This is a genomic window from Aeromicrobium sp. Root344 (assembly GCF_001425755.1).
GTDB lineage: Bacteria > Actinomycetota > Actinomycetes > Propionibacteriales > Nocardioidaceae > Aeromicrobium.
Genome location: NZ_LMDH01000001.1, coordinates 2,336,259 through 2,390,605 on the forward strand (window position 1 = coordinate 2,336,259; position 54,347 = coordinate 2,390,605).

A 54,347-nucleotide genomic window follows, 5' to 3' on the forward strand; every position below is an offset into this window, starting at 1 on the left:
CGCGGTGTCGGCCAGGAACTTGCGCCCCTCCTGGGACTCGAGGTGGCCGACCGCGAGGCACGGCTCGCCAGCGCGGGGCCGGCGCTCGACCTGCGCCGTCATCCGGCCGAGCACCATGGTGTTGCGGCTGAAGTCGGCCGCCCAGCCGCCGGGGCAGTCCAGCGCGGCCCAGGTGACCGGCAGGTCGAGGCCGTCCTCGCCGTCGAACGCCTCGTGCGGCGTCCAGGGCGCGGCGGTCAGGCCGGGCTCGGCGGGGTCGACCGGGCCCGCGAACAGGCGCAGGCCGTCGCCCTCGTCGCGCGCCGTGCCGCACGTGAAGCAGTGGTCGAACGGGTGGTGGGTGAAGCCCGGGTAGTGCGCCACGCCGGCGGCGGCCTCCTCGGGCGTCGGGCAGGCCGCCACATCACGCGAGAACGCCCCGGGTGCCGCATCGCCGATCACGGCGCCGCCCGCGGTCAGCAGCCGGACCTGGTCGCCGTCGCGCTCCCAGCTGAGCGGTACGTCCAGCGGCGGCGGGATGCGCAGGGTCGAGGTGACCGGTCCGTCGCTGTCGACCTCCTGGCCCAGCAGGCCGGCGACATAGCCGCCGTTGCCGGAGTGGAGGGGACCGTTGAACTGCCCGGGAATCGTGACCACCCGACCACCCTAGGTCGTGATCGCCGCGTAGCGACGCAGTGACTCCCGGCGCTCCGCCGCGTGGTCGACCATCGGGGGCGGGTAGTCCGCCGGCGGCTCGTCCAGCTCCCACGGCGTGTGCACGTGGCGGGCGTCGACGTCGGCGAGCTCGGGCACCCAGCGGCGTACGTAGGCGCCGTCGGGGTCGAACTTCTTGCCTTGAGTCATCGGGTTGAACACCCGGAAGTACGGCGCCGCGTCCGTGCCGCAGCCGGCGACCCACTGCCAGCCGTGCTGGTTGGAGGCGAGGTCGGCGTCGACCAGCAGCTCGAGGAAGTGCCGGGCGCCGTGCTGCCACTCGATGTGGAGGTCCTTGACGAGGAAGCTCGCGACGATCATGCGTACGCGGTTGTGCATCCAGCCCTCGCCCTTGAGCTGCCGCATGCCGGCGTCGACGATCGGGATGCCGGTGAGGCCGGCCTTCCACACCTCCAGGGCCTCACCCGGCTCGTCGTGATCCATCGCGGCGAACGCGGGGTTGTAGTAGCCGAACGCCGAGTCGGGGCGTTGGTGCAGCACATCGGCGTAGAACTCGCGGAACGCGAGCTCCCGGACGTACGCCGCGGCGCCCTGCGAGCGAAGCGGCGCGAGGTCGGCCAGCATCGTGCGCGGGTGGATCGTGCCCCACTTGAGGTGCACCGACATGCGGGACGTCCGGTCGTCACCGGGCAGGTCGCGGGCCCCGGCGTAGTCGGCGACGTCGTCGGCGAGGAACGCCTGCCAGCGGTCCGCGGCGGCCTGCTCGCCGAGGGGCGGCAGCGTCATCCCGGCCGGCACAGCGACGGCGGGGACCTGGTGCGTACGCCCGTCGGGCCGGATCCACGGCACGTCGGTCACCTCCGGCGCGGGCCCGCGCCAGCCGTGCTCGCGCCACGCCCGCGCGTACGGCGTGAAGACCCGGTAGCCCGAGCCATCGGCCTTCGTGACGCGCCCCGGTGCCACGGCGTACGGCGAACCGGTCCTGACGAGAAGGATGTCGTGCCGGGCGAGCGCCTCCTCGACGCGGCGATCGCGACGGGCGCCGTACGGGGCGAAGTCGCCCGCGACGTGCACGCTCGTGGCGCCAGCGGCACGAGCGACGCGGACGACCTCGTCGACCGGATCGCCGTGCACGACGTGCAGGCCGCCGAGGCGTTCGGAGAGGCCGGCCAGGAGCCGCGACAGCGCGGCCGTGCGGGCCCGGGCCGCGGTCGTCCACAGCTGGTCGTCGAGCACGAACAGCGGCACCACGCCATCCGCCCCGCAGGCGAGCGCTTCGTGGATCGCCGGATTGTCACGCAGCCGCAGGTCCCGTCTGAACCACATCACCGAGGTCGTCACGTGTCCCATTGTCCGGTGGGGACGGCGAGGCCGCAGGACGTGGAACAATGGCCTGGTGAGCGAGCTGATCGACACCACCGAGATGTACCTCCGCACGGTCTACGAGCTGGAAGAGGAGGGCATCACGCCGTTGCGCGCGCGCATCGCCGAGCGCCTCCACCAGAGCGGCCCGACCGTCAGCCAGACCGTGGCCCGCATGGAACGCGACGGGCTGCTCACGGTCGAGGGTGACCGGCACCTCGAGCTGTCGCCCAAGGGCCGCCAGCTCGCGACCCGCGTGATGCGCAAGCACCGGCTCGCGGAGCGGCTGCTGACCGACATCATCGGCCTCGAGATCGAGTACGTCCACGAAGAGGCCTGCCGCTGGGAGCACGTGATGTCCGAGCAGGTCGAGCGCCGGCTCGTCGAACTGCTCGAGCACCCGACGGAGTCGCCCTACGGCAACCCGATCCCCGGGCTGGCCGAGCTGGGCGAGCTGGGCGAGGACGCCGACTTCCTCGAAGGCGTCCAGCCGATGACCAAGGCGGTCAGCGGAGCCGTCGAGCCGATCCGTCTCGTGGTGCGCCGCATCGCCGAGGAGCTGCAGAAGGACACCGAGGTCATGTCGGTGCTCCGCAGGGTCGGGGCGCTGCCCGGCAACGACATCTTGGTGTCGCAAGGGCACGACGGCCTGGTCGTCGCACGGCAGGGCGAGACCGCCGAGATCGACGCCGAGGCAGCCGTCCACGTCTTCGTGTCGCTCTGATCGTCGGGGTCGCCCCGTAGGCCCTCCCGGTTCTTCGTGGGGGATGCCCCTGGTTCTCGCCCTTCTCGCCGGGTTGTGGCCCTTCTGTGGTGGACCGGCTGGCAGAATTGACCCATGACCGTCGGGACCGCCTTCAAGAGCTGGTTCCGACGCACGGGCAGCGAGATCCTCGGCTGGATCCTGACGGTCGCCGGCATCATCCTCATCCCGGCACCGGGCCCCGGCACCTTGGTTCTCGTCGCCGGCATCTCGTTGCTGTCGCGCAACTACGTCTGGGCGCAGAAGCTGCTCGGCCCGCTCGAGCGCAGGGCGATCGAGGCCGCCAAGTTCGGCGTCGCGACGTGGCCGCGGATCTTCCTCAGCTTCCTGGGCGGGGTGTGGCTCGTGGCGCTGGGCGTCGTGTGGTTCATCAGCCCGGAGATCCCCGAGTTCTCGATCCTCAGCGTGGGCTTCGGGCCGCAGCTCCCGGCTCATGGCTGGGGCACGGCGATCGGGCTGTGGACGTCGGCGATCGCCGCCTGGGGCCTGCTGGCCTACAGCGTCGTGCGCTGGCACGAGCCCCGCAGGCCCAAGGCCGAGACTCACTCGAACGCGTAGCGGGCCAGCTCCTTGCCGTCCAGGCTGAACGTCCAGTAACCGTTCTCGCTGTACTCGTTCGACACGTAGACCGAGAACGTCGGCTCCGCACCGGAGCTGCGGATCACGACGTACGTCGACGAGACGTCCTCGACCCCCAGCACCGAGGGCGAGCGCTTGACCGCCCGCGCGTACGCCGCAGGGTCGACCGCTGCCAGGTCGATCGAGACGGCGCCGGCCGGCCGGCTGCCCTTGCTCGGCTCACCCTCGAAGCCCTTGGCGAAGTACCAGTTCTCCACGCGGCGCTCGTCGTCCTTCATGACGACCTCGATGCTGGCGTAGTCCGGATAGATCGCGGCCGAGTCCACGATCGTCGTGCCGAACTTCGCCTTGGTCAGCGCCACGAGCTGCTCGAACCCCTCCGCCGTGTGGAGCTCGAGCTTCTCCTTGGGGTTCGGCGCCTGGGCGGTCGAACCCGGGGTCGTCGGCTCGTCGCTGTCGCCACCGGCGCTGGAGACCCACACCACGACCGCGATCGCGGCGGGAACCAGCAGCGCGAGGAGCAGGCGAAGCAGGAAGCGACGCGACAGCCGTGTCGTGGAGGCGTCGCTGGAGGACGTCGTGAAGGCGGCGGCGACCTTCGACGGGAGCTTGGCGGCAGGTCCGAGGTCCGCGACGAGGTCGGCGAGCTCCTGCAGCGTCGTGGCCTGCAGCGCTGCCTGCGTACGCGCTTCGCGCTCCGCGTCGTTGATGCGGCCGTCCGCGTAGGCGGCTTCGATGTCCTCCAGGCAGCTGTCGCGGTCAGCATCGCTCGCTCGGGTGGACACCATGCCGAGCACGATATCGGGACTCGCGCATCCGGCGGGTCGTAACCGCTGACCTCGGCGGGCGTTGTTCACCAGGGGACGAAAGGTGACCGAAGTGCGCATGCGGATCGGACGAACGGCCGGAGCCATCGGGCTCGTCGCGACCATGATCGCCGCGGGCTCGTCCGGAGCCACTGCTGCCGATGACGGCGGACTGCGGCGCACGGCCACGGAGATCCTCGCGACCGCCACGCCGGGCGACCCGCTCAAGGTCGTGACCACGACCCGCACCTCGGGTGCGCCCAGGATCACCACGACCGTCGCGTCCAGCCGCGCCAACGCTCTCGACCTCATCCTCGCCGGGCTCAAGAAGCGGACCACCGTGGGCGTCGACATCGCGCACGAGGTGCACATCGACCTCTCCGACGACCCGCTGCGGGCCAAGCAGTGGGCGCTCACCAGGCTCGGCGCCGAGACGGCCTGGAAGACCTCGACGGGCCGCGGCGTCGTCGTCGCGGTCATCGACACCGGGGTGCGGGCCGGCCACGTCGACCTCCGGGGCCACATCCTCACGGGCTACGACTTCATCGCGCCGGGCACCCCGCCGACCGACGAGAACGGCCACGGCACGCACGTTGCCGGCATCATCACGGCGATCGCCAACAACGGGCGCGGCATCGCGGGCCTCGCGCCCAACACGCGGGTGCTGCCCGTACGCGTCCTGGACCACGCCGGGGTGGGCGACTCCGCCACGGTGGCCAAGGGGATCGTGTGGGCGGTCGACCACGGTGCCAAGGTCATCAACCTGTCCCTGTCGTCGACCCGCAGCGACACCGCCGGCCGTGCCGCCGTCGCGTACGCGCTCTCCCGGAACGTCGTGGTGGTGGCCGCGGCAGGCAACAACGGATGCGGCCTGTTCGGGTCGCCGCGCACCTATCCGGCCAGCTATGACGGCGTGTTGGGGGTCGGCGCCATCCAGTCCAACGGGGCGGTCGCGTCCTTCTCGAGCTGTGGCAGCTGGGTCGACGTCGCCGCACCCGGCAGCGGCATCCTGTCGACCACGTCCGCCACCCCGGATCCCTCGCTCGGCTGCCCCCCGCACTACTGCACGCTGTCGGGGACGTCGATGGCCTCGCCCTACGCGGCGGCCGCAGCGGCGCTCGAGATCGCCAAGGTCGGCTCCGGGGTGAGCCAGGCGACGATCCGCTCGCTCATCCAGTCGACCGCCGACGATGCGGGATCCCGGGGCTACGACACGCGAACGGGCTACGGCGTCATCAACCCGCTCCGGATGCTCAGCCGTTGAGCCTGCTCAGGGCGCCCTGTACTCCGTGACCGTCGCGCCGGTGAGGCGCATCGTCCAGTAGCCGGTGTCGTTCGAGGCATTGGTGACGTAGACCGACATGACCGCGCGCCCCGAGCGGCTGTCGAAGATGAGATAGGTCCGGTCGGCGTCGCGGACGTTGAGCTGGGCGGGTGCGCGCCGGATCGCGCTGGTCAACGCCGTGACGCGTACGTCGCGCAGGTCCGACGACTTCGAGCCGGGCCGACGCGGGCTCGCGGTCGGGTTGTAGGGGAAGCTGCCGTTGTAGTACCAGCGCTGCGAGTGGTCGGGGTCGCCGGAGATCGGCACCTCGATCGTCGCGTAGTCGGGATAGATCACGGCGCTGAGGTAGCGCGTGCTGCCGAGCTTGGCGCGCATGTCGTCACGGAGCTTGACGAAGCCGTTGCGGGTCAGCAGATCGGGGTGAGGCGCCGCCGTCGCGGTCGGCCGGGTGATGCCCGGGATGGCCGGGCCCGTCGGGGAGCTGTCGGTCGTGCTGTCGAACAGCGAGGTGGCGAACGCTGCGCCAAGGGCGAGGCCCCCGATGACCAGGGCCCAGAGCAGCACGCGGCGCAATTCGCTGCCTGCCGCGAACCGTCCCACCGTACGTCCGAGCCGCGGGCTCGTGAGGGCGTCGCCGACGACGGTGCCGAACGACTCCTTCGACGCGGGTGCAGCCGCCGGCGCCCGGCCGTGGTCGGTCACCAGTGCGGCGAGCTCCGACAGGGTCGTCGCACCGGCGACCTTGGATGACCGGGTCGCGAACTCGGCGGCGTCGATCCGGCCGCTGGACAACAGCCCCTTGAGCTCGTCGAACGCCCCGCGTCGATCCTCGTCAGTCGCCGGCACGCCCTCCATGCAGCGCAGCGTAGCCACGCAGCGGCCCTCCCGGAGGTGAAATCACCTCACGGGTCCTCTGGCTCCCGACCGTGCGCATGGCAGAGGATGGGTGCATGAGTGCTCACGAGTGTGATGTCGTCGTTGTCGGTCTCGGGCCGGGAGGTGAAGCGCTCGTCGCGCGACTGGCCAAGGCCGGGCTCGCCGTGGTGGCGGTCGAGGCCGAGCTCGTGGGCGGTGAGTGTCCCTACTGGGGCTGCATCCCGTCCAAGATGTTCATCCGTGCCGGCAACCTCCTCGCCGAGGCCCGCCGGATCGCGCGGCTGTCGGGCGCCGCGACGGTGACCCCTGACTTCTCCCTCGTCGCCAAGCGGATCCGCGACGAGGCCACCGACAACTGGGACGACACCGTCGCGGCCGACCGGATCACCGCAGCCGGGGCGACGCTCGTACGCGGGCACGGCCGGCTGGCCGGCGATCGTACGGTCGAGGTCAACCCGTCGACAGGCTCAGGACAAGCCGAGACGTACGTGGCGGCCAAGGGCGTCGTGCTCAACACCGGCACGACCGCAGCGGTGCCGCCGATCCCGGGGCTCGCCGAGACGCCGTTCTGGACCAACCGCGAGGCGCTCAAGGCCGAGCAGGCTCCCGCCTCGCTGATCGTGATCGGCGGCGGAGCGATCGGCCTCGAGCTCGCCCAGGCCTACTCACGCTTCGACACCGAGGTCACGGTGCTCGAGGTCGCGCCGCGCATCCTCGCCCCCGAGGAGCCCGAGTCGTCCGAGCTGCTGGCCACGGTGTTCGAGTCCGAGGGCATCGGCGTCCATGCCGGCATCACGATCGACCGGGTCGACCACGACGGCAGCCGGTTCACGGTGACGTGCGGCGGCACGACGTACGAGGCCGAGCAGCTGCTCGTGGCAGCCGGCCGCAGGTCGCGGGTCGACGACATCGGGCTCGAGACGGTCGGCGTCGAGGCCGGCAAGTTCCTCACGGTGGGCGACGACATGCAGGTGACGGATGGCCTCTGGGCGATCGGTGACATCGTCGGCCGCGGCGCGTTCACGCACCTGTCGATGTATCACGCGGAGCGCGCCGCCAAGGCGATCCTCGACGAGCCCTTGGGGGCGTACGACGACAGCTTCCCGCGCGTCACGTTCACGGACCCGGAGGTCGGCGGCGTCGGCCTCACCGAGGCGCAGGCCCGCGACAAGGGCATCGACGTACGCGTCGGGCTGACCGACGTCGCGGCGAGCAGCCGGGGCTTCGTCCACGGCGTCGGCAACGCAGGGTTGATCAAGGTCATCATCGACACCGATCGCGACATCATCGTCGGCGCGACCAGCGCCGGGCCGACGGGCGGCGAGACGCTCTCGGCGCTGGCGTTCGCCGTACGCGCGGAGATCCCGCTCGAGACGCTGCGCAACACGGTCTACGCCTACCCGACGTTCTGGCGGGCGATCGAGTCGGCGCTCTGACCCTGCGGGCGCTCGGGCAGACTGGGCCCATGCGGATCACGGTGCTGTCGGGTGGGGTCGGTGGGGCCAACTTCCTCAAGGGGCTGCTGGCCGCGGTGGGACCCGACGACGAGGTCACGGTCATCGGCAACACCGCCGACGACATCTGGTTGTTCGGCCTGCGGGTGTGCCCCGACCTCGACACGGTGATGTACACCCTCGGCGGCGGCATCGACCCCGAGCGCAAGTGGGGCCGCACCGACGAGACGTGGAACGCCAAGGAGGAGCTGACGGCCTACGGCGTCGACAAGACCTGGTTCGGGCTCGGCGACCGCGATCTCGCGACGCACCTCATCCGCACGCAGATGTGGCACGAGGGCGTCGGCCTCGCCGCGATCACCGAGCGGCTCTGCGAGCGCTGGCAGCCCGGCGTGCGCCTGCTCCCGATGACCGAGGACCAGGTCGAGACCCACATCGGGATCGACGGCGCCGACGGGATCGACACGATCCACTTCCAGGAGTACTGGATCCGGCTCGGCGCTCGCGTCCCGGTGCGTGAGGTCACCTTCAAGGGCGCCGACGAGGCCACGGCAGGTCCGGGTGTCGTCGAGGCGATCCTCAGCGCCGACCGGGTGATCCTCCCGCCGTCCAACCCGATCGTGTCGATCGGTGCGATCCTGTCGGTCGCCCAGGTCGCCACCGCACTGCGTACGACCTCGGCTCCGGTCGTCGGCGTCTCGCCGATCATCGGTGGCGCCGCGGTGCGGGGCATGGCCGATCAGCTGCTGACCGGCCTCGGCATCCAGATCAGCGCCGCCGGGGTGGCTCGCCATCACGGTGCGCGCCCCTCCGGTGGGGTGCTCGACGGCTGGCTCGTCGACAGCGCCGACGCAGAAGAGCTGGGCTCGATCGAGGCTGCGGGCATCACCGCCAGGGCAGTGCCGCTCTACATGACGGACACGGCGGCCACGGCCCAGCTGGCCCGTGACACGCTCGCCCTCGCCGACTCGTTGGCCGACGGGCGCTGACATGGTGCTGCGCGCGTGGCCGCTGGAGGGCATCGGCGAGATCCGGCCCGGCGACGACCTCGCCGCGATCATCGTGGATCACCTGACCGAGCCCCTCGAGGCCGGCGACGTGGTCGTCGTGACCAGCAAGGTCGTCAGCAAGGCGGCTGGGCTGGCGACGGCCGGTGACCGGGACTCGCTGATCGACGCCGAGACCGACCGGGTCGTCGCTCGCCGCGGCCAGACGCGCATCGTCCGTACGCACTCCGGGCTGACCCTCGCGGCGGCCGGGATCGACGCGTCCAACCTCGAAGCCGGCTCCGTCATCCCGCTGCCCCGAGACCCGGACGGCGCGGCTCGCGACCTGCGGGGCCGCCTCGAGGACCTGGCGGGCGTACGCCTCGGGGTCATCGTGAGCGACACCGCCGGACGCGCGTGGCGCATCGGACAGACCGACATCGCGATCGGCGCGTCTGGCGTGGCGCCCTACCTGTCATTCGCCGGGGTCGAGGACGCGTACGGCAACCTCCTCGCGGTCACCTCGCCCGCGATCGCCGACGAGATCGCCGGCACGGCCGAGCTGGTGGCGGGCAAGCTCGACGGACAGCCCGTCGTCGTGGTGCGCGGACTGCCGGCGGCGTGGCTCGACTCCGACGAAGGCGCCGCGGCGCTCATCCGCGACGACGACGGCGACCTGTTCGGTCTCGGCGCCCGCGACGCCGTGCTGGCAGCGGTGTCGCGGGGTGAGCTGCCGCGGGGCTTCCCGGTCGCCGACGAGGGCGACGACCTGCTGGCTCTCGCGCGGGCCGGCACGGACCTCTCGCTGGCTGACGTGACCGTCGCGGCCGACGGTTCGCTGGAGGTGCGTGCCCTGAGCGAGGACGGTGCGCCCGAGGCGCACGTCGAGGCCGGTGCGCTGGCCGAGCGGCTGCGGATCCTCGCCCGCGCCCTGCGCCGCGAGATCGTGATCGCCGTCGTCAGCGACTGAGTGCTGAGGCCTCGTCGGCCGTGAGGTCGGCGTACGCCTGGCGGGTGTGCGGGCCGAGCCCGAGGCGTTCGGCCGCGGCGAGATCGGCCAGCACGTCGACGTCCTGACGCAGTGCGCTCGGTGCCGGCAGCTCGTAGGCGCCGAAGCCGCGATGGCGCTCCGCCGAGCCCGGACCGTAGCCGGGGCGCATCATCCCGGCCGAGAGACTCGTCAGGATCGTGGTGCCGTCACCGTTGGCGTCCGCGACGAACGCGAACGGGTGAGCCGTCGCCTGACCCAGCAGCTCGCCGAGGCCGACGGGTGTCAGGGCCGGCAGGTCCGACGGGACGACGGCGACCGGGCCGTCCGGCCGGTGCTTGCCGGCCCACGCGATGCCGTGCCGGATCGCCGAGCCCAGGGTGTCGAGCGACCGGTCAGCGGGCTCCTGGATGACGTGGGCACCGGCGGCGCGGACGTGGTCGACGACCAGGTCGCCCTGCGTCACGACCACGACGTCACGGACCTCCGGGCAGGCGAGCACGGCGGTGAGCGTGTCGCGGGCGAACGCCTCGGCCAGTGCGCGGCGTACGTCCGGATCGGCGTGCAGGCGCGACTTGGCCCGGTCCCAGGCCTTCATCGGCACGATGGCGGTGTACGTCATCCGGCCGCCTTGACGGGGGACAGCCGGCCGTACGTCGTGGTGCGCTGGACGGCGGGTCGCCCGGCCAGGGCCGCCATCGTCTCGAGCTCCTCGATCGACTTGCGGGAGCCGTTCGTCGAGCCGGCCATGCGGCTGATGGTCTCCTCCATGAGGGTGCCGCCGAGGTCGTTGACGCCACCCTGCAGGATCTGCGTGCAGGTGTCGGGGCCGAGCTTGACCCACGAGCACTGGATGTTGTCGATCAGGCCGTGCAGCATGATCCGCGCCAGGGCGTGCACGGCGCGGTTGTCCCGCACCGACGGCCCGGGCCGGGCGACGCCGGCGAGGTAGATCGGCGACGACTGGTGCACGAACGGCAGCGGCACGAACTCGGTGAAGCCGCCGGTCTCGCGCTGCAGGTCGCCGATCGTGCGCAGGTGACCGACCCAGTGACCGGGGTGGTCGACGTGGCCGTACATCATCGTCGAGGTCGTGGGCAGGCCGACGTCGTGGGCCGTGCGAATGACGTCGAGCCACTCCGACGTCGGCAGCTTGCCCTTGGTCAGCACCCACCGCACGTCGTCGTCGAGGATCTCCGCGGCCGTGCCGGGCAGCGAGTCGACGCCGGACTCCTTGGCCTGCACGAGGAAGTCGCGCACCGACATGCCGGTGCGCGTCACGCCGTTCATGACCTCCATGGGGCTGAACGCGTGGACGTGCAGGCCGGGCTCGCGCTGCTTGACCGCGGCGGCGATGTCGAAGTAGGCGGTGCCGGGCAGCTCGGGATCGATCCCGCCCTGCATGCAGACCTCGGTGGCGCCGAACGCCACGGCCTCGGTGGCCCGGTCGCCGATCTCGTCGAGCGACAGCGTGTAGGCGTCGGCGTCCGTGCGCCGTTGGGCGAACGCGCAGAAGCGGCAGCCCGTGTAGCAGACGTTGGTGAAGTTGATGTTGCGGTTGACGATGTAGGTCACCTCGTCGCCGACCGCCTGCCGGCGCAGGTCGTCCGCCAGTGCCGTGACCGCGTCGAGCTGGGCGCCCTCCGCGGTCATCAGGGTCAGCGCGTCCGCGTCCGACAGCCCCGAGGGGTCGCGCTCGGCCGCCCGCATCGCCGCGGCGAACCCGCCGTCGCCGACACCGACGAGCGCTGCGTCGCGCCCGGGCTGGCTGTCGCGCAGCACCGACCAGTCGCCGTAGACGTCCTCGAAGTCGCTGCGCCGGTCGGTCGTACGCCCGACCGTGTCGATCTCGGTGTGCAGGTCGGTGCGGCCCTTCGAGAGCCAGCCGGTGGTGGACCAGCCGCCGTCGGGCTCCTGCCAGGGCAGTCCCTCCGGGATCGCGTCGGCGCGGGCGAGCCCGTCGTCGGCGACGAGGGCGTCGACGTGCGGCCGCAGGCGCGGGTCGAGCCACGGCTCGGACAGGAACTGCGGGTGCGCCGTGAGCCGCTCGGTCAGCGTGAACCCGCGCTCGGCGGCCAGCTCGGCCAGCGCCGTGATCTGCGGCCACGGCTTCTCGGGGTTGACGTGGTCGGGGGTCAGCGGACTGATGCCGCCGAAGTCGTCGACGCCGGCGTCCAGCAGCGCGCGGCAGTCGTCGAGCCCCACGAGGTTGGGCGGCGCCTGGACCCGCATCGCGGGCCCCATCAGGACGCGCGTCGTGGCGATCGCGGCGAGGTACTCCTCGACCTCGAGGTCCGGGGTCAGCCGCATGGCGGTGTCATCCTTGGACACGAAGTTCTGGATGATGACTTCCTGGATCGAGCCGTACGTCCGGGCGATCCGACGCAGCTCGAAGATGCTCTCGACGCGGTCCTCGATCGTCTCGCCGATGCCGATCAGGAGCCCGGTCGTGAAGGGGATGTTGAGCCGGCCGGCATCCTCGAGCACCCTCAGGCGTACGGTCGGGTCCTTGTCGGGGCTGGCGTAGTGGGCCTCGCCCTTCTCCTCGTACAGGCGACGGCTCGTCGTCTCGAGCATCATGCCCATTGACGGGGCGGTCGGCTTGAGCCGCGACATCTCCTTCCAGCTCATGACGCCGGGGTTGAGGTGCGGCAGCAGCCCGGTCTCCTCGAGCACCCGGATCGCCATCGCGCGTACGTACTCCAGCGTGCTGTCGTAGCCGGCGGCCTCGAGCCACTCCTTGGCGTCGTCCCAGCGGTCCTCGGGCCGGTCGCCGAGCGTGAACAGCGCCTCCTTGCAGCCCATCGCGGCACCCTTGCGGGCGATGTCGAGCACCTCGTCGGGCGACAGGAACGGGGCGGGCAGGCGGTTCGGGGTCGTCGCGAACGTGCAGTAGTGGCAGCGATCGCGGCAGAGCCGGGTCAACGGGATGAAGACCTTCTTGCTGTACGTCACGACGCCCGGCCGGCCGGCCGCCTCGAGACCCGCGTCTCGGACCCGCGCCGCCGCCGCCATGAGCCGCCGCAGCTCGTCACCTCGGGCGCTCAGCAGTCCGGCGGCTTCGCGTGCGTCGATCGTCTTGCCCGCGACCGCCCGGGTCACTGCCCGGGTGATCTCGCGGTCGCTCGGTGCGCTCATTCAGCAATTGTGGTCCCCGCCTCCACGCGCGGAGTCGCCGACCCGCTCAGTGGACGCTTCAGGCTCGCCGCAGGATGCGCAGGACCTGGCGTTCGAGGGTGCGGCTCATGGGAGACCCGGGCGCGACGCGGCGATGGTCGGCCCGCACCGTGATGCCATCCTCGAACAGGTCGATGATGCGCGGATCGACGTACGACGTCCGGGCGATCGCCGGCGTGTTGCCGAGGTGCTCCGACACCTCGCGCATCGCCGCGGCGACGGACTTCTTGCGCCGGGTCGGCGTGCTGCGGTCGCTGCGCGCCAGGGCGAGCGCGGCGATCGAGGTGCCGCGCCACGTCCGGAAGTCCTTGGCCGTGTAGTGCTCGCCGATGATCTCCTTGACGTACGCGTTGACGTCGTCGGCGGTGAGGCCGTGCCACTGGCCAGCCTGCCGGTACGCCAGCAGGCGATCACCGCCGCCGCGGCGCCGGCGCAGCACCTCGATGACCTCCCGCACGCGCTGGTCGCGCACCGTGACCTCGACGAGCTGGCCGGACTTGGCCGGGTAGGAGAACGTCATGCCGCTCCCGGCGCCGTGGACGTGTCGCTTCTCCAGCGTCGTGAGCCCGTAGCTGCCGTTCTCCTCGACGTACCGCTCCGAACCGATGCGGAACATGCCGAGGTCGAGCAGGCTGAACGCCGTCGCGGCGACCCGCTCGAGGGTCAGGTCCTCGCCGGCCAGGTGGCGGCGCGCCTCGAGCCGGTGCTTGAGCAGCGACGCGGCGAAGCCCTCCATCCGCTCGAACTTCTCGGTGTCGCGGCGGGCCCGCCAGTCCGGGTGGTAGATGTACTGCCGTCGACCGGCTGCGTCGGTGCCGACGGCCTGCAGGTGGCCGTTCTCGACGGCGCAGATCCACACCTCGTTCCACGCCGGCGGGATCACGAGCTGCTTGCACCGCAGGACCTGCTCGGGCTCGAGGGGTCGGCCGTCCTCGTCGAGGAAGCGGAAGCCACGCCCGTGCCGGACCCGCGACCAGCCGGGTGATCTCGGGGACGTACGGCGGAGGCGGACCATGGTGAGATCACGCTAGGTGACCCGTGCGGAGCACGCATGTCGTAGCGGACCGGGCGCCCGCCGCGTGACCTCCCGGTCGGTCGGTCCGGCGGCCGTGCCATGGTTCAACCACCGGACACATGAGGAGAGCCACGTGGAGCTGAGGATCGGTTACAAGGCATCGGCCGAGCAGTTCGCGCCCAGGGAGCTCGTCGAGCTCGGCGTCCTCGCCGAGGCGGCCGGCATGGACACCGCCGTGGTGAGCGACCACTTCCAGCCGTGGCGGCACGAAGGTGGTCACGCGCCGTTCTCGCTGGCATGGCTGACCGCCGTCGGCGAGCGCACGTCCTCGATCCGCCTGGGCACGTCGGTCATGACCCCGACGTTCCGCTACAACCCCGCCGTGGTCGCGCAGGCGTTCGCGACGATGGGCTGCCTCTACCCGGGCCGCATCATCCTGGGCGTCGGCACCGGCGAGGCGCTCAACGAGGCGGCGTCGGGCTTCGTGGGGGAGTGGCCGGAGTTCAAGGAACGCTTCGCGCGGCTGCGGGAGGCTGTCGACCTGATGCGGCAGCTGTGGACCGGTGAGCGGGTCGACTTCGAAGGCGACCACTACCGCACGGTCGGGGCCTCGATCTACGACGTGCCCGACGGCGGGGTCCCGGTCTACGTCGCCGCCGGGGGACCCGTCGTGGCGCGCTATGCCGGCCGCAAGGGCGACGGCATGATCTGCACGTCCGGCAAGGGCATGGATCTCTACGAGGACAAGCTCATGCCCGCGCTCGCTGAGGGAGCGGACAAGGCCGGCCGGTCGACCGACGACATCGACCGCATGATCGAGATCAAGGTCTCGTACGACCCGGATCCGCAGGTCGCGCTCGAGAACACCCGGTTCTGGGCCCCGCTGTCGCTGACCGCCGAACAGAAGCACAGCATCGACGACCCGATGGAGATGGAGGCGGCTGCCGACGCCCTGCCGATCGAGCAGGTCGCCAAGCGGTGGATCGTCAGCTCGGACCCCGACGAGGTCGCAGCACTGGTCAAGCCGTACGTCGACGCGGGGCTCAACCACCTGGTGCTGCACGCGCCAGGACACGACCAGCGGCGCTTCCTCGAGCTCTTCTCGACCGACCTGGCGCCGCGGCTGCGGGCTCTGGGCTGAGGACCGGGCGCCGTGACGAAGGGCATCGACGAGCCGGACGGCCGCGGGCGGACGGGCCTCCACCTGACCGGGCTGGACCTCACCCGCAATCCCGACGTCGTCGTCAAGCACGTCGACGTGCTGGCCAACGACTGGTACGTGCTCCGCGCCACGACGTACGACATCCGCAAGTCGGACGGCAGCTGGCAGACCGAGCGCCGGGAGACGTACGACCGCGGCAACGGCGCGACGATCCTGCTCTACGACGCGGACCGGCGAACGGTGCTGCTGACGCGTCAGTTCCGGTTCCCTGCCTACGTCAACGGGCATCCTGACGGGATGTTGCTGGAGACGGCCGCGGGGCTGCTGGACGAGGACGACCCCGAGTCGGCGATCCGCCGCGAAGCCGTCGAGGAGACCGGTGTCGAGATCGGTGAGGTCGAGCACGTCTTCGATGTCTACATGAGCCCCGGTTCGGTGACCGAGAAGCTGCACTTCTACGCGGCGCCGTACCGCGCCGGCGACCTTCGCGGCACGAGCCACGGCATCGCCGAGGAGGGCGAGGACATCGAGGTCGTCGAGCTCGACATCGACGACGCCGTCGGTGCGATCGGTTCCGACGTCGCCGATGCCAAGACGATCATGCTGCTGCAGTGGGCTGTCCTGTCGGGACCGTTCGCCCAGTCCTGATCCCGCGGGCTCAGGACTGCTCGTCGTACGCCTCGCGCGCGGCCATGACGAGCTCGATGTTGGTCTCGGCCCAGGCGCTCAGCGCCAGCAGCGGTGTGTGCAGCGTGCGGCCGAGAGGAGTCAGCTCGTACTCGACGCGCGGCGGCATCTCGGCGTAGGCGTGCCGGGCGACGAGCCCGTCACGCTCCAGGTCGCGCAGCGTCTCGGTCAGCACCTTGCCGCTGATGCCCTGAACCGTGGCGCGGAGGTCGCCGAAGCGCAGCCGTTCCTTGCCGAGTGCGATGACGATCATGGCGGTCCACTTGTTGGCGATCCGGGCCAAGGACGTGCGTGAGGGGCAGGTCGCCGTCATCACGTTGAAGTCCGGATGCTGTGACATGGGCCACACCGCCTTTTCGTTACGTTGAGGTAACTGGTTACCAAAAGTGAGTATAGGGCTTCCAGTCATCCACAGAAGGAGCCGCACCCATGGCAACCACCACCACCGCTCGTACGTACGCCGAAGCCCTCACCGCCAAGGACTTCGCCACCGTCGCCGGCCTGTTCGCCGACGACGTCGTCTGGCACCAGCCCGGCTCTCACCGGTTCGCGGGTACGTTCCGCGGTCAGGCCGCGGTCAACGGTCACCTCGGCGCGCTGATGGGAGCGTCGCAGGGCACGTTCGAGCTGGCCGTGATCGGCGACCCGATGATCAACGGCGACCTCGCCGCGATGCAGGTCGAGTTCGGCGCACAGCGCGACGGCGCCACGATGTCGATGCGCGGCGTCGACATCGTCCGGGTCGAGGGTGACCGGATCGCCGAGGTGTGGCTCTACTCGGCAGACCAGCAGGCAGAGGACGAGTTCTGGGGTGCACCCGACGCGGGCTAGCCGGCCTTGCGGAAGGCTCCGGGCGTGATGCCCGCCCGGGCGCGGAAGTACGCCGAGAAGTTCGACGGGTCGTCGAAGCCCAACCGCTCGGCGATCTCGGCCACGGGCGCCTCGCCGTGGCTCAGCAGCCGCTTGGCCTCGAGCACGACCCGCTCGTCGATGAGCTGCTTGGCCGACCGGCCGGTGTGCGCCCGCGCCAGCCGGTTGAGGGTCCGCGGCGAGTAGCCGAGCCGTTCCGCGTAGTGCGTCACCTGGTGCCACTCGCTGAACCGCCGGTCGATCTCGTCGCGGAACCAGATGTACGCCTCGTGGGTCGCGGTGGGCCCAGCCGTCCGGTCGGCGGGCTGGGCGAGTGCCAGCTGGGTCAGCAGCGCACCCGTGGCGTGGGCGAGGGCGGCGTCGCGCAGGCCGGCGCTCGCGGCTGCCGCCTGCTGTCCGCAGGCGATGAGCAGCTCCCAGGCCGCGTCGACCGGCGACTCCTTGATCACGGTGGCCGGCCAGACGTTGGGGATCGTCGTGCCCGAGGCCCGCACGAGCTCGCGGGTGTGGTCGTCGACCGCGTGCGCGGCGAACAGCACGCTGGGTCCGTCGATGTCGTCGATGCGGCCCCACTGGTGCATCTGGCCGGCTCGCACCCACAGCACGTCGCCGGGCTCCAGGACATATGCGGTGAAGTCGACGGTGTGGGTGGCGCTGCCCTCGTCGATGCGGAGCAGCATGTCGAAGTCGAGGCGCTGCGGGGTGAGGAACTCCGCGGGTCCGCCGCGCACGCGCATGCGTTCGAGATCGAGCACCTCGATGGCGCCGACCTCGGGGGTCGGCGGGTCGAACTGCACCGGCCGGATGTCCGATGACGCAGCGTGTCCGGTTTTCACCATGGAGTGTCCCGTCGTGACCGTGTGCGGCGAGTCGTACACGCCTATTTTTACAGGTGACAGCCACAGTTCACCACAGATCGGAACCCTCATGACCCTCACCTACACCGTGTTCGACGCGGCACCGGGCTCGCTCAACAAGACCAGCGTCGTCGTCAGCGGCGATACCGAGGCGCTCGTCGTCGACGCCGGGTTCACCCGTGCCGACGGCCACCGCATCGTCGCCGAGGTCCTCGACTCCGGCAAGACCTTGACCCGCGTCGTGATCACCGCCGGCGACCCCGACTTCTACTTCGGCGCCGAGGTCATCGCCGACGCCTTCCCAGAGGCCACGTTCTCCGCGCCCGCTGACGTCATCGAGCACATCCAGCACTCGTACGAGGGCAAGCTCCAGGCGTGGGCCCACCTCGGCGCCAACCTGCCGACCCGGCTCGTCGACATCGCCGAGCTGACCGAGACCGTCCTGACGGTCGACGGCACGCAGATCGAGGTGCGCCGCGGCAGCGACCAGCTCGGCGACCGCGCCTGGTACCTGTTCGAGCCGGCCTCGCGCTCGCTCATCGGTGGCGTGCTGCTGTTCGAGGGCCTGCACGTGTGGACCGCCGACAGCGCCACCCCCGAGCTCCGCGCCGAGTGGGTCCGCGTGCTCGACGACCTGGAGGCCCTCGCCCCGGCGTACGTCGTCGCCGGTCACCGCGTCGCCGGCGCACCCACCGACCTGACCGCGATCACGCACACGCGCGACTACCTGCGGTTCTTCGAGCAGACGGTCACCGAGTCCGCCACCGCCGAGGATGCCAAGGGCAAGCTGCTCGCGGCCTACCCCGACGCCGGCCTCGTCATCGCCGCCGATCTCGGCACCAAGGTCGCCAAGGGTGAGATGACATGGGGCTGATCGACGAGGCGGCGCCCGCCCAGGTCGTACGCCGCCAGTACCTCGCGTCCGCCGCGGGTGACCTCGAGGCGCTGCGGGCGACCCTGGCACCCGACGTCGAGTGGACCGAGATGGCGGGGTTCCCGCTCGCCGGGACCTACCGGACCCCCACGGGTGTCACGAGCAGCGTCATGGAGAAGCTCGGTGCCGAGTGGGACGGCTGGGCGGCGCACGACGACACGTACGTCGTGGACGGCGAGAACGTCGTCGTGCTCGCGCGCTACACGGCGCAGCACAAGGGGACCGGCAAGCCGCTCGCCGTGCGCGTCGCCCACCACTTCATCGTGCGGGGCGGTCTCATCGTCCGCTTCGAGCAGTTCGTCGACACCGCACTCGTACGGGACGCCGCGACGGCCTGACCTGGCTCCGGGATCAGGATGACGCGAAGGGGGATCTCAGCAGGTAGCGGCTCGTCGGCACCGTGTCGATGTTGTCGGTCGCCCCGAATGCCGAAGTGCTGGCCACCATGCGCGTCATCCGGTCCTGGAGATCGGCGTCGTCCGCGGCGCCGAAGAAGGCATGCAGGTCCGTCGTCGCCGCGTCAGGGAACAGCTCCTCGACGATGCCGTCGATCGTCGGCGCGTCGGGGGTGAGCGCGCGGACCACGACGTTCTGGGTGTAGCCCGACGTCGCCTGGGTCTCGATCGCCACCGGCGTGTGGTCGACCTGCCATCGTGTCAGCCACGTGGCGCGGTCGAGCTCCGGAGGTCGCCGCAGCAGTGCGACGTTGGCGAAGCCGGGAGTCCGCTCTCCGAGCCGGTCGGGTGGCGGGATGGGCACCGACTCGGTCACGAGGTAGGCCGCGAGGGACTCGCATTGGTCGGCGAGCACCTCGACGGCTGCCGACACCTGCGGCCCGTACGACTGCTGCACCCAGAGGCCGATGACCGCGGCGACCGGTGGCGCGAGCGTCGTCAAGGTCATCAGCGAGTGGCGGACCGCACCGTCGCGGACGTTGACGGACAGACCCGCGACGCCCAGGTCGAGCAGCTCGTCGGCCACAGGTCCGCGGACCCGCTCGCACCACGGGTCGTCAGGCTGCTCGGCACGGAGCAGCACCACGACCTTTTCCATGGTGCGCCTCAGGCCGTGGTGGCGAGGGTGTCCGTGTCGGTCGCGATGCGACCCAGGAGGCGCATCAGCACGTCCCGGTCGGCCTTGCTCACGCCGTCGAGGGCGCGCGCCTCGGCCGCGTCACGGGCGGTCGCGAAGGTGGCGAACATGCGCCGGCCGGCCTCGGTGATCTGCGGGATGCGTACGCGACGGTCGGACGGGTCGACGGTGCGTACGATCAGCTCCTGTCGCTCGAGTCGGTCGAGCACCGAGATCAATGTCGTCTTGTCCACGCACACGACACGGCTCAGCTCGAGCTGCGTGCGCTGCTGCCCGTCCTCGAGAGCGGACAGGACGAGCCAGTCGCGGGCGTCGCTGAGGCCCATCTCGGCCGCGGCGTGGTCGAGGTAGATCGTCACCCGGTTGGTCGCGGCGTGGAGCAGGATTGTCAGGTCGGCGGGGTATGCCGCAGCACAAGCGGCGAGCGCCTGCGTCTCGGACTCGTGCAGCGAAGTTCCCATGACCGCAGGGTATCGCTACGTCAACATATGTTCAACGTCGGATAAGTCACACTCGGATCGTCTGGACTCGGATGATTGTGTCTCGTACGTTATGGGAGTCGATGAACGCCATCGCACCAGACCCATGAGGGACATCCCATGACAACTTCGATCCAGACCGAGACGCCCACGGGCGTCGACCCGCGTCGCTGGCTGGCGCTGGTCGTCATCGCCGTCGCGCAGCTGATAGTCGTGCTCGACGCGAGCATCGTGAACATCGCCCTGCCGTCCGCCCAGGACGCGCTCGGCATCTCCGACGCCAACCGCCAGTGGGTCGTCACCGCGTACGCCCTGGCGTTCGGCGGGCTGCTCCTCCTGGGGGGCCGCATCGCTGACTTCGTCGGCCGCAAGCGCGCCTTCATCATCGGCCTCGTCGGGTTCGGCGTCGCCTCTGCCATCGGTGGCCTCGCCCAGAACCAGGGCGAGCTCTTCTCCGCCCGCGCACTGCAGGGTGCGTTCGCCGCACTCATGGCGCCGGCTGCGCTCTCGCTCATCAGCGTGACGTTCACCGAGCCCAAGGAGCGGGCCAAGGCGTTCGGCGTCTACGGCGGCATCTCCGGTGGTGGCGCGGCCCTCGGCCTGATCCTCGGCGGCGTCCTCACCGAGTACGCCTCGTGGCGCTGGACCCTGCTGGTCAACACTCCGATCGCCATCGGCACGGCCGTGGCCGCTGCCATCCTCGTCCGTGAGAGTCGCGCCGAGGGCAAGCCTCGCTACGACATCCCCGGCGTCGTCACCAGCACGCTCGGCCTCGTCGCCCTCGTCTACGGCTTCACCAAGGCCAACGAGAGCGGCTGGTCGGCCACCAGCACGATCCTGCTGCTGGGTGCCGCCGTCGTCCTGCTCGTCTCGTTCGTCCTGATCGAGCGCAACACCGCCGAGCCGCTGCTTCCCACGCGGGTCTTCCTGGAGCGCAACCGCGCGGCGGCGTTCCTGGTGTCACTGCTGCTCGGACTCGCCCTGTTCGGCATGTTCCTGTTCCTCGTCTACTACATGCAGGGCACCCTGCAGTACTCCGCCGTGAAGTCCGGTCTCGCGTTCCTGCCCTTCAGCATCGGCGTCGTGGGCGGAGCGGGCGTGGCGAGCGCCCTGCTGCCCCGCGTCGGGCCGCGCCCGTTGATGGTGGGTGGCACGCTGGCTGCCGCGGTCGGCATGTTCCTCTTCGCGCAGATCACGGTCGACGGCAGCTACGTCACCACCGTGCTGCCCGCCCAGATCGTCATGAGCCTCGGCGTCGGACTCGCGTTCGTCGCGCTGTCGAGCACGGCGCTCATCGGGGTCGAGGACCACGACGCAGGCGTCGCCAGCGCGCTGGTCAACACCACCCAGCAGGTCGGTGGCTCGCTCGGCACCGCACTGCTCAACACGATCGCCGCCACGGCGACGACCAGCTACATCGCCGCCAACGGGGTCGCCAAGGCCGCCGACGGCGTGGTGCACGGCTACACGGTCGCCTTCAACTGGGGACTGGGCGCGCTGCTCCTGGCTGCCCTGTTGTCACTCGTGCTGGTGACCAAGCAGAGCCCGCCGGTCGCCGAGGGTGACGAGACGCCGTTCGAACACGCCGAGGAGCTCGTGGTCGTCTAGTCCCGCCGGCGCCACCGCCACCGAAGTCCCCCGCGAACACGCTTCGCGGGGGACTTCGGCGTCACGGAGCCACGATGAGGGCCTGCGGTGCGGCGGTCTTCATGCGCGTCTCGAGCCACCGCAGCTGCCGCTCGGTGTCCTGCTGTGACGTGGTTGCGACCTGGAGGAGCTCGTGGTCACGCAGGCCCTGGGCGCCCTGCGCGATGACGAGCCACGTGGACTTCACCAACGTGGCAAGGAGGTGGAGGTCCTGCAGGTCGCGCAGGAGCCCGATCTCGCCCTGCCTCACCTCGGCCACGCCGGACGCCCGCAGCCGCTCGGGTTCCTCGACGCTGTCGTCCTCGCCGTAGCGCTCGATGATCGGCTTCAGTTCGTCCCGATGGCCGTCGCTCATGGTCGCCAAGGTGTGCGACATGTGGAAGACGTCGTGCACATCGGGTCGCCCCGCAGCGAGCACCCGGAACGACTCGGCCAGGATCTGCTCGCTGTGATCGGCGAGCGCGACGTAGGTCGCCAGGTGCGGCATCACGCGTCCTCCTTCACCCGGCCGGATTGCTGAGCGGGATCGAGCGGGTAGCGGGGGACGTCGTCGAGCAGCCGGCTGGCGGTGGGTTCGCCGCCCTCGGTCGGCGGGACGCCCGTCTCCGCAGGGGCAGACGCCGCCGTCGTGGGCGCCTTCGACGGAGCATCGCCGTCACGCACCTTCACGACCCGGCAGGCCGCGGTCTTGAAGTAGGGCTGCTTCGAGACCGGGTCCCAGATCGTCATCGTCAGCTCGTTGGCCTGGCCGGTGAGCCCGTCGGCGGCCAGCTGCTCCAGGTCCCAGGTCCCGTAGTGGAACGGTGCGAACACCGCGCCCGGCATGACGGCGCCGACGCGAGCCTTCACCTCGATCGCGCCTCGCGGTGACTCGACGCGTACGACATCACCCTCAGCGATGCCGAGCTCGCCCGCGTCCTGCTCGGACAGCTCGACCCACGGCTCCGGCGCCGCGTCGCGCAACGAGCGCGAGCGACCGGTCTTGGTGCGGGTGTGGAACTGATAGACCGTCCGTCCGGTGGTGAACAGCAACGGGAAGTCGTCTGAAGGTTCCTCGTGCGGTGGTGAGTACGCCGCTCCCTTGAGGAACGCCCGGCCGGCCGGCGCCATCGCGCGGTGCTCCTGCTCGCTGACCGAGCCGCCGGTCAGCAGGTCGTGCCCGTACGTCTCGCAGACGTCGGTGTCCGTGGGGAAGACCGCGTCGGCATAGAGGCGATCGGTGCCGTCCGGGGCCTCGTCGTTGACCGGCCACGGAATGCCGGAGGGTCCACGCAGCCTGTCGTACGACAGCCCGGTGTAGTCGACGTGGCGGCCACGGGTGGCCTCGCGCCACGCGTCGAAGGCCTGCTCCGGCGTCCGCCACGTGACGAGCGGGTCGCCGTCCTGATCGGTGAAGCCCATCGCGTCGGCATACATGAGCAGGATCTCGAGATCGCTCCTGGCGTCGCCGGGCGGTTCCACGGCCTGCTCCGAGAGGTGCACCGTGCGGTTGACGTTGGTGAAGGTCCCGGTCTTCTCGCCCCACCCTGCAGCCGGGAGCACGACGTCGGCCAGCTGCGCCGTCTCGGTGAGGAACAGGTCCTGCACGACCACGAAGCACTGGTCGCCGCCGAGGATCTTGCGGATCCGGGCCGTCTCGGGCATCGACACCGCAGGGTTGGTCGCCGAGATCCACAGCAGTCCGATCGAGCCGTGCTCGGCGTAGCTGAAGATCTGCATCGCGTGGGTCGGCGGCGCCCAGTGCGGGATCGTCATCGGATCCACGTTCCAGAGCTCGGCGAGCTCCTGCACGTGGGCCGGGTTCTCCCAGTTGCGGAACCCGGTGAGGTCGCCGTCCGCGCCGCACTCGCGATTGTTCTGGGCCGTGGGCTGTCCGTTCATCTGGAGGACCCCGGCGCCCGGCCGGCCGATCTGGCCGCGCAGCAGGTGCAGGTTGTTGACCGCGACCGACGAGGCGGTCGCCTGGTGCGACTGGTAGAAGCCCTGCAGGACCGTGGAGAGCACGGACTCGCTCTCGCCGAAGATCCGGGCAGCCCGCCGCAGCTCGTCGGCCGGCACGCCGCAGATCTCTTCGACCTTCTCCGGGGTGTACGGCTCGACGACGGACCGCAGGTCGTCGACGCCGATCGTGTGGGCGGCGACCCAGTCGTGGTCGACCCAGTCGTTGGCGAAGAGCTCGCGCGTGAGTCCGTTCATCAGTGCCAGGTTGCTGCCCACCCGCGGCGTCAGGTGCACGCCGCCGGTGCGCACGGCCTCTTCGGCGACGGGCGTACGCCGGGGGTCCACGCACACGAGGCGCGGCGGATCCGGCCCGCGCGTACGGTCGAGGATCCGCGCCCACAGCACGGTCTGGGTCTCGGCCATGTTGTGGCCGTACAGGAAGATCGCGTCGGCGTGCTCGATGTCGGTGTACGAACCGGGCTGGCCGTCGGCGCCGAACGACTCCTTGAACGCCGCCGCGGCGGTCGCCGTGCACAGCCGCGTGTTGCCGTCCATGTGCGGCGTGCCGAGCCCGGCCTTGCCGATCACCGCGAGGGTGTAGTACTCCTCGATGAACAGCTGCCCCGAGGTGTAGAACCCGTGCGACAGCGGACCCTTCTCCTCGAGCAGTCGTTTCGACGTGCGGACGATCCGCTCCATGGCGGTGTCCCAGTCGGTCTCCACGAGCTGTCCGCCCTCGCGGACCATCGGGCTGGTCAGCCGGTCCGGTGACGAGGCCCAGGGCGTGCTGCCGTACAGCCCCTTGGGGCCCAGCCGGCCGTGGTTGACCACGTCGGTGGCGCGGCCCCGGACGCCCACCATCCGGCCGTCCTTCACGGCGATGTCGCAGGCACAGCCGTTGCTGCAGAGCACGCACGCGGACTGCACCCATCGTTCGACGTCGGCCTCGGCGATGCCCGCGTCCAGGTGCTGGTCGACCCGAGCAGGCCACACGGTGCCCTTGGCGTGCGGGGTGCGGGGGCCCCACGGGTCGGCGATGCGATCGTTCATGTCGTGTCTCCCCAAGCCGTGACCCGGCACGTGCTTGTGAGAGAGGACTGCCCGCTCGGGGCTGCGCCCAAACGCGTACGGAGGAACGGCGTTGTGCCCCCGACAGGAATCGAACCTGTGGCCTACCGCTTAGGAGGCGGTCGCTCTATCCGACTGAGCTACGGGGGCGTGAGGACTCAGGTTATCCAGTCTTGGTACCAACCCATACGATCGCCTCTATGTGCCATCACCTCAGACGCCTGTGCGCCACAGGGTCCGGGCAGTGAGGCGGCTCCTCGTCCTCGCCGCGATCGTGGCACTTCTCGCAACGGGGATGGCTTCGTGCGGCACGGCCGAGACGATCCGCAAGCCGGGAGACGAGTGCACACCGGCCAGGTCGCTCCCCAGCGGCTCCACGCAGCGCACGATCGAGTCCGGCGGTCAGTTGCGGCACTACCTGATCCACGTGCCGCCCGGCTACGACGGGTCGACCAGGACCCCGCTCGTGCTGTTGTTCCACGGCCTCGGCGGCACGCCGCAGGGCGTCATCGACACGACGAGCATGGCCGCACTGGCCGACAAGAACAATGCGATCCTCGTGGCGCCGCTCGCCCGGGGCCGCATCACGGAGTGGGACTTCAAGACGCCCATCAGCCAGCCGACCTCCGACCTGGCCTTCGTCCGCAACCTCGTCAAGGAGGTCAAGTCCGACGGCTGCATCGACGCCTCGCGGGTCTACGCCGCCGGATTCTCCAACGGCTCGGTGCTCGCGCTCGCCCTGGCGTGCGACGGGTCGACGAAGTTCGCCGCGTACGGCGCGGTCTCCGGCCCCTACTGGAACAGCTCGTGCCAGTCGTCCCCGCCGGCGTCGATCATCTACTTCCACGGACTCGAGGACAAGACCGTCCCGTATGCGGGCGCCGACACCGTGATCGGACCGCTGCCGCCGGTCAACGAGGTCATGGCGAGCTGGGCCGCGCACGACAGCTGCCCGGCGGCCAGCGCGACGACGACGGTGTCCCAGCACGTCCGGCACTTCACGTGGAGCACGTGCAAGAAGGGTTCAGACGTCAACGTGTACGTCGTCGACAACGGCGGTCATCGGTGGCCCGGCGGCAAGCCGGCGTCCTCAGGTCGCGTGTCGGGCGTCATGACCCAGGAGATCGACGCCAGCAGCCTGATCTGGCAATTCTTCGATCAGCACACCGCTGGTGGACAATAGGGGCATGACCAAGCCCATCGAGACATGGCTGACCGACATGGACGGCGTTCTCGTGCACGAGGAGAAGGCGATCCCCGGGGCGGCCGACTTCATCGCCCGTCTGACCGAGACGGGGCGCAAGTTCCTCGTCCTGACGAACAACTCGATCTTCACCCCGCGAGACCTCTGCGCACGGCTGCGCGTCGCGGGCATCGACCTGCCCGAGTCGGCGATCTGGACGTCGGCGCTGGCCACCGCCAAGTTCCTGAGTGAGCAGCGTCCCGAGGGCACCGCCTACGTCATCGGCGAGGCCGGCATGACGACGGCGCTCCACAACGTCGGCTACATCATGACGAGCCGTGAGCCCGACTACGTCGTGCTCGGTGAGACCCGGACTTACTCGTTCGAGGCCATCACCCGCGCGATCCAGCTGATCGAGAACGGTGCACGCTTCATCGCGACCAACCCCGATCCGACGGGCCCGTCGCCCGGAGGATCGCTGCCGGCCACCGGCTCGGTCGCGGCCCTGATCACCAAGGCGACCGGCGTGGAGCCCTACTTCGTGGGCAAGCCCAACCCGCTGATGATGCGCAGCGCCCTCAACCAGATCGAGGGACACTCCGAGACGACGGTCATGATCGGGGACCGCATGGACACCGACGTGCTCTCGGGCCTCGAGGCGGGTCTGCGGACGTTCCTGGTGCTCACCGGGTCGACCGCGCCGGGCCAGATCGAGCGCTTCCCGTTCCGTCCGACCCAGGTCTTCGACTCGATCGCCGACATCGTCCCCCTGGTCCAGTAACCGCGAAGTTACCAAGGGGTAACGCGCCGGCCGCCAGAATTGTTATCCTTTCGTAATCTCCGGCGGGCCCACAGGCCCCGACCGGGGATTCCCCTGGCGGATGGTGCCGGGGGATCCTCCACCAGGGAGAGAACGTGAAGGTTTTCCTCACGGGTGCGAGCGGAGTCATGGGCCGATCGTCCATCGCCGCGTTGCACCTCGCGGGCCACGACGTCGTGGGCCTCGCGCGTACGCCCCAGAGCGCCGCGCTGATCGCCGCGACCGGCGCCGAGCCGTGCCTCGGCGACGTGTTCGACCTCGACGCGATGGCCGCCGGCATGCAGGGCTGCGACGCGGTCGCCAACCTCGCGACCAAGGTGCCAGTCGGCACCGGCGCCCTGCGCCCGAGATCGCTCAAGGCGATCGACCGGATCCGGCTGCACGGGTCGCGGGTCGTCGCTGAGGCAGCGCAGCGTGCGGGCGTCGAGCGCATCATCCAGCAGAGCCTCAGCTTCATGTATGCCGACCTCGACGACGAGTGGATCGACGAGCACAGTCCCGTCGACGTGACCCACGCGACCGAGCCCGTCGTCGTCGCCGAGGGCAACGTCAAGGCGATCGAGGCGGCCGGAGGCACCGCGGTCAGCCTGCGGTTCGGCCTCATCACCGGCAACGACCCCAACTCCGCGTGGTTGTTCCGGCGCGCGGCGGCCGGGCGGGCGATCGGCCTCGGCGCTGAGTTGTCGTGGATGCACGTCATCCATCCCGACGACGTCGGATCGGCGGTCGTGCACGCGCTGACCGCGCCGGGCGGGGTCTACAACGTCGGGGCTGAGCCGGTGCAGCGTCGCGACTACGTCGACACGATCGCGATGGCCGCCGGCCGGCGGCACGGTCACTTCCTGCCGGGGTGGGTCCTGCGGCTCGGCGGCGAGAAGCTGGAGATCCTCACTCGTTCGCAGCGGGTCAGCTCACAGCTGTTCAGCGACCGCACCGGCTGGCATCCCTATCACCCCAAGCTCACGCCGGACTGGTTCGATGACCTCGTCTGAGCGTCCCGCCCAGCTCAGCAAGCACGAGCGGGAGCGCCGGCGGAGGGCCGCCGAGCTGCTCGGCGACCTGCTCCCCGACACGACGCGCGACGAGACCTCAGAGGGCTGGGGAGAGAAGGAGTCGTCGTCCCGCGACGACGACTACCTCCGCGACGTCCCGCCCCATCACGGCTAGGGGCGACGCAGCAGCGCGTCCCTGATCTCGCGCAGGAGCGCGGTGTCCTCGGGCACGGCCTCGGGCTCGTCGGCACCAGGCCCGGGCTTGCGCATCGCCTGGAGCTTCTGCACCGGCACGACGATCGCGAAGTAGATGACGGCCATCGTCACGACGAAGACGATCAAGGCGTTGACGATCCCGCCGAGGTTGACGAACGTCGCCCCGCTGTCGGTGATCTGGAAGCCGAAGCCCTTGGAGTCTGCATCGCCACCGCCGACGCTGGCGACGATCGGCTTGACGAAGTTGTCTCCGAACGCCCCGACGAGCGTCGTGAACGCGACGCCGATCGCGATGCCGACGGCGAGGTCGACGACGTTGCCGCGCATCAGGAAGTCCTTGAAGCCCTTGATCATGGTGCCCCCTACAGGTTGGGTGTGAGTCACTCGACCCTAGCGAGGGCGCGGGCCGGCGACTAGGACGAGGTGATCACGCTGAATCGGGCCTCGAGAGCGGCTGTCGCCAGGGCCAGTGCGATCTTCTCGGTCGTGACGATGCCGACCGACACGACCTCGCTGTCGCCGCTGGACGGGGGCAGGGTGACGACCTCGACGGACCGCGCCACGACCTCGGCCTTGCTCTCGCCGTCGGGGTCCACCGCGATGACGTCGACCCGGTCGCCGACATGCAGGCCGGTGAGCCCGTCGGCCCGATCGACGCGGATCGTGGTGAGCACGGCGTCCTCGGCGTAGCCGGACAAGGCGTCGTCCTGAAGCACGCGATAGTCGGTGATGGCCTCGCCCGCGCGCATGGGCCCCGCGACCCGGCGGCCGATCGCGTCAGCGCGGACGAGCCCGTGCGACGGCCGGGCCGATGGTGGCACAGTCGTCGTACGCACGTCGGATGCTGTCAGCACGTGCCCGCTGCGCAGGTCGCGACTCGTGACCAGCACGGCGGCGCCGTCGGGTTGCTGGCGCAGCGCGGAGAGAGCCGTCAGCACGGCGAGCCCGGCGAAGAGCGCGGCCAGGCTGCGACGGTGCTCGAAGACGAAGCGGTGGATCCGGTCCATGCCGGGACTCTAGGAAGTTCCGCGGCGCGGCGCTGAGCGCCATCCACAGCCGGAGGGAGCCGAAGCTCAGGCAGCCGATTCCTTGCCGGACTTCTTGGCCGGCGTGGAGCTCGACGACGACGAGTCGGACGAGGACGTGCTCGAGGAGGACGAGCTCTCCTTGGCGGCCGGCTTGGCAGCGTCGCTGGAGGACGAGCTGGACCGGCTGTCGTTGCGGTAGAACCCGGAGCCCTTGAACACGACACCCACCGCGTTGAAGACCTTGCGGAGGTCGCCGCCGCAGTTGGGGCACACGGTCAGCGCATCGTCGGTGAAGCTCTGCTGGACTTCCAGCGCTTCTCCGCAGTCCTTGCACTGGTACTGGTACTTCGGCACGTCATGCTCCCGCTCGATCGATGGTGCACCCCAAGGGTACAGTTGCCCGCACCGTGACCAGTCCTGTCCCTCCTGGAGCCCGTCGATGACCGAATGGCTGCTCCTGGCCACGTCGTTGCTCCTGATGCTGGCGTGCGGGGTGTTCGTCGCGGCCGAGTTCTCGTTCGTCACGGTCGATCGCGCCACGATCGAGCGCGATGCGGAGGCCGGTGACAAGGGCGCCCAAGGCACCCTGCTGGCGCTGCGCACCCTGTCGACGCAGCTCAGCGGCGCCCAGCTCGGCATCACGATCACCAACCTCGTCATCGGTTTCCTCGCCGAGCCCGCCATCGGCAAGCTGCTGCACGATCCGCTCGAGTCCGCGGGCCTGGAGGGTGGCACGCTCAAGGGCGTCGCGTACGCCATCGCGCTCGTCGTGAGCACCGTCGTCACGATGCTGGTCGGCGAGCTGGTGCCCAAGAACTTCGCGCTGGCGCTGCCGCAGCGCACGGCGGCCGTCACGCAGTGGCCGCAGCGGATGTTCACCCGGGCGATGGCATGGCCGATCCGCGCGCTCAACGGTCTGGCCAACGCGATCCTGCGGTTGCTCGGCGTCGAGCCGCAGGAGGAGCTGCGCTCGGCCCGCTCGCCGGTCGAGCTGCGATCGCTCGTGCTGCGGTCGGCCCAGCAGGGCGCGATCGACGACGAGACCGCCGACCTGGTGGCCCGCAGCATCGCCTTCGGCGACCGCACCGCGGCCGACGTGCGTACGCCCCGCGTCCGGGTGCACTTCCTCGAGGGCCGCGACACGGCGTACGACGTCATCGAGGCTGCCCGCCAGACCGGGCACTCCCGTTTCCCGGTGATCGGCAAGAGCCCCGACGACGTCATCGGGATCGTGCACATCAAGCGGGCGGTGGGCATCGAGCCCGACCGGCGGCGCAACGTACGGATCGCCGACATCACCGACCCCCCGACGATCGTGCCGGACAGCATCGAGCTCGACCCGTTGCTGGCGCTGCTGCGTGAGCAGGGCATGCAGATGGCGATCGTCATGGACGAGTACGGCGGCACCGACGGCGTCGTCACGCTCGAGGACCTGGTCGAGGAGATCGTCGGCGACATCGCCGACGAGCACGACCGGCTCTCGTCACGCAGCCGCCATCGCCGCGACGGCACCTGGTCGCTGTCGGGCCTGCTGCGTCCCGACGAGGTCGAGGAGCAGACCGGCGTCGCACTGCCCGAGGGCGAGGACTACGAGACGATCGCCGGCCTGATCCACGAGAAGCTCGGCCGCATCGCCACCCGCGGCGATGCCGTGACGTTGCACCTCGACCGGACCCCGGACGACGAGGAGGACGACCCCGAGCCGCTCGTCGTGACCCTCACGGTGGAGCGCATGGAGGGTCGCCGGATCGACCGGGTCTCGCTCACGGTCGACGACGAGGGCGACGGCGGTGATGACGCATGAACGGGTTCGTCGGAGTCCTGGTGACACTCGTCCTCCTGGCGCTCAACGCCCTGTTCGTGGCGTCGGAGTTCGCCTTGATCTCGGCCCGGCGCACTCAGCTCGAGCCCCGCATCCAGGCCGGTTCGCGGCCGGCCCGGATGGCGATGCGGGCGATCGAGAACATCACCCAGGTCATGGCCGCGGCCCAGCTCGGCATCACGATCTGCTCGCTGGGGCTCGGCGCGGTCGGCGAGCCAGCCATCGCGCACCTCTTCGAGCCGCTCTTCGAGTCGCTGCACGTCCCGCACGGCGCGGTGCACCCGGTGTCGTTCGTCATCGCCATGACGATCGTGGTGTTCGCACACGTGGTCCTGGGTGAGATGGTCCCCAAGAACCTCGCACTCGTGGGGCCCGACCGCGCGGCGCTGATCCTCGGGCCGTTCATGCTGGCCGTCGTGGCGATCCTCAAGCCGTTCGTGGTGGCGCTCAACGGCACGGCCAACATGATCATCCGGCTGTTCCGCATCGAGCCCAAGGGCGAGGTCGCGTCGACCTACTCGCACGACGAGGTCGCCGGCCTGGTCGAGGAGTCGCGCCGCGAGGGCCTGCTCGACGAGGACGAGTACGACCTCGTCTCGGGGGCGCTGGACTTCCACGAGGGCACGGTCGACCAGGTGCTGCTGCCGAGCGCCGGGCTCGTGACGATCCCGCCGAGTGCGACCCCGGTCGACGTCGAGCGGGCCTGTGCCGAGACCGGCTTCTCGCGGTTCCCGGTGCTCGACGGTACCGGCGAGATCGCCGGCTATCTCCACATCAAGGACGTCCTCGAGACCGACGACGCGTCGCGGCTCGAGACGATCGCCGACAAGTGGCTGCGTCCGCTGGCCACGGTCGTCGCCGGCTCGGGGCTCTATGAGGCGCTCCGCACGATGCAGGCCCGGGGCTCGCACATGGCCCGCGTCGCCGACGAGTCCGGCGCGGTGCTCGGCGTCATCATGCTGGAGGACGTGCTCGAAGAGCTCGTCGGCGAGATCCGCAGCGCCGACGCCGCCGACGGCAGGCGCAGCTAGCCGTTCACCTCCGGGGGTCGACCTCGTGGGCGTCGACGACGCGTTGCAGGCCCTTGGCGATGGCATCCTGCTGGGCTGCGGTGAGGTGCCGGCTGAAGTGCTGCTCGATGCCGGCGAGATACACCGGCGCAGCGGCCCGCCGGGCTGCCCGGCCCTCCGGCGTGATCCGGGCGAGCGTCGCCCGCCCGTCGTCGGGGTCCGGAACGCGTTCGAGGTAGCCGGCCCGCTCGAGCTCCGACACGAGCCGGCTCACGCGCGTTCTCGAGAGCACGACGCGAGCGGCGAGGTCCTGCATGCGCAGCTGGCGGTCCGGCGCGGCGTTGAGCTCGAGGAGGACGTCGTACCAGGAGAGGGGGATCAGCTTGCGGTCCTGCAGATCCTGCTCGATCGCGCGCAGCGCGCGATTCTGCGCGCGGAGCACGGCCTGCCACGCGGCGACGGGATCTCGGTCTTCAGCCATGAGGCGAAACTACTACTTGCGTGCGTCTGCACGCAAATGTAAGGTGTGTGCACACGCACATAACAACTCGCGAAGGATGAAGATCATGAGCACTGCACACGTTGTCGAACAGGCCGAGCTGCCCGCCGCAGGCACCTGGGTGATCGATCCGGGCCACGCCGAGGTGGGCTTCGTCGGTCGCCACTTCGGGCTGACCAAGGTCCGCGGGCGCTTCACCGGTGTCGAGGGGACGGTCACGATCAGGGAGCCGCTCGACCTCTCGGAGGTCCACGTCGTCATCGACATGGCCACCGTGAGCTCGGGCAGCCAGACCCGCGACGACCACTTGAGGTCGGAGGACTTCTTCGACGTCGCCAACCACCCGCAAGCCGTCTTCCGGTCCACCGGCGTCGTCGTCAGCGGAGCCGAGGCGCGCATGACGGGGGAGCTGACGATCAAGGGCGTGACCCGGCCACTGACGCTCGAGGCGGAGTACGTCGGCCACGCCACCGACCCGTGGGGTGCTGAGCGCGCCGTCTTCAGCGCGGCAGGCACGATCAACCGCGAGGACTGGGGGCTGACCTGGAACATGGCGCTCGAGGCTGGGGGCCTCCTGGTCTCCAAGGAGATCCGTCTCGAGATCGAGGTCGAGCTCGTACGTCCGGACGCTGCGGACGGGGCCTGACGTCGCGGCGGAGGGTCAGGGCACGCGGAACAGGCCCGCCGGTGTGACCGCCATCTGCACGGGCACGTCGTGCGGCTCGTGCGGCAGCTCCGCCAGCAGCTCGTGGGTGAAGACCACGGCGCAGAGCGGTGCGCGTACGCCCTCGAGGGCGCGGTCGTAGTAGCCGGCCCCGCGGCCCAACCGGTGTCCTGCATGGTCGACGGCGAGCGCCGGGACGATGACCACGTCGCACGTCGTGAGCGCGTCGCGACCCAGGCGCTCGCCGGCCGGTTCGGGGATGCCGAGCGGCGTCGTGGTGAGGGGCGACGCTGGGTCGTACGCGACCCAGTCGAGGGTGTGGTCGTCGAGGCTCAGCGGCACGACGACTTCGATGCCCCGCTCGAGCAGGCCCGTGATCAGCGGGACCGTGCCGGGCTCGGACGGCATCGAGAGGTAGCAGGCGACTCGGGTGGCCCGCGCGACGACGGGGACCGCGAGCACGTGGAGCGCGATCGCTTCGGCCGCCTGCCTGCGCACCTCGGGGGCCATGGCGCGACGCTTCGCGAGCAGGTCCAAACGCGCTTGATCCTTCGTCACGCGCTGACGCTAGCGTATGTGCAATGTCGGGACTGGCGATGGCGCAGCAGCGCATGACGGAAGCTGGCGTGCCCCAGCGAGCGATCGATGTCTTCTCCTCCTTCTACGCCAAGCTCGAGCAGGGCGACAGCGGGATGATCCGCGAGGCCGACGTCGACCCGCTCGACGGCATCGACCATGCCGGCTCGCTCCAGCTGAGCGACGAGGAGTGCCGCGCGGCGGCCGAGGTCACGGCGGTGATCAAGCTCAACGGGGGCCTCGGCACCTCGATGGGCCTCGACAAGGCCAAGACGCTGCTGCCCGTACGACCCGACCTCACGTTCCTCGACGTCATCGTGGGCCAGGTCCGTCACCTGCGCCAGACCCTCGACGTACGCCTGCCGTTGCTGTTCATGAACAGCTTCCGCACACGCGACGACACGCTCGCGGCGTTGGCGAAGTACGACGACCTCGAGGTCGAGGGCCTGCCGATCGACTTCCTGCAGAACCGCGAGCCCAAGCTGCGCGCAGACGACCTGACACCGGTCGACTGGCCGGCCGACCGCTCACTGGAGTGGTGCCCGCCGGGGCACGGCGACCTCTACACCGCGCTCGAGGTCTCCGGCATTCTCGACGCCCTGCTCGACGCGGGCTATCACTATGCGACGGTCTCCAATGCCGACAACCTCGGCTCGGCCCCCGACCCGGCGATGATGGGCTGGTTCGCCGCGTCGGGCGCGCCCTACGCCGCCGAGGTGTGCCGGCGCACGCCCGCCGACGTGAAGGGCGGCCACATCGTCGTCCGCAAGAGCGACGGCCGGCTCGTGCTGCGTGAGACCGCCCAGGTCGCACCGGAGGACGCCCCTGAGGCGGACGACCCGCAGCGGCACAAGTACTTCCACTGCAACAACCTGTGGTTCGACCTGCGCGTCATGAAGGCGACCCTCGAGGCGCGCGACGGCATCCTCGGACTGCCGCTGATCCGCAACGCCAAGACCGTCGACCCGACCGATCCCTCGTCGACCAAGGTCGTGCAGATCGAGTCGGCGATGGGGGCGGCCGTCGAGGTGTTCGAGGGCGCCACGGCGATCGAGGTCGACCGGTCCCGGTTCCTGCCGGTCAAGACCACCAACGACCTCATGCTGCTGCGCTCCGACGTCTACGGCGTCGGCGAGGACTTCCGCGTACGTGCTCAGGTCAGCTCGGCGCCGCTGGTCGACCTCGACCGCCGGTTCTACACGACGATCGCCGACTTCGACGCCCGCATCCCGGAGGCTCCTTCGCTGGTCGACGCCACCTCGCTGACGGTCAAGGGTGACTGGCGCTTCGGCCGGGGGGTCACGGTGCGCGGCGACGCAGCGCTCGACGACTCCGGCGCGGCCCAGAGCGTCCCGGCGGGCGCCCAGTTAGGCTGACTCGCATGTCACCTGGAGAAACCGACGACGGGCCGGAGCAGAACATGCTGCCGCTCGGCTCGGACACTCCGCCGGATCCGATCCCCGGGTTCCCGTCGAGCCCGGCCGGCGAGGGTGAGCAGACCGAGCCCGTACGACTGCCGGAGCCGCCCTCCACGCCGTCGGTCCCTGCGCCGCCTCCGCCGGTCGCCCCGGACCCTGTCGCGTCGCCGAGCTCAACGACCGAGGGGCCGCCCGAGCCGGCGCCCCCCGCGCAACCCCAGCCCGAGCCGCCTGCCGAGCCGACCCAGCCCGCGGCCTCCGCGCCGAGCGCCCGGCCCCGGCCGGCCAGCGTCCGTGAGGGCATGTTGACCGTCGAGGACCACCTCGAGAAGATCCTGCGCGGCATCGGGCCCCTGGGTGCGTACGACCAGCCGCTCGTCGAGTCCCTCGGCCTGCCGCTGCACGAGGCGTTCGTCAGCCCGTCCGACCTGCCGTTGTTCGACAACTCCGCGATGGACGGCTATGCCGTCCGGTCCGAGGACGTCGTGGGTGCGACCCGTGAGCAGCCGGTCGCGCTGCCGGTCGTCGGGGAGATCGCCGCAGGCTCGGGCCGCCCGTTCGCGATCAGCGCCGGCACCGCGGTCAAGATCATGACGGGTGCGCCGATCCCGCGTGGTGCCGATGCCGTCGTCCCGTTCGAGAAGACCGACCGCGGCAACGCCCGTGTCGAGATCTACGAGCCCGCCGCTCGTGGTGCGTGCATCCGACCCAAGGGTGACGACATCAAGGCCGGCGACACGGTGCTCGCCGAGGGCACGGTGCTCGGACCCCGTGAGATCGGGCTGCTGGCCTCGCTCGGTGCGCCTCGCGCCAAGGCCCGCCCACGTCCCCGTGTCGTGGTCATCTCGACGGGCGACGAGCTCCGCGAGCCCGGCACACACCTCGACTTCGACTCGATCCACGACGGCAACAGCTACATGCTCGCCGCGGCCGTACGCGACGCCGGTGCGATCTGCTACCGCGTCGGAGCGGTCGACGACAGCCCGCGCACGTTCCGCAAGGTGCTGTCCGAGCAGCTCGTCCGCGCCGATCTCGTGGTCACGAGCGGCGGGATCAGCAAGGGCGATCACGATGTCGTCAAGGAGACGCTGTCGGCACTCGGCACGGTCGACTTCGTCGAGGTCGCGATGCAGCCCGGCAAGCCCCAAGGCTTCGGCAAGGTGTTCGACGAGCAGACCCCGATCATCACGTTGCCGGGCAATGCCGTGTCGGCCTACGTGTCGTTCGAGGTGTTCGTGCTGCCGGCGATCCGTCGCATGATGGGTCGCACGCCCTACCGCCGGCCCATGGTGCACGCGGTCCTCGCGGCCGACCTCACGTCGACCCCGGGCATCCGCCAGTACGTCCGCGGGGTCTTCGAGGTGACGCATCGCGGCGCCAAGGTCACCCCGATCCTCGGCAACGGCTCGCACCTCATCGGCTCGCTGGCCAAGGCCAATGCGTTGATCATCGTCGGCGAGGACCAGACCGCGCTCAACATGGGTGACACGGTCCGCACGCTGGTGCTGGATCGGCCGTTCTGACCATGCCCGACCGGCTCACCCACGTCGACGACTCCGGCGCCGCCCGCATGGTCGACGTCACCGCCAAGGCCGTCACGGCCCGCACGGCGACGGCTCGCGGCCGGGTCGAGGTGAGCGCCGAGGTCGTCGCGCTGCTGCGCGGCGAGGGCGTCCCCAAGGGCGATGCGATCGCCACGGCCCGCATCGCCGGGATCATGGCGACCAAGCGCACCCCCGACCTGATTCCGCTGTGCCATCCGCTGGCGATCGGCGGGGTCGAGGTCGACCTGGTCGTCGAGGACGATGCCGTGACCATCAGGGCGACCGTACGGACTGCCGATCGTACGGGCGTCGAGATGGAGGCCCTGACTGCGGTCAGCGTCGCGGCGCTGACCGTCGTCGACATGGTCAAGGCCGTCGACAAGCTGGCCCGCATCACCGACATCGAGGTCGTGGCCAAGTCCGGTGGCAAGAGCGGCGACTGGACCCGGTCGCCGTCGGGGCAGGCATGAAGGCAGCCGTCGTCGTCGCGTCCAACCGGGCGTCGACCGGGGTCTACGAGGACACGACCGGGCCGCTGATCGTCGAGGCGCTCTCGGCGTGGGGTTTCGAGGTCGGCCCGCCGGCTGTCGTGGGCGACGGTGAGCCCGTGGCCGAGGCCATCCGCGCGGCGCTCGCCGAGGGTGTCTCGGTCGTCCTGTCGACCGGCGGCACCGGCATCAACCCGACGGATCGCACCCCTGAGGCCACCCGGCCGCTGCTGGACCGCGAGCTGCCGGGCGTCGCCGAGGCGATCCGGGCTCACGGCGTCGCCAAGGGCGTACGCACCGCGATGCTGTCGCGTGGGCTGGCCGGCGTCTCCGGCACGACCGTCATCGTCAACCTCCCGGGATCACGGGGCGGGGTCAAGGACGGCCTCGCGGTGCTCGCCGACGTCCTGCCGCACGCGGTCGACCAGCTGATGGGCGGCGACCACCCGGGCGGTGCGTCCTGAGTCCCGGCTGGCCGGTCGTCCTCACGCACGGACGGATCGGCGTACGTCCGCTGCGCCGTCGCGACGCGCGCACGTGGGCGCGGCTGCGGGCCGACAACGCCGACTGGCTCGGCCCGTGGGAGGCGACCCTGCCGCGTGAGGCAGGTCCGCCGGCCACGTCGTACGTCGGGATGATCGGCACGCTGCGCCGTCGAGCGCGGCTCGGCCAGGCCATGCCGTTCGTGCTGACGTGGGACGACGAGATGGTCGGCATGCTGACGGTCAACGGCATCACCTGGGGATCGGCGCGCTGGGCCAGCCTCGGCTACTGGGTGGCCAAGAGCCACGCCGGCAGGTCGATCACGCCGACCGCCGTGGCGCTGGTCGCGGACCACCTGCTCACGACCGTCGGGCTGCATCGCATCGAGATCGCGATCCGGCCGGAGAACGCCGCCAGCCTGCGGGTCGTGGAGAAGCTCGGCTTCGTCGAGATCGGCGTGGCCCGGCGATTCCTGCACATCGCGGGGGACTGGCGGGATCACCGGGTGTTCCAGGTGCTCGCCGAGGACGTGCCCGGCGGGCTCCTGAAGCGGCTCGAGCCGCCTTCCTGAGTCACCGAGTCACACCCGTCCCACAAGTTCTCAGGCGACACACGGCCGTGGGTGCCGGGTTAGCGGACCTGCACCGCCTACCGTTTTGCTCGTGGGTTCGAGCAGTGGGTTGATCATCGCGTTTGTCGTGGCCGTCTGGGCCGCGTACTTCGTGCCCCTCGTGCTGCGCCGATACGACGAGGCCAGCAAGAACGCCTCGGTCGAGGCCTCCGGCTCGCAGTCCCGCGTCATCGCCCGTCCCGCTGCGAAGCCCGCCGCGTCGGTCGCCGAACCCGCCGCGTCGCCCGTTTTGCCTGAGATCCCGGTCGCCGAGAAGGTCGTGGCAGCTCCGGCCCGTACGCTCGACCGTCCCGCGGCGCGCCTCGCCGCGCGGCGCCGCCGTCGCACCCTGCTGACCCTGCTGGCCGCGGCTGTGCTGACCGGCGGCCTCGCCGCCGCCTCGGTCATCGCTCCCTTCTGGGTCGCGGCCCCCGTCGCGCTGATCGTGGCGTGGCTCGTGGCCTGCCGCCTCCAGGTCCGCAGCGAGCTCGGCATCGCCCGCGTCAAGACGCCGAAGCAGCCCAGGGCCGACAAGAAGACATCCGTCTCGACCGCCGCCGACGAAGAGCAGACGATCGTCGTCTCGGGCCAGTTCGAGGACATCAACCCCGGTCTGAAGCACCAGATGGAGGACGTCCCGCTCGAGGCCAACGCGCTCGACGACCAGATCGTGATCGCCGTGCCGTCGGTCTCCACGACCGGCGAGGCGCTCTGGGACCCGCTCCCGGTGACCCTGCCGACGTACGTCACGAAGCCCCGCGCCGGCCGCACCGTCCGCACGATCGACTTCGGCCAGGCCGGCGCCTGGACCTCGGGACACATCGAGGGTGAGGACGTCGAGCTGCCGCAGCGGGGCGATGACGCCGGCGACGAACGCCGGGCCGTCGGCCACTGAACCAGCCTGATAAAGTTGCGAGGCAGCACGAGGGGCATTGGCGCAGTTGGTAGCGCGCTTCGTTCGCATCGAAGAGGTCAGGAGTTCGAATCTCCTATGCTCCACCAGTGAAAAGACCCGGTCGCCCTGCGACCGGGTTTCTTCGTGTGGCGGTGGGTGAGGTCGGACGCGCGTGCGCGGGGTTCGACCCAGGTCACCGGGCCGGCTCCTGACGGCCAGCGTCATTCCGTGATGCCGGCGGCGTCCATGAGGATCTCCGCGGCGCGGCGGGCATCGTCCGCGGCCTGGCTGGTGCCGGCGATCGCGGCCGTGGTCTGGGCGCCTTCGGCGAGGATCGCCAGCTGGGGACCGAGCCACGCCGGTCCGCCGGCCTGTTCGACGAGCCGCGCGACGTATGCCTGGAAGTCCGCCTTGTGGTCGCGGACGATGCCGGCGAGTGACTCGACCGTGCCGCCGAGCTCGCCGAACGAGTTGATGAACCCGCACCCGCGGAAGTCGTTCTCGCCGAACCAGGCGCTGAGGAAGTCGAAGATCGCCAGCAGCTGCTGACGCGGTCCGGAGGCTTCGGCGACTGCGGCCGACACGCTGCTCATCCAGCGCTCGTGACGGCTGCGCAGGACCTCCTCGACGATGACCTCCTTGGACGGGAAGAGCTTGTAGAGCCGCTTGAGTGAGACGCCCGACTCGTCGCGCAAGGCGTCCATGCCCACGGACTGGATGCCACGCAGGTTGTAGAGGCTGTCGGCCGTGGCGATGACCAGGTCGCGGACGGCGTCGTCGCTCGACGCGCGGGCATCGTTCGCAGTGACCTTCGTCATGGAGCTGATCCTCTCGGGGGCTTGCGTAGAAAACGATCGTTCTCTAGTCTAGAGCATACCGGAGAACGAACGTTCTCCAGACTTCGAGAGGAACTGACATGGCAACGATCAAGGTCGGCACCGAGAACTCCACCGACATCGAGCTCTACTACGAGGACCACGGCACGGGGCAGCCGGTCGTCCTGATCCACGGCTATCCGCTGGACGGACACTCGTGGGAGAAGCAGTCCGCCGCGCTCCTCAAGGCCGGCTACCGCGTCATCACGTACGACCGCCGCGGCTTCGGCCAGTCGAGCCAGCCGACCACCGGCTACGACTACGACACGTTCGCCGCCGACCTGGACGTCGTGCTCGAGACGCTCGACCTGCAGGACGTCGTCCTCGTCGGCTTCTCGATGGGCACCGGCGAGGTCGGCCGTTACGTCGGCACGTACGGCACTGCCCGCGTCGCGAAGGTCGCGTTCCTCGCCTCGCTCGAGCCCTACCTGCTGCAGGCCGACGACAACCCCACCGGCGTGCCGGCTGACGTGTTCGACGGCATTCGCCAGGCCGCGACCGACGACCGGTTCGCGTGGTTCGACTCGTTCTACGAGAACTTCTACAACCTCGACGAGACCCTCGGCAGTCGCATCAGCGAGGCCACGGTCCGCGCGAGCTGGACGGTCGCTGCCGGTTCGTCGTGGTACGCCGCGTCCGCTGTGGTCGACACCTGGCTGACGGACTTCCGCGACGACATCGCCAAGGTCGATGTCCCAGCGCTCATCGTGCACGGCACCGCGGACCGCATCCTGCCGATCGACGCGACCGGTCGGGAGTTCACCAAGCGGCTCCCCGCCGCCGAGTACGTCGAGATCGAGGGCGCGCCGCACGGCATGCTGGCGACGCACGCCGACGAGGTCAACGCAGCACTGCTCGGCTTCCTCGCCCGCTGAACAGGCAGGGGCCGCCGCACGCAGTAGCGGCGGCCCCTCACTCCCTGAAGAGTCGAGCCCCGCCCGGGCCCGCAGGGGAAGCAGGGACCGGACGGGGCTCAGGGGGTTGACCCATGTCGAACATCCTGGGACGGCCAACCTGCACGCAACCTGACTGCGTCCGGATCAGTTGCGCGGCGCGGGGTTCCGGTTCGGGTCCTACAAACGGTTCGTCTTCGGAGCGACTGCGACGAGCCGGGAAGCAACGCCGTCCCACGCGGGTTGACCATGGTGTGAAGCTCTCGCTCCTGGACCGGTCCCGCACGCGGACCGGTCGTCCCGAGGCGGAGGGGCTGACGGGCTCGATCGACCGGGCGATCAACGCCGAACGACTCGGGTACGACCGGTTCTGGGTCGCCGAGCACCACGCTGTGCCGGGCATCGCCAGCGGCTCGCCGCCGGTGCTGTTGGCTGCGATCGGGGCCCGCACCGACCGGATCAGGCTCGGGTCCGGCGGCGTCATGCTCCCGCACCACCAGCCGCTCGTGGTCGCCGAGCAGTTCCTGATGCTCGAGGCGCTGCACCCGGGCCGCATCGACCTCGGGCTCGGCCGCTCTCTGGGTTTCACGGCGCCCGTACGCGAGGCGCTGCGCGATCACGCGCCCGACACGTTCGAGGACGACCTGCGCGACCTGCGGGCGTACCTTGACGGCGCCGCGGCGGTGACCGCTCGACCGCAGGTGGCCGGACGAGTGCCGATGTTCGTGCTGGCGACCGGGCGGGGCACTGTCATCGCCGCCCGACTGGGGCTGCCGGCGGTGATCGGTGGCCCGATCCTCGGCGAGCCACGGCTCACCGAGGTGCTCGAGGCGTACCGCAGGGACTTCCGCCCGAGTCCCGGTGTCGAGCGGCCGTACGTCGTGGTGTCGCTCGACGTGACCGTGGCCGACGACGACGCCACGGCCCGTGAGCTCGCGCTGCCGGAGGCGTGGGCGATGGCGCGCTCGCGACAGACGGGGGAGTTCCCGCCGCTCGAGCCAGTTGACGACATTCGGCGCCAAGCCTGGACGACCCAGGTGCGCGACCGGGTCGAGGCGTCTCTCGACCGCGCCGTCGCCGGTGGTCCGCAGACCGTCCGTCGGGCGCTGGAGCGGCTCGCCGAGCGCACCGGGGCCGACGAGCTGCTGGCGTCGACCTCGACCTACGACCGCGAGGCGCTGTTCGCCTCCGACGAGGCCCTGCGCGGCCTGGTCAGTTAGCTGTCGAAGCCCAGGCCGAAGCGGTCGAGCAGTCGGAGCCACAGGTTGCGCCGACCCGTGCGGTCGGCACGTTTGAGCGACCACGTCGTGATCTGGATGCCGATCCACGCGAACGGCTCGGGCGGGAACGGCAGCGGCTTGCTGCGCACCATCTCGAGCCGGGTGCGCTCGGTCTCCTCGCCCGACAGCAGGTCGAGCATGACGTTGGCGCCGAACCGCGAGGCGCCGACGCCGAGCCCCGTGTAGCCCGTCGCGTACGCCACCGCGCCGTCTCGTGCGGTGCCGAAGAAGGCGCAGAACCGGGTGCACGTGTCGATCACGCCGCCCCAGTGGTGCGAGAACTGCAGGCCGCTGAGCTGCGGAAACGTCTCGAAGAAGTTGGCCGCCAGCGTCGCGTAGGTCTGCGGGCGGTGGTCGTACTTCGGCCCGATCCTGCGGCCGAAGTGGTAGATCGCGTCGTAGCCGCCCCACAGGATCCGGTTGTCGGCGGTGATCCGGTAGTAGTGGAACTGGTTGCCCGAGTCGGAGAGTCCCTGGCGGTGCTGCCAACCGATCGAGGCGAGCTGGTCGTCGGTGAGCGGCTCGGTCATCAGCACGTAGTCGTAGACCGGCACGGTGTGGAACCGGAGCCTCTTCAGCAGCGACGGGAACGCGTTGGTCGCCAGCGCGACCCGCCGGGCGGTGACTGAACCGGTCCCGGTGACCAGCGTGGTGCCGTCGCCGTGCGCCGTGAGGTCCCGCACCGGCGTGTGCTCGACGATGACGACGCCGGCCGCCTCTGCTGCTGCGGCGAGGCCCCAGGCCAGTCGGGCCGGGTCCAGCATCGCGGTGCCCTCGCGGTCCCACGTGCCGCCGAGGTACGTCGGTGAGTCGACCTCGCGCCGCAGGGCTTCGGCGTCGAGGAAGTCAGGCGCCGAGGAGTCGTAGTCGGCGAGCTCGTGCGGCCGGGTCGCCACCGCGAGCTCGCCGGTGCGCCGGAAGTCGCAGTCGATGCCGTAGCGCTCGATCGTCGCGGCGATCTCGTCGAGGTTCTCCATGCCGAGCCGGTGCAGCTGGTCGTACTCGTCGGGCCAGCGATCGCGCCCATTGGCCTCCCCGTGCGTCAGGCTCGCGGAGCAGAACCCGCCGTTGCGGCCGGTGGCCTCGCCGGCGATGCGGCCGGCCTCGATCAGCACGACGTCGCAGGCGGGGTCGCGCTCCTTGGCCATCAGCGCGGTCCAGAGCCCCGTGAATCCGCCGCCGACGACCGCGAGGTCGGTGGTCAGGTCGCCCGCGAGCGCCGGCCGGGCGGGTGGCCGGTCGGGGGTGTCGAGCCAGAAGGGCACGGGCGCGGCATCGGACCAGCTGGTCCGGTTGTCCTGGGGTGCGGTCACGCCGTCATCCTGTCAGGCGGCAGGGCGAACTGTCCGCGCTGCGGCGTACGTTCTGGAGGGTGATCACGGTCGAGGACGTGCGACGGGTCGCGCTCACGCTGCCCCGGGCCTATGAGGTGCTGGTGCGCGACCGCATCAAGTTCCGCGTCGGCAGCCTCGTCTTCGTCGCGTTCTCCCGCGACGAGACGCTGATGGGCTTCGGCTTCCCGCGTGAGGAGCGCGAGCACCTCGTCTCGTCGAGGCCCGAGACGTTCCAGATGCCGTCGCCGGGCGACATGCGCTATCAGTGGGTCGTCGCCGACATGGCGGCGCTCGACCCGGACGAGATGGAAGAGCTCGTGATTGACGCGTGGCGCATGTGCGTGCCCAAGGGCGTCGCACGCGAGTTCCTGGGTGAGGACTGAGACCCCACGGTCCCCTGAGCTTGTCGAAGGGTCAGGGCCGCCATCGATGGTTCCGTTTCCAGACCTGAGACCCGGGTGGCTTGTACTCGGGGTGGCCGTCGCCGGGTGACATGCGGATGGTCCAGGCGTTGTCGTGGATCGTGCGGTGGTGGAACGGGCAGATGAGGACGCCGTCGGCGAGTCGGGTCTCGCCGCCGTCTGCCCAACGCATGCGCCAGTGGTGCGCTTCGCACCATTCGGGTGGCCGGTCGCAGTCTGGGAAGGTGCAGCCGCCGTCTCGGTTGGCGAGGGCCTGCTTCTGGGTCCTCGTGAACAGGCGCTGCTCATGACCGTGGTCGAGGGGCAGCGACGTGCCGTTGAACACCTGGGGGACGAGTCCCGCATTGCAAGCCATGCGACGGGCTTGGCCCGCCGAGATCCTGGTGCCGGTGGAGAGCGTGGCAGGCTTGATGCCGCGGACGAGGGTGTCGTGGTCGAACCGGACGATCAGGGTGGCGCTGAGTCCGCCCTTGCCGGGGAGCTTGTCGGTGGGCAGGTGATCGCACAGCTCGGCGAATCCCATGCCCAACCGGTGCCGGTGCTCCAGGTCGCGGTCGTAGTAGGACTCCGCACCGGGGGTGTGGTCGTGCAGGTGGTCGCGTCGGGGTGCGCTGATCGCCTGGATCGCGGTGAGCAGCTGGTCTGCCTGCGCCTCGGGGATGCGGAACCCGCCCCGGCAGGTCCCGTCGCCGTCGTTGGACATCCAGAACTCCGACCGCCGCCAGGCGTCCTTCTCCCGCGCCTCCAAGGTCCGGTTCTCGATCTCGTCGACCTCAGGCGCGGGCTTGAACTGGTCGGTGATCCGCTTGGAACGCGAACGAAGGTCCTTCAACGACAACCTGCCGGCGTCACCGATCAGCGTGTCCTCACAAGCCTGCTTCTGCTCGGGCGTGGTGTCATCGGGCAGATCGGCAACCGCCCCGGCGATGATCGCGGCCTGCGCCGTGCCGATCTGGCCACCGGCCAGGGCTTCCTCGGTGCGAGATGCGGATTCCAGCGCCTTACCCATGTTGACCATGTGGTCACCGGCCCTGCGATCACCACCGAACGACCCAGCCAGCATCGCCCCGGTCGACGATGCACCTTGGGCCTTGGCGAATCCCGAGGCCTCCAGCGCCCTCGTGCCAGCGACCTGCTGAGCCTTGACTCGGGCCTCGACCCGCATCAACCGCTCCACCAGGTCACGCACCGTGACTGGCTCAAGGCCAGCCCAGGCACCCAATGACATACCGTCCAGTGCACCCTCGATCTGCTCAACCGCAGACACCAACGGGTGCGGGAGCGAGGCGACGGGAGCAACGGACACGGGAAACCTTCAGACGTATGGGCAGGGAGTCGTCTCAACCTTGGGGCCCACTGAAGGGTTCTCACCCGACCCATGTCGTTCCAGATCGGCGCACTGACAACTCTACGACAAGACGCCGCCGAAGTCGAACATGTGTTCGAATGCTGAGATGCCTAGTTCCAGCCTCGACGGCGGGCGACGAGGCGGTACGCGCCGTAGAGCACGATCACGATCGCCAGCCACGGCAGCAGCACTCCGGCGACCTCGACGACGTTGTTGACCGTCGACACGAGGGCGTTCCAGCCGTCGGTGAGCCCGCCCTTGAACCCGCCGGGCTCCACCGAGTCGGCCCTGGCCTTCTGGGACAGGTCGATCGACAGCGTCGAGAGCGAGACCTGGTCGGCGATCTGCTTGCGCTGCGCCTCGAAGCTCTCGAGCTGTTCCTGGCGCTGGGTCAGCGCGTTCTCGGCCTTGATCAGCTCACCGCTGGTGTCCGCGTTCGCCATGATCCGCTCGAGCCGGTCGATCGACAGCCGGAGCGCGTCGATGCGGGCGTCGAGGTCCTTGGCCTGGGCCGTGACGTCGTCGTTCTGCAGCGAGACGTTGGTGACCGTGCCATACGTCTTGAGCCGGTCGATCGTCGCGGTGACCTTGGTGCTCGGCACGCGCACCGTGACGAACGCCGACGCGTCGTCGCCGTCACCGTGCTCGGTGCGGCTGTCGACCCGGCCGCCGATCGTCTCGGCGTAGGCGCTGATCTTCTGGGCGACCGTGCGCGGGTCCTTGACCCTCACGTTGATCTCGCCGGTCGTGATGACTTCGCGGTCGGCGTCCGGCGCAGCTGTCTTCTCCAGCGTGTTGCTGCGTCCACCGGCCGAGTCGTCCGCCTGCGGAGCGGGCCCCGCCTTCGCCTGCGTGCTGCCGCCGGCGCCGCTGTCCGAGGCCCCGTCACCCGCACCGCCGCCGTTGCTCAGCGCGCCGATGCCGACCGAGCCGAAGCCGATCACGACGACGCTGGCCGCCGCGAGCCCGATCGTCGTACGGGCCCGGTGGCCGCGCTTGGCGATGTCCTGGTCGACCGCGTGCATGACGGTGGAGCGCATCTTGCCGATGCGGTCGTCGTTGAGCGTGGGGGTGGTCATGATGTCTCCCTCATCGAACGGAGGTCGGCGCGAAGCCGGGTGCGGAGTCGTGAGACGCGGTTGCGGACCGCGGCGTGGCTGACACCGAGCTCGCGGGCTGCCAGCTCGTACGTGTGGTCGCCGGCGACGCACATCTCGTAGAGCCGCTGGTCGGTCGGCGACAGCGCGGCAACGGCCTTGTCGATCTCGCCGCGGACCTGCGCGGCGACGACCTCGTCCTCGACCGACGCGTCGTCCGGCAGGTCGGCGTCGAGCTGGATGCTGCGCGCACTGACCTTCTGCGAGCGGCGCCGGGCGTTGAGCGCGGTGTAGCGCGCCGTGACCAGCAGCCACGGCAGCACCGAGTCGTCGACGACGGTGATGCGGCGGATCTTGTCCCACGTCGTGATGAACACCTCTTGCGTGACGTCCTCGGCCTCGCGCTGGTCGCGCACGACGGCGTACGCCTGCCAGTAGACCGGCCGCACGTGCCGGTCGTACAGCTGGCCGAACGCGGCGCGGTCGCCCGCCGAGGCGCGGGCCAGCAGCTCGCGGTCCCCGGTGCCTTCGGCGGTGGTCGTCGGTGGTGTCACCCGGCGCTCCGATCTGTGCGGTGTACGGACGTCTACCTGCAGATGTCCGGACCCAGCCACACCGTCTCACGTCCGGGGCGCACTTTTTGCAGGTCCCCGCAGTCGGGCACTGCCTCGTACGATGGTGGGAGCAGGAGGTGGCACCATGAAGCGGATCTTCGCGGCCCTCGTCGTCGCGGCGACCGTCGTGCTCGCGGTGACCCTGCTGTCGTCCGGTTCGGACGCACCGACACCGTCGTCCGGCCCGACCGCGCTGCAGTCCGCGACGCTCGACCAGGTGGTCCGCCCGGCGAAGCCGCCCAAGGCGAAGTTCGTCCGGACGATCTTCGCGACCTCGAGCCTCAAGCGCTCGGAGTTCATGCTCGACCTCTGCAAGGGTCCGATCGCGGTCTTCGTTGGTGAGTACCGGCCGCGGCTGATCGCCGAGCACGACTACTGCGGCGGCCTCGCGTGGATACCCAAGCTCGGCAAGGGCGACGCGATCAAGCTCTCGGGCGATGGCGTGCACGACGGCACCTACGTCGTGAAGACGATCGGGCACGCGCCTCGCAACGAGGCCAAGGTGCGAGACCTGCCACAGACCGACATCGTGCTGCAGACCTGCGTCAGCCAGAACACCATGGTCCTGGTCGGGATGGACCGGTTCGAACCCGTGACCGTCACCAGCTGACGCCGCATTCGCGCTTTCCCGACGCGGTGGTCTGGCCCGGCTTATGCTGGCGCCCATGTCCCAGCGCGCGTTCCGATGGGCGGGGATCGCCGCGCTGCTCATCCTGATGACGCGGCTCGCCTCGGTGGCGGCGCAGCCACTGTCCAACGCCGACACGTGGTTCAACCTCAGGCTCGGCGCCGATCTCGGCGCGCCGTGGCACTGGGCCGATCCGCCGCGGTGGTCGACGTACGCGACGACCGACTGGGTGCCGACCCAGCCCTTGGCGGCCGCGGGGATGTCGGCCGTCGAACGGGTCGCAGGTCTGCCGGGCGTCGCCTGGCTCTACGGCGTCGGACTGCTGACGTTCCTGCTCACGGTCTACGGGATCTGCCGGGCGTACGCCAGCCCGCTCATCGCAGCCCTCGGCACCTGCCTCGCCGTGATCGGTGCGTCGGGCAGCCTCTCCGCGCGTCCGCAGCTCGTCAGCCTGGTCCTCGTGCCGCTCGTGGTGCACGTGTGGCTCCGCACGCAGGAGGACGGCCGGGCCCGGTGGTGGCTCGTCCCGATGACGTGGCTGTGGGCGATGTGCCACGGGTTCTGGATCGTCGGGGTCGCGACTGGCTTCGTCGTCACGGCGGGCCTGCTCATCGCCGGACCGGACCGACGGCAGGCGGCCAGGTCGGCCGTGATCCCGCTGGCATCGCTGGTTGTCGCCGCGCTGACGCCGGTCGGCCCCAAGCTGCTGCTGACCCCGTTCGTCGTGAACGACCGCGCCCACCTCATCAGCGAGTGGCAGCGCGCGTCGTTCGCCTCGATCGACCCGTGGCCCGCCACGATCATGGTCCTGCTCGCGGGTGCCCTGCTCGCGAGCCGGAAGCACCTGACCGTCGCGGAGGGCCTCCTGATCGCCATGGCTGCTGGCGGCATCGTCCTCAACGGCCGCACGATGGCGATCGCCGGGCTCATCGTGGTCCCGTTGTTCGTGCGCGCGCTCCAGGAGCGGGTGTCATTTCCGCTCGACGCCGAGTCCCGGGCTGTCGAGCTGAGGCGGCTCTGGCTGACCGGCGCAGCGATGGCCGTCGTGCTGGGGGTCGCGGTGCCGCACACCGCGGACGAGCCGGCCAAGGTCCCGACCGCGTTCGATGCCCGGCTGGACGCCGTACGCGACGGCGAGACGGTCCTCAACGATCCGCCCGCCGGCAGCTGGCTGGTGTGGCGCCACCCGCAGGTCAACGTCGTCGTCGACGGGCTCTTCGACGCCTATCCGGTGAGCCACCTCGAGCGGACGCTGAGCGTGATGCAGGCGCAGCCCGGGTGGCAGGCGTACGTGGCGCGCGCCGATCCGGTGCTGGCCGTGCTCGCCGCGGGTGAGCCGCTGGTCGGCGCCTTGCGCGACAGCGGCTGGCGACTCGTCGACGAGGATGCCGGCTACGTGCTGCTCGAACCCGCGAAGAGCCGCCAGCCGTGACGGTCTCCAGGCGGTTCGCCGACTGGCCGCCGTACGCCCGGCTCGCCGTCCTCGGCCTCGTGCTGCTCGCGATCGTCGGCGCGGCTCTGACGGTCGGCCCCTTGCAGGACTATGCGACCCAGTCGTCGAGGCACGACGCCGACTCCGACCTCTATCGGGCCGTCATCGATCACGTCCGGCACGGCGAGGGGTTCTACTCCGCGTCGGTGTCCGAGCAGCTCGAGCGCGGCTATCCCGTCCGGCCCGCGATGACCGTACGCGAGCCAACCCTCGCGTGGCTGCTGGCCGGGCTCGGTGGCTGGCGTCACGGCATGGCCGTCCTGGCTGCGTTGGCCGTGGTCGTCGGTCTCGCGATGGTCAGGCGGTTGGAGAGCGTCGACAGCCGGCGCGCCTTCTTCCTGGTGAGCGGTCTCGGCGCCCTCGTCGCCTTCGGCTCGTACGTCGGTCCGGTCCAGGTGACGCAGCACGAGTGCTGGGCCGGGTTGCTGGTGGTCCTGTCGCTCGCCGTGCGTACGTCCGACCGCTTCGCCGCGGCGGTGGTGCTCGGCCTGCTCGCGTGCTTCTTCCGCGAGCTCGCGGCGCCCTATCTCGTGCTGATGGCGGTGGCGGCGATGGGGGAGCGACGGCGCCGCGAGGCCACGGCCTGGATCGCGGCCGGCACGCTGTTCGCGGTCGTCTACGCGGTGCACCTGTGGGCGGTGGCCCGGCAGACCTCGGCGGGTGATCCGGAGTCGCCCGGCTGGCTCGCGCACGACGGCCTGGCCCACGTGCTGGAGACGGTCCGCCTGACGACGTTCGCCGGTGCCGGGCCTGACCTGGTGAGCGTCCTGGTGCTCGTGCTGGGGCTGCTCGGCTGGGCCTCGATCGCGTCGCCGCTGGCCAATCGTGTCCTCGCGTGGATCGCGTTCTGGGTCGTGCTCACGCTGTTCGTCGGACGGCCGGAGAACATCGTCTGGGGCTTCCTCTGGGTTGGTCCTCTGGTGCTCGGTATGGTCCTCGCGCCCGGCGCGCTGCGTGATCTGACCGGCATTATTCGCTGGAATCGCAGGGCGGCTCGCTGAATTCCCACAAATCCCGTACGTGACAGGGTGGCCGGGAGTATGTTCTGGCCTGGGAGCGTCGCCTCGGCGACGATGCACGACAACAGAGGGAGTGATCATGAACGTTCTGCGAGGTGATAGCCGCACGTAGCTGAGCTCGCGCCGTCATGGCGTGGCAGCACCAGGACCGGAGGGAGCCGGTCCTGAACCTGAGCTCACGTGCGGGGTCGTGGTGACCCACGACTGCAGCTGGTGAGTCCAACGGGAGAGGGAGCCCGGGGATGAACGGTTGGTTTTCGCGTCGACCTGCGCGCTCGGAGGAGCGTGGGGCGACGACTGTGGTTGTCGGTCTGCTGATGACCGCCCTGGTGGCGGCCACCGGCATCGGCATCGACACGAGCAACATGGCGTACCAGCGCGCGCGGATCCAGCACTCCGCCGACGCCGCGGCCAACGCGATCGCGCTCGACTGCGCGCAGGGCAAGACGACCTGCAGCCCGACCGGGGCGCAGAGCACCGCCAACTACTTCGTCACGCAGAACTCCGGCAGTGGGACCGCGACCATCCCGGGGACCGTCAACTCGAGCTCGACCTCGGTGACGGTCAAGGTCGACAAGACGGTCAACACGGGATTCTTCGGCCTGCTGGGCATCGGCTCCAAGAGCGTGAAGGCCTCCGCGACGGCCACGCTTGGGGGGTATCCCGTCGAGGGGGCGCCGATGTTGCCGATGGCGGTGCCGTACTGCATGTGGAAGGCCAACCAGGCGCCGGCCACGACACCGATCCTGTTGCGCTCGGACCTGATCAGCGTCGTGTTCAACGTCATCGTGCAAGGCGGTGCGGCGGGTCGGCTCATCACCGGACTGCTGGGTGAGTTGTTGGGCGTGACGGACTCCTGCACCACCCCCGAGGGGCTCAACCTCAAGATGCTGCGCGGCCCGATCTGGCTGTCCGGCATCGAGGACGCGCTGCACAGCACGTTCAACTGGAACTCGTCGGTCTGCAACATGAAGGTCGGCACGATCGACGGCTTCCTCGGCAGCACCGTGAGCTCGGTCATCCCGTCCAACTGCGTCACCAAGCTGGGCAGCCAGATCAAGAAGAACCAGATCATCCTGGTGCCGATCTACCGGCCGTCGATCACGCTCGACCAGCTCGGCCTCGAGCTGGTGGTCGACGTCTGCATCCTGTCGATCTGCACGTACAAGACGAAGATCCCGCCGCGGATCGGCGTCAAGGTTCTCGGCTTCGCCCCGTTCAAGATCACGGGCTGGAACTTCCCGACGAACTCCAACCTGGATCCCAACGCACCGCTGTGCGGCGCGATCAACCTGCTCACGCACCCGCCGGCGAGTGTCGGCTGCCAGGGGATCCAGGGCTACTTCGTGAAGTCCTTCACCCGCGACCCGGACTTCACCTACTCGCCGACGGGTGCCGACTTCGGTGCGTCGTCCGTGGCGATCAGCAACTAGGGGGATGCATGCACACCACTTCAAAGGGAGAACCGACATGACCAGGGTCCTGATGCTTGCCACCAACCCCACCTTCACCCGTCACGCGACGTCGCTGGGCGACCACCGCGTCGCCACGATCGAGGCCGACGCGCTCGATCGCGTGATCGCGCTCGGCGGACTGGCGGCGTTCGTCGGCGGCCTGAGCGCTCCGGACGTCGTGATGGTCGGCGACCTGTTGCCGGTGGGCGAGGCGCTGACCCTCGCCGAGGCGATCCGCCGAGAGGTTCCCGGCGCCCACGTCGTGCTGGTGTCCGACCCCGACCGCGTGTCGATGGTCGAGGCGATGCGCGCGGGCATACGCGACGTCATCCCGTCGTCCGCGTCGGCGCACGACATCGAGTCGCTGTGGGCCAGGTTCGAGGGGAGCAACGTCCGGAGCATCGGGGTCCACGGTGCGCCGGCCGAAGCCACCGCGGCGGACTCGAACCGCATCGTCGTGGTGACCGGGCCGCGCGGCGGGGTCGGACGCAGCACGGTCGCGGTCAACCTCGCCGTGGCACTTGCCGCGGAGGCTCCGCGGGACACCGTGCTCGTCGACCTCGACCTCCAGTTCGGGGACGTCGGGCTGATGCTGGACCTCGACCCGCTCGGGACGATCGGCGACGTGTTCGAGGTGCGGTCGTCGATGGACTCGTTGGTGCTCAAGACGTTCCTCACCTCGCACGCCGGCGGCCTGTGGGTGCTGTGCGCGTCACCGACCCCCACCGTCGTCGACCGGGCGACGCCGGAGGCGGTGTCGCGCCTGCTCCAGCGCCTCGCGGCGGAGTTCCGCTACGTCGTCGTCGACACCGGGGCCCGGCTCGACCCCTTCACCGTGGCAGCGGTCAGCGTCGCGACGGACCACGTCGCGGTGACGTCGATGGACGTGTCGAGTGCCCGGGCGCTGCGGCGCCAGCTCGCGATGCTGTCGTCCGTCATCGGGGTGCCGGAGTCCCGGCATGTCGTCCTCAACCGCGCAGAGCGCGCTCATGGCGTCGGGCCGCGGGAGATCGAGTCGCTGCTGGGCATCCCGGTCGACGTCGTGGTGCCGACCGCGGCGGAGGTGCCCGCCGCGGCCAACTTCGGCACGCCTGCCGTCTGGCGCAAGCGCGGAGGGCCGTTCGGCAAGGCCGTCGCGCACCTCGTGCAGCGCATCCACGAGGGCGAGCTCAGCGTCGTGGCCAAGCATCGCGGAGTCGACGTCGCATGACGCGTACGACGAGCGGCCGGGCACTCGCCGGCCAGCCCACCAGCATCCGAGCGGTCTTCGGCCGCTCGGTGGCGGAGGGGACGACCCCGTCCCGTCCGCTGGACCACCTGGTCCGCCTCACCGGAGGAGCCATCCCGGCACCTCCGAACCCCCGAGGGGCGTCGCACCATGCGGCCACCCGCAAGACAAAGGAAATCGCATGAACATCATCACCGAACGTCTCCTGCTGGCCTACGCGATCCTGGTCGGTCGCCTGGAGGACCGTGAGGAGCGTGGCGCCTCGATGACGGAGTACGCCATCCTCGTCGCGGTCATGGCCGGCATCGTCCTGGCCCTCGTCACGCTGCTGGGCGGCAAGATCTCGAGCTTCATCAGCGGCATCAACATCACGACCTGATCCCGCACGAGCAGGCCACGTGTGGTCGTGCTGCGGTACGCGGACGGTTCGGGGGCCGTACCGCAGCACGACCGGTGCTGTGAAGGGTGCTCATGGGGCAGGCCGGGTAGTCACAAATGACTGTATTTGCAGGTTCTGCACCACGAGGTGTGCGACAGGCCTAGCGTGCGAGGCGGGGGACGCCGTACGGGTACGGCGACAACACCAAGGAGCTCCACATGAACACCATCACCGCGCACTTCTTCATGGCCTACGCCGCTCTCGTGCATCGCATCGAGACCCGCGAGGAGCGTGGCGCGTCGATGACGGAGTACGCGATCCTCGTCGCGGTCNTCTCGTCAAGCTGCTGGGCGACAAGCTCTCGACGTTCATCAACGGCATCAACATCACGACCTGAGCTGCGGTCGGATGTGTCCGTGTGACCGCAGCCGTGCTGCGGTGCCAGACCACGTGAGGAACCTGGGATGAACAACGTGTTGGAACGCCTCGCGCGCGCGTCCTTCGGGGCGCGCCACGTCACGAGCCGTGAGCGCGGCGCGTCGATGGTCGAGTACTCGATCCTCGTGGCCGTGATCGCCGGCGTCGTGTTCGCCGCCGCCACGTTCATGGGTGGACAGATCTCGACGCTGATGGACGGCGTCAACCTCCACACCTAGCCACGTGCGGCGTAGTCCTCGCGGCATTTCGTCTAGTCATTAATGACTGTATTTGCAGGTTTGCCGTCCGGGGTCCGCCGTGAGGCCTAACGTCAAATCCGAGGGAGCCGCCGGGTGCGGCTACAACAACCAAAGGGAACTCACATGAACATGATCACCGCGCATCTCTTCCTGGCGTACTCCACGCTGCTGCACCGCATCGAGACCCGCGAGGAGCGTGGCGCGTCGATGACGGAGTACGCGATCCTCGTCGCGGTCNCCTCGTCAAGCTGCTCGGCGGCAAGATCTCGGGCTTCATCAACGGCATCAACATCACGACCTGATCGACGCGAGGTCTGCAGGCTCGGGAAATTGGCGGCGGCCGACGCTTCGCTGGGGATGGCGGAGCGTCGCCGACCGTCACATCGTGACGGAGGTGGGGCATGAAGGATGAAGAGCGGGGCGCCGCGTTGGTGGAGTTCGCCCTCGTGCTCATCGTGCTCTGCCCCATGATCGTCGTGATCGTGGCGTGGGGCATCAGGTTCCACAACGCCGCACAGGCCGACAACGCGGCCTTCATCGCGGCGCGCTACTACGCGATCAAGTGCGGACCCGACGGCACCGGGCCGGCCATGACGGCCGCCAAGGCAGCCGGCGCGGCCGCGACCAACCTGGTCACCGCCGGCGACATCACCATCGTGGGGAACTGCACGTCGGGC

General features: G+C 70.2%; 60 protein-coding genes and 2 tRNA genes (2 of these 62 cut by a window edge). 37 read left to right on the forward strand and 25 right to left on the reverse strand.

What is annotated here, in order from left to right; all coding sequences use genetic code 11:
• Both ASC61_RS11425 and ASC61_RS11430 read right to left on the reverse strand, forming a co-directional pair.
• On the reverse strand, positions 1-636 hold the 5' portion of the coding sequence (locus tag ASC61_RS11425) for a hypothetical protein (RefSeq protein ID WP_056211986.1). 78 nt of this gene lie to the left of the window's left edge; 636 of the gene's 714 nt are visible here — the first part of the coding sequence; it begins with the start codon at positions 634-636; its stop codon lies off the left edge, out of view.
• A gap of 9 nt (positions 637-645) precedes the next feature.
• The gene (locus ASC61_RS11430; RefSeq protein ID WP_056211988.1) at positions 646-2,004 is read right to left on the reverse strand and encodes a cryptochrome/photolyase family protein; all 1,359 of its coding nucleotides are present in this window, start codon (positions 2,002-2,004) and stop codon (positions 646-648) included.
• Positions 2,005-2,050: 46 nt separating this feature from the next.
• Here ASC61_RS11430 and ASC61_RS11435 point away from each other — a divergent pair, with 46 nt between their 5' ends.
• Positions 2,051-2,740: a metal-dependent transcriptional regulator gene (locus ASC61_RS11435; protein WP_056211990.1), complete on the forward strand. Its 690-nt coding sequence runs from the start codon at positions 2,051-2,053 to the stop codon at positions 2,738-2,740.
• A gap of 114 nt (positions 2,741-2,854) precedes the next feature.
• Entirely contained in the window at positions 2,855-3,337 is a 483-nt protein-coding gene (locus ASC61_RS11440; RefSeq protein ID WP_056211992.1) for a PGPGW domain-containing protein, read from the forward strand.
• Here the strand turns inward: ASC61_RS11440 and ASC61_RS19955 are convergent.
• Entirely contained in the window at positions 3,322-4,146 is an 825-nt protein-coding gene (locus tag ASC61_RS19955) for a DUF1707 SHOCT-like domain-containing protein (RefSeq protein ID WP_162243670.1), read from the reverse strand. The genes ASC61_RS11440 and ASC61_RS19955 overlap by 16 nt on opposite strands.
• 82 nt (positions 4,147-4,228) lie before the next feature.
• On the opposite strand from ASC61_RS19955, the gene ASC61_RS11450 reads away from it, so the two are divergent.
• Positions 4,229-5,428, forward strand: a complete 1,200-nt coding sequence (locus ASC61_RS11450) for a S8 family serine peptidase (RefSeq protein ID WP_157439462.1) — start codon at positions 4,229-4,231, stop codon at positions 5,426-5,428.
• A gap of 6 nt (positions 5,429-5,434) precedes the next feature.
• Here ASC61_RS11450 and ASC61_RS11455 read toward each other — a convergent pair whose 3' ends face one another.
• A complete protein-coding gene (locus tag ASC61_RS11455; protein ID WP_056211997.1) occupies positions 5,435-6,304 on the reverse strand; it encodes a DUF1707 SHOCT-like domain-containing protein in 870 nt (289 codons plus the stop codon).
• Between the two features lie 95 nt (positions 6,305-6,399).
• Here ASC61_RS11455 and ASC61_RS11460 point away from each other — a divergent pair, with 95 nt between their 5' ends.
• From ASC61_RS11460 to cofE, 3 genes are read left to right on the forward strand one after another with little or no spacing between them, the layout of a single operon-like run.
• The gene (locus ASC61_RS11460; protein WP_056211999.1) at positions 6,400-7,761 is read left to right on the forward strand and encodes a dihydrolipoyl dehydrogenase family protein; all 1,362 of its coding nucleotides are present in this window, start codon (positions 6,400-6,402) and stop codon (positions 7,759-7,761) included.
• Between the two features lie 29 nt (positions 7,762-7,790).
• Positions 7,791-8,768, forward strand: a complete 978-nt coding sequence (gene cofD, locus ASC61_RS11465) for a 2-phospho-L-lactate transferase (RefSeq protein WP_056212001.1) — start codon at positions 7,791-7,793, stop codon at positions 8,766-8,768.
• Position 8,769: 1 nt separating this feature from the next.
• Positions 8,770-9,735 (forward strand): coenzyme F420-0:L-glutamate ligase, encoded by a 966-nt coding sequence (gene cofE, locus ASC61_RS11470; RefSeq protein WP_056212003.1) that lies wholly within the window; start codon positions 8,770-8,772, stop codon positions 9,733-9,735.
• On the opposite strand, the gene cofC is transcribed toward cofE, so the two are convergent.
• From cofC to ASC61_RS11485, 3 genes are read right to left on the reverse strand one after another with little or no spacing between them, the layout of a single operon-like run.
• Positions 9,725-10,375, reverse strand: coding sequence for a 2-phospho-L-lactate guanylyltransferase (cofC, locus tag ASC61_RS11475; RefSeq protein ID WP_056212005.1), 651 nt, complete (start codon positions 10,373-10,375; stop codon positions 9,725-9,727). The two genes, cofE and cofC, sit on opposite strands and share 11 nt — an antisense overlap.
• A complete protein-coding gene (locus ASC61_RS11480; protein WP_056212007.1) occupies positions 10,372-12,891 on the reverse strand; it encodes a bifunctional FO biosynthesis protein CofGH in 2,520 nt (839 codons plus the stop codon). The genes cofC and ASC61_RS11480 overlap by 4 nt, the downstream gene beginning before the upstream one ends.
• A gap of 58 nt (positions 12,892-12,949) precedes the next feature.
• Positions 12,950-13,945 (reverse strand): DNA topoisomerase IB, encoded by a 996-nt coding sequence (locus ASC61_RS11485; RefSeq protein WP_056212009.1) that lies wholly within the window; start codon positions 13,943-13,945, stop codon positions 12,950-12,952.
• Between the two features lie 133 nt (positions 13,946-14,078).
• Here ASC61_RS11485 and fgd point away from each other — a divergent pair, with 133 nt between their 5' ends.
• Together fgd and ASC61_RS11495 are read left to right on the forward strand one after the other, a co-directional pair.
• Positions 14,079-15,086 carry a glucose-6-phosphate dehydrogenase (coenzyme-F420) gene (gene fgd, locus ASC61_RS11490; RefSeq protein WP_056212011.1) on the forward strand — a complete coding sequence of 336 codons (1,008 nt, stop codon included), beginning with the start codon at positions 14,079-14,081 and terminating at the stop codon, positions 15,084-15,086.
• A 12-nt stretch (positions 15,087-15,098) separates the two neighbouring features.
• Positions 15,099-15,755, forward strand: coding sequence for an NUDIX domain-containing protein (locus ASC61_RS11495; protein WP_056212013.1), 657 nt, complete (start codon positions 15,099-15,101; stop codon positions 15,753-15,755).
• A gap of 10 nt (positions 15,756-15,765) precedes the next feature.
• Here ASC61_RS11495 and ASC61_RS11500 read toward each other — a convergent pair whose 3' ends face one another.
• A complete protein-coding gene (locus tag ASC61_RS11500; RefSeq protein WP_056212015.1) occupies positions 15,766-16,134 on the reverse strand; it encodes a winged helix-turn-helix transcriptional regulator in 369 nt (122 codons plus the stop codon).
• Positions 16,135-16,223: 89 nt separating this feature from the next.
• Between ASC61_RS11500 and ASC61_RS11505 the strand changes: the two genes are divergently transcribed.
• Positions 16,224-16,625 (forward strand): nuclear transport factor 2 family protein, encoded by a 402-nt coding sequence (locus tag ASC61_RS11505; protein ID WP_056212017.1) that lies wholly within the window; start codon positions 16,224-16,226, stop codon positions 16,623-16,625.
• Here the strand turns inward: ASC61_RS11505 and ASC61_RS11510 are convergent.
• Complete coding sequence (locus ASC61_RS11510) at positions 16,622-17,503, reverse strand: helix-turn-helix domain-containing protein (RefSeq protein ID WP_056215596.1); 882 nt, start codon at positions 17,501-17,503, stop codon at positions 16,622-16,624. The genes ASC61_RS11505 and ASC61_RS11510 overlap by 4 nt on opposite strands.
• 88 nt (positions 17,504-17,591) lie before the next feature.
• Between ASC61_RS11510 and ASC61_RS11515 the strand changes: the two genes are divergently transcribed.
• Together ASC61_RS11515 and ASC61_RS11520 are read left to right on the forward strand one after the other, a co-directional pair.
• Positions 17,592-18,395, forward strand: a complete 804-nt coding sequence (locus tag ASC61_RS11515) for an MBL fold metallo-hydrolase (RefSeq protein WP_056212019.1) — start codon at positions 17,592-17,594, stop codon at positions 18,393-18,395.
• Positions 18,386-18,793: a nuclear transport factor 2 family protein gene (locus ASC61_RS11520; RefSeq protein WP_056212021.1), complete on the forward strand. Its 408-nt coding sequence runs from the start codon at positions 18,386-18,388 to the stop codon at positions 18,791-18,793. The genes ASC61_RS11515 and ASC61_RS11520 overlap by 10 nt, the downstream gene beginning before the upstream one ends.
• A 13-nt stretch (positions 18,794-18,806) precedes the next feature.
• Here ASC61_RS11520 and ASC61_RS11525 read toward each other — a convergent pair whose 3' ends face one another.
• Positions 18,807-19,508: an EthD domain-containing protein gene (locus ASC61_RS11525; protein WP_056212022.1), complete on the reverse strand. Its 702-nt coding sequence runs from the start codon at positions 19,506-19,508 to the stop codon at positions 18,807-18,809.
• A gap of 8 nt (positions 19,509-19,516) precedes the next feature.
• Positions 19,517-20,008: a MarR family winged helix-turn-helix transcriptional regulator gene (locus tag ASC61_RS11530; protein WP_082530615.1), complete on the reverse strand. Its 492-nt coding sequence runs from the start codon at positions 20,006-20,008 to the stop codon at positions 19,517-19,519.
• Between the two features lie 138 nt (positions 20,009-20,146).
• Between ASC61_RS11530 and ASC61_RS11535 the strand changes: the two genes are divergently transcribed.
• Entirely contained in the window at positions 20,147-21,634 is a 1,488-nt protein-coding gene (locus tag ASC61_RS11535) for an MFS transporter (RefSeq protein WP_082530616.1), read from the forward strand.
• A gap of 61 nt (positions 21,635-21,695) precedes the next feature.
• Here the strand turns inward: ASC61_RS11535 and ASC61_RS11540 are convergent, their stop codons facing one another.
• The 3 genes from ASC61_RS11540 to ASC61_RS11550 all read right to left on the reverse strand — a co-directional run bounded on the left by ASC61_RS11540 (position 21,696) and on the right by ASC61_RS11550 (position 24,832).
• Positions 21,696-22,160, reverse strand: a complete 465-nt coding sequence (locus ASC61_RS11540) for a hypothetical protein (protein WP_056215602.1) — start codon at positions 22,158-22,160, stop codon at positions 21,696-21,698.
• A complete protein-coding gene (locus ASC61_RS11545) occupies positions 22,160-24,664 on the reverse strand; it encodes a molybdopterin oxidoreductase family protein (RefSeq protein ID WP_056212024.1) in 2,505 nt (834 codons plus the stop codon). Before ASC61_RS11545 ends, ASC61_RS11540 begins: the two co-directional genes overlap by 1 nt.
• Positions 24,665-24,758: 94 nt before the next feature.
• Positions 24,759-24,832, reverse strand: a tRNA-Arg gene (locus ASC61_RS11550).
• A 94-nt stretch (positions 24,833-24,926) separates the two neighbouring features.
• Here ASC61_RS11550 and ASC61_RS11555 point away from each other — a divergent pair.
• The 4 genes from ASC61_RS11555 to ASC61_RS11570 all read left to right on the forward strand — a co-directional run bounded on the left by ASC61_RS11555 (position 24,927) and on the right by ASC61_RS11570 (position 27,852).
• Positions 24,927-25,865 carry an extracellular catalytic domain type 1 short-chain-length polyhydroxyalkanoate depolymerase gene (locus ASC61_RS11555; RefSeq protein WP_157439464.1) on the forward strand — a complete coding sequence of 313 codons (939 nt, stop codon included), beginning with the start codon at positions 24,927-24,929 and terminating at the stop codon, positions 25,863-25,865.
• Positions 25,866-25,869: 4 nt separating this feature from the next.
• The gene (locus ASC61_RS11560) at positions 25,870-26,646 is read left to right on the forward strand and encodes an HAD-IIA family hydrolase (RefSeq protein WP_056212027.1); all 777 of its coding nucleotides are present in this window, start codon (positions 25,870-25,872) and stop codon (positions 26,644-26,646) included.
• A gap of 134 nt (positions 26,647-26,780) precedes the next feature.
• The gene (locus tag ASC61_RS11565; protein ID WP_268750612.1) at positions 26,781-27,677 is read left to right on the forward strand and encodes an NAD-dependent epimerase/dehydratase family protein; all 897 of its coding nucleotides are present in this window, start codon (positions 26,781-26,783) and stop codon (positions 27,675-27,677) included.
• The gene (locus ASC61_RS11570) at positions 27,664-27,852 is read left to right on the forward strand and encodes a hypothetical protein (protein WP_056212031.1); all 189 of its coding nucleotides are present in this window, start codon (positions 27,664-27,666) and stop codon (positions 27,850-27,852) included. Before ASC61_RS11565 ends, ASC61_RS11570 begins: the two co-directional genes overlap by 14 nt.
• Here ASC61_RS11570 and mscL read toward each other — a convergent pair.
• The 3 genes from mscL to ASC61_RS11585 form a co-directional block, all read right to left on the reverse strand.
• Entirely contained in the window at positions 27,849-28,247 is a 399-nt protein-coding gene (gene mscL, locus ASC61_RS11575) for a large conductance mechanosensitive channel protein MscL (protein ID WP_056212033.1), read from the reverse strand. The genes ASC61_RS11570 and mscL overlap by 4 nt on opposite strands.
• Positions 28,248-28,306: 59 nt before the next feature.
• A complete protein-coding gene (locus tag ASC61_RS11580) occupies positions 28,307-28,900 on the reverse strand; it encodes an SAF domain-containing protein (RefSeq protein WP_056212035.1) in 594 nt (197 codons plus the stop codon).
• Between the two features lie 66 nt (positions 28,901-28,966).
• Entirely contained in the window at positions 28,967-29,275 is a 309-nt protein-coding gene (locus tag ASC61_RS11585) for an FmdB family zinc ribbon protein (protein ID WP_056212037.1), read from the reverse strand.
• A gap of 85 nt (positions 29,276-29,360) precedes the next feature.
• On the opposite strand from ASC61_RS11585, the gene ASC61_RS11590 reads away from it, so the two are divergent.
• Together ASC61_RS11590 and ASC61_RS11595 are read left to right on the forward strand one after the other, a co-directional pair.
• Positions 29,361-30,725: a hemolysin family protein gene (locus tag ASC61_RS11590; RefSeq protein ID WP_056212039.1), complete on the forward strand. Its 1,365-nt coding sequence runs from the start codon at positions 29,361-29,363 to the stop codon at positions 30,723-30,725.
• A 20-nt stretch (positions 30,726-30,745) separates the two neighbouring features.
• Positions 30,746-31,774 carry a hemolysin family protein gene (locus ASC61_RS11595; protein ID WP_235503544.1) on the forward strand — a complete coding sequence of 343 codons (1,029 nt, stop codon included), beginning with the start codon at positions 30,746-30,748 and terminating at the stop codon, positions 31,772-31,774.
• 4 nt (positions 31,775-31,778) lie between these two features.
• Here the strand turns inward: ASC61_RS11595 and ASC61_RS11600 are convergent, their stop codons facing one another.
• Positions 31,779-32,234 (reverse strand): MarR family winged helix-turn-helix transcriptional regulator, encoded by a 456-nt coding sequence (locus ASC61_RS11600; RefSeq protein ID WP_056212044.1) that lies wholly within the window; start codon positions 32,232-32,234, stop codon positions 31,779-31,781.
• Between the two features lie 85 nt (positions 32,235-32,319).
• Here ASC61_RS11600 and ASC61_RS11605 point away from each other — a divergent pair, with 85 nt between their 5' ends.
• Positions 32,320-32,898, forward strand: a complete 579-nt coding sequence (locus tag ASC61_RS11605) for a YceI family protein (protein ID WP_200935444.1) — start codon at positions 32,320-32,322, stop codon at positions 32,896-32,898.
• A gap of 15 nt (positions 32,899-32,913) precedes the next feature.
• Here the strand turns inward: ASC61_RS11605 and ASC61_RS11610 are convergent, their stop codons facing one another.
• Positions 32,914-33,474 carry a 5-formyltetrahydrofolate cyclo-ligase gene (locus tag ASC61_RS11610; protein ID WP_056212047.1) on the reverse strand — a complete coding sequence of 187 codons (561 nt, stop codon included), beginning with the start codon at positions 33,472-33,474 and terminating at the stop codon, positions 32,914-32,916.
• A gap of 23 nt (positions 33,475-33,497) precedes the next feature.
• On the opposite strand from ASC61_RS11610, the gene ASC61_RS11615 reads away from it, so the two are divergent.
• The 7 genes from ASC61_RS11615 (at position 33,498) to ASC61_RS11645 (ending at position 39,037) form a co-directional block, all read left to right on the forward strand.
• Positions 33,498-34,868, forward strand: coding sequence for a UTP--glucose-1-phosphate uridylyltransferase (locus tag ASC61_RS11615; RefSeq protein WP_056212049.1), 1,371 nt, complete (start codon positions 33,498-33,500; stop codon positions 34,866-34,868).
• A gap of 5 nt (positions 34,869-34,873) precedes the next feature.
• Complete coding sequence (glp, locus tag ASC61_RS11620) at positions 34,874-36,433, forward strand: molybdotransferase-like divisome protein Glp (RefSeq protein ID WP_327019494.1); 1,560 nt, start codon at positions 34,874-34,876, stop codon at positions 36,431-36,433.
• A gap of 2 nt (positions 36,434-36,435) precedes the next feature.
• Positions 36,436-36,924 (forward strand): cyclic pyranopterin monophosphate synthase MoaC, encoded by a 489-nt coding sequence (gene moaC, locus ASC61_RS11625; protein WP_157439465.1) that lies wholly within the window; start codon positions 36,436-36,438, stop codon positions 36,922-36,924.
• Positions 36,921-37,406: a MogA/MoaB family molybdenum cofactor biosynthesis protein gene (locus ASC61_RS11630; protein WP_056212053.1), complete on the forward strand. Its 486-nt coding sequence runs from the start codon at positions 36,921-36,923 to the stop codon at positions 37,404-37,406. The genes moaC and ASC61_RS11630 overlap by 4 nt, the downstream gene beginning before the upstream one ends.
• A gap of 35 nt (positions 37,407-37,441) precedes the next feature.
• Positions 37,442-37,996, forward strand: a complete 555-nt coding sequence (locus tag ASC61_RS11635) for a GNAT family N-acetyltransferase (RefSeq protein ID WP_327019499.1) — start codon at positions 37,442-37,444, stop codon at positions 37,994-37,996.
• 91 nt (positions 37,997-38,087) lie between these two features.
• Positions 38,088-38,930, forward strand: a complete 843-nt coding sequence (sepX, locus tag ASC61_RS11640; protein ID WP_157439466.1) for a divisome protein SepX/GlpR — start codon at positions 38,088-38,090, stop codon at positions 38,928-38,930.
• A gap of 31 nt (positions 38,931-38,961) precedes the next feature.
• Positions 38,962-39,037: transfer RNA gene (locus ASC61_RS11645), tRNA-Ala, on the forward strand.
• 114 nt (positions 39,038-39,151) lie between these two features.
• On the opposite strand, the gene ASC61_RS11650 is transcribed toward ASC61_RS11645, so the two are convergent.
• Entirely contained in the window at positions 39,152-39,748 is a 597-nt protein-coding gene (locus ASC61_RS11650; protein ID WP_056212059.1) for a TetR/AcrR family transcriptional regulator, read from the reverse strand.
• A 98-nt stretch (positions 39,749-39,846) separates the two neighbouring features.
• Between ASC61_RS11650 and ASC61_RS11655 the strand changes: the two genes are divergently transcribed.
• Entirely contained in the window at positions 39,847-40,680 is an 834-nt protein-coding gene (locus ASC61_RS11655) for an alpha/beta fold hydrolase (protein ID WP_056212062.1), read from the forward strand.
• A 272-nt stretch (positions 40,681-40,952) separates the two neighbouring features.
• Positions 40,953-41,918, forward strand: a complete 966-nt coding sequence (locus ASC61_RS11660; protein ID WP_056212063.1) for an LLM class flavin-dependent oxidoreductase — start codon at positions 40,953-40,955, stop codon at positions 41,916-41,918.
• Here the strand turns inward: ASC61_RS11660 and ASC61_RS11665 are convergent.
• Complete coding sequence (locus ASC61_RS11665) at positions 41,915-43,291, reverse strand: NAD(P)/FAD-dependent oxidoreductase (protein ID WP_056212066.1); 1,377 nt, start codon at positions 43,289-43,291, stop codon at positions 41,915-41,917. The two genes, ASC61_RS11660 and ASC61_RS11665, sit on opposite strands and share 4 nt — an antisense overlap.
• A gap of 59 nt (positions 43,292-43,350) precedes the next feature.
• Between ASC61_RS11665 and ASC61_RS11670 the strand changes: the two genes are divergently transcribed.
• A complete protein-coding gene (locus ASC61_RS11670; protein WP_056212067.1) occupies positions 43,351-43,695 on the forward strand; it encodes an MmcQ/YjbR family DNA-binding protein in 345 nt (114 codons plus the stop codon).
• A gap of 31 nt (positions 43,696-43,726) precedes the next feature.
• Here the strand turns inward: ASC61_RS11670 and ASC61_RS11675 are convergent, their stop codons facing one another.
• From ASC61_RS11675 to ASC61_RS20475, 4 genes are all read right to left on the reverse strand, one after another.
• On the reverse strand, positions 43,727-44,923 hold the full coding sequence (locus ASC61_RS11675; RefSeq protein WP_056212069.1) for an HNH endonuclease signature motif containing protein: 1,197 nt from the start codon (positions 44,921-44,923) through the stop codon (positions 43,727-43,729).
• A 269-nt stretch (positions 44,924-45,192) separates the two neighbouring features.
• On the reverse strand, positions 45,193-46,161 hold the full coding sequence (locus ASC61_RS11680) for a DUF4349 domain-containing protein (RefSeq protein ID WP_056212071.1): 969 nt from the start codon (positions 46,159-46,161) through the stop codon (positions 45,193-45,195).
• Complete coding sequence (locus ASC61_RS11685; RefSeq protein WP_056212073.1) at positions 46,158-46,733, reverse strand: RNA polymerase sigma factor; 576 nt, start codon at positions 46,731-46,733, stop codon at positions 46,158-46,160. Before ASC61_RS11685 ends, ASC61_RS11680 begins: the two co-directional genes overlap by 4 nt.
• Positions 46,734-46,799: 66 nt before the next feature.
• A complete protein-coding gene (locus ASC61_RS20475; protein WP_157439468.1) occupies positions 46,800-47,093 on the reverse strand; it encodes a GLUG motif-containing protein in 294 nt (97 codons plus the stop codon).
• Between ASC61_RS20475 and ASC61_RS20480 the strand changes: the two genes are divergently transcribed.
• The 8 genes from ASC61_RS20480 to ASC61_RS11730 form a co-directional block, all read left to right on the forward strand.
• Positions 47,092-47,403 carry a hypothetical protein gene (locus ASC61_RS20480; RefSeq protein WP_157439469.1) on the forward strand — a complete coding sequence of 104 codons (312 nt, stop codon included), beginning with the start codon at positions 47,092-47,094 and terminating at the stop codon, positions 47,401-47,403. The two genes, ASC61_RS20475 and ASC61_RS20480, sit on opposite strands and share 2 nt — an antisense overlap.
• Before the next feature lie 55 nt (positions 47,404-47,458).
• On the forward strand, positions 47,459-48,853 hold the full coding sequence (locus ASC61_RS11695) for a hypothetical protein (RefSeq protein ID WP_157439470.1): 1,395 nt from the start codon (positions 47,459-47,461) through the stop codon (positions 48,851-48,853).
• Positions 48,850-49,914 carry a hypothetical protein gene (locus tag ASC61_RS11700; RefSeq protein WP_056212079.1) on the forward strand — a complete coding sequence of 355 codons (1,065 nt, stop codon included), beginning with the start codon at positions 48,850-48,852 and terminating at the stop codon, positions 49,912-49,914. The genes ASC61_RS11695 and ASC61_RS11700 overlap by 4 nt, the downstream gene beginning before the upstream one ends.
• A gap of 260 nt (positions 49,915-50,174) precedes the next feature.
• Positions 50,175-51,365, forward strand: a complete 1,191-nt coding sequence (locus tag ASC61_RS11705; RefSeq protein ID WP_082530619.1) for a pilus assembly protein TadG-related protein — start codon at positions 50,175-50,177, stop codon at positions 51,363-51,365.
• A gap of 37 nt (positions 51,366-51,402) precedes the next feature.
• A complete protein-coding gene (locus ASC61_RS11710) occupies positions 51,403-52,596 on the forward strand; it encodes an AAA family ATPase (RefSeq protein WP_056212084.1) in 1,194 nt (397 codons plus the stop codon).
• Positions 52,597-52,795: 199 nt separating this feature from the next.
• Positions 52,796-52,993: a Flp family type IVb pilin gene (locus ASC61_RS11715; RefSeq protein ID WP_056212086.1), complete on the forward strand. Its 198-nt coding sequence runs from the start codon at positions 52,796-52,798 to the stop codon at positions 52,991-52,993.
• 464 nt (positions 52,994-53,457) lie between these two features.
• Positions 53,458-53,649, forward strand: a complete 192-nt coding sequence (locus ASC61_RS11725) for a Flp family type IVb pilin (protein WP_056212089.1) — start codon at positions 53,458-53,460, stop codon at positions 53,647-53,649.
• 422 nt (positions 53,650-54,071) lie between these two features.
• Positions 54,072-54,347, forward strand: the 5' portion of a protein-coding gene (locus tag ASC61_RS11730; RefSeq protein WP_056212091.1) for a TadE/TadG family type IV pilus assembly protein. 114 nt of this gene lie beyond the right edge of the window; 276 of the gene's 390 nt are visible here — the first part of the coding sequence; the start codon lies at positions 54,072-54,074; its stop codon lies beyond the right edge, outside the window.

Coding starts and splice junctions, on each gene's coding strand:
- ASC61_RS11430 (WP_056211988.1), bottom strand. CDS start 2,004: ATGGGACACGTGACGACCTCGGTGATGTGGTTCAGACGGGACCTGCGG.
- ASC61_RS11440 (WP_056211992.1), top strand. CDS start 2,855: ATGACCGTCGGGACCGCCTTCAAGAGCTGGTTCCGACGCACGGGCAGC.
- ASC61_RS19955 (WP_162243670.1), bottom strand. CDS start 4,146: ATGGTGTCCACCCGAGCGAGCGATGCTGACCGCGACAGCTGCCTGGAG.
- ASC61_RS11455 (WP_056211997.1), bottom strand. CDS start 6,304: ATGGAGGGCGTGCCGGCGACTGACGAGGATCGACGCGGGGCGTTCGAC.
- ASC61_RS11460 (WP_056211999.1), top strand. CDS start 6,400: ATGAGTGCTCACGAGTGTGATGTCGTCGTTGTCGGTCTCGGGCCGGGA.
- cofD (WP_056212001.1), top strand. CDS start 7,791: ATGCGGATCACGGTGCTGTCGGGTGGGGTCGGTGGGGCCAACTTCCTC.
- cofE (WP_056212003.1), top strand. CDS start 8,770: ATGGTGCTGCGCGCGTGGCCGCTGGAGGGCATCGGCGAGATCCGGCCC.
- cofC (WP_056212005.1), bottom strand. CDS start 10,375: ATGACGTACACCGCCATCGTGCCGATGAAGGCCTGGGACCGGGCCAAG.
- ASC61_RS11480 (WP_056212007.1), bottom strand. CDS start 12,891: ATGAGCGCACCGAGCGACCGCGAGATCACCCGGGCAGTGACCCGGGCG.
- ASC61_RS11485 (WP_056212009.1), bottom strand. CDS start 13,945: ATGGTCCGCCTCCGCCGTACGTCCCCGAGATCACCCGGCTGGTCGCGG.
- ASC61_RS11500 (WP_056212015.1), bottom strand. CDS start 16,134: ATGTCACAGCATCCGGACTTCAACGTGATGACGGCGACCTGCCCCTCA.
- ASC61_RS11505 (WP_056212017.1), top strand. CDS start 16,224: ATGGCAACCACCACCACCGCTCGTACGTACGCCGAAGCCCTCACCGCC.
- ASC61_RS11510 (WP_056215596.1), bottom strand. CDS start 17,503: ATGGTGAAAACCGGACACGCTGCGTCATCGGACATCCGGCCGGTGCAG.
- ASC61_RS11515 (WP_056212019.1), top strand. CDS start 17,592: ATGACCCTCACCTACACCGTGTTCGACGCGGCACCGGGCTCGCTCAAC.
- ASC61_RS11520 (WP_056212021.1), top strand. CDS start 18,386: ATGGGGCTGATCGACGAGGCGGCGCCCGCCCAGGTCGTACGCCGCCAG.
- ASC61_RS11525 (WP_056212022.1), bottom strand. CDS start 19,508: ATGGAAAAGGTCGTGGTGCTGCTCCGTGCCGAGCAGCCTGACGACCCG.
- ASC61_RS11530 (WP_082530615.1), bottom strand. CDS start 20,008: ATGGGAACTTCGCTGCACGAGTCCGAGACGCAGGCGCTCGCCGCTTGT.
- ASC61_RS11535 (WP_082530616.1), top strand. CDS start 20,147: ATGACAACTTCGATCCAGACCGAGACGCCCACGGGCGTCGACCCGCGT.
- ASC61_RS11540 (WP_056215602.1), bottom strand. CDS start 22,160: ATGCCGCACCTGGCGACCTACGTCGCGCTCGCCGATCACAGCGAGCAG.
- ASC61_RS11545 (WP_056212024.1), bottom strand. CDS start 24,664: ATGAACGATCGCATCGCCGACCCGTGGGGCCCCCGCACCCCGCACGCC.
- ASC61_RS11560 (WP_056212027.1), top strand. CDS start 25,870: ATGACCAAGCCCATCGAGACATGGCTGACCGACATGGACGGCGTTCTC.
- ASC61_RS11570 (WP_056212031.1), top strand. CDS start 27,664: ATGACCTCGTCTGAGCGTCCCGCCCAGCTCAGCAAGCACGAGCGGGAG.
- mscL (WP_056212033.1), bottom strand. CDS start 28,247: ATGATCAAGGGCTTCAAGGACTTCCTGATGCGCGGCAACGTCGTCGAC.
- ASC61_RS11580 (WP_056212035.1), bottom strand. CDS start 28,900: ATGGACCGGATCCACCGCTTCGTCTTCGAGCACCGTCGCAGCCTGGCC.
- ASC61_RS11590 (WP_056212039.1), top strand. CDS start 29,361: ATGACCGAATGGCTGCTCCTGGCCACGTCGTTGCTCCTGATGCTGGCG.
- ASC61_RS11600 (WP_056212044.1), bottom strand. CDS start 32,234: ATGGCTGAAGACCGAGATCCCGTCGCCGCGTGGCAGGCCGTGCTCCGC.
- ASC61_RS11605 (WP_200935444.1), top strand. CDS start 32,320: ATGAGCACTGCACACGTTGTCGAACAGGCCGAGCTGCCCGCCGCAGGC.
- ASC61_RS11615 (WP_056212049.1), top strand. CDS start 33,498: ATGTCGGGACTGGCGATGGCGCAGCAGCGCATGACGGAAGCTGGCGTG.
- glp (WP_327019494.1), top strand. CDS start 34,874: ATGTCACCTGGAGAAACCGACGACGGGCCGGAGCAGAACATGCTGCCG.
- moaC (WP_157439465.1), top strand. CDS start 36,436: ATGCCCGACCGGCTCACCCACGTCGACGACTCCGGCGCCGCCCGCATG.
- ASC61_RS11630 (WP_056212053.1), top strand. CDS start 36,921: ATGAAGGCAGCCGTCGTCGTCGCGTCCAACCGGGCGTCGACCGGGGTC.
- ASC61_RS11650 (WP_056212059.1), bottom strand. CDS start 39,748: ATGACGAAGGTCACTGCGAACGATGCCCGCGCGTCGAGCGACGACGCC.
- ASC61_RS11655 (WP_056212062.1), top strand. CDS start 39,847: ATGGCAACGATCAAGGTCGGCACCGAGAACTCCACCGACATCGAGCTC.
- ASC61_RS11680 (WP_056212071.1), bottom strand. CDS start 46,161: ATGACCACCCCCACGCTCAACGACGACCGCATCGGCAAGATGCGCTCC.
- ASC61_RS20480 (WP_157439469.1), top strand. CDS start 47,092: ATGCTCGACCTCTGCAAGGGTCCGATCGCGGTCTTCGTTGGTGAGTAC.
- ASC61_RS20475 (WP_157439468.1), bottom strand. CDS start 47,093: ATGAACTCCGAGCGCTTGAGGCTCGAGGTCGCGAAGATCGTCCGGACG.
- ASC61_RS11695 (WP_157439470.1), top strand. CDS start 47,459: ATGTCCCAGCGCGCGTTCCGATGGGCGGGGATCGCCGCGCTGCTCATC.
- ASC61_RS11705 (WP_082530619.1), top strand. CDS start 50,175: ATGAACGGTTGGTTTTCGCGTCGACCTGCGCGCTCGGAGGAGCGTGGG.
- ASC61_RS11710 (WP_056212084.1), top strand. CDS start 51,403: ATGACCAGGGTCCTGATGCTTGCCACCAACCCCACCTTCACCCGTCAC.
- ASC61_RS11715 (WP_056212086.1), top strand. CDS start 52,796: ATGAACATCATCACCGAACGTCTCCTGCTGGCCTACGCGATCCTGGTC.
- ASC61_RS11725 (WP_056212089.1), top strand. CDS start 53,458: ATGAACAACGTGTTGGAACGCCTCGCGCGCGCGTCCTTCGGGGCGCGC.